Genomic DNA, 56,697 nt, shown 5'->3' with positions numbered 1-56,697 from the left:
GCACGCTGGCCAGGAACGAGACCGCGATCATCGAGTACGAAACCGTGCTCGGCCCGAGCCCGGCCCCCTCCCGCCTGCACGAGCGCCGCTTCCGCGTGCCCGCGCACGACTTCCTCCTGCGCGTGCGGTTCGCGGGCTCGGCGTTGCCCGCGCGCTGCCACAGCTACCACCGCGACACCGTCCCCTCCGCCCCGAGGCAGCGACGGCGACTCACCGCCGACGCCTCGAACACCGTGCACACCTTCCTGCCCAGGTGCGCCCCCGGGGTCTACGGCATCTCCTGGCTGTGGTCCTGACCCCGCCGGCCGGGCGCCCCACCACCGATTCCCGGCCGCTCGACCCGCGGGCTCGTCCGGAACCGTGACCGCCGTCGTCACCTCCGCCACCCCCCTGCGAAGGCCCGTGCCCCCGCCTGCGGGCAGGCGGGGGCACGGAGACCGATCAGGGAGTGCGTCAGCAGTTGTTCTTCGGGGCCTTGCCCGCGAACCGGTCGGTCAGGAACTTCTCCACGTCACCCGCGGCGAAGGCCATGGTGGTGACGTGCTCGCCGAGGAACGCGCCCCACTGGACCTTGGCGCCCGCCCGGCAGTAGTCCTTGCGCAGGGTCTCGGCCTGCTTGAGCGGGATGATCTCGTCGACGAGGCCGTGGTAGAGGAAGACCGGGGCGTTGGGCTTGACCTTGCCGAGCCGGTTCTCGGCGAGCTTGGCCTGCCACTCCGGGACGTTCAGCGGGTTGGTGGTGGTGTAGTCGGAGATCTTCTGGAACGCGTAGCCGAACACGGCGTCGACGCACACGCCCTGCTTGGTCGCGTAGAGCTCCTTGCCCTTGTCGTTGAGGTAGGACGGCAGGTCCAGCTCCGGGTAGGCGGAGTTGAGGCCGAGCGAGGCCAGCAGCAGGAAGCCGAAGCCGAGGCTGCCGTCGAGGGACTTGGCGACCTCGTTGAGGTCGGCCGGGGTGCCACCGGCGGCGATGCCCACGACGTTGAGGTCGGGGGCGTAGGACGGGGCGAGTTCACCGGCCCAGGCCGCGCCGCCACCACCCTGGGAGTAGCCCGCGAAGGCGATCGGGCCGCCGGCGGTCAGGCCGGTCGCCGACAGGCGGGTCGCGGCGCGGGCGGCGTCGATGACCGAGCGGCCCTCGGACTGGCCGACCACGTAGGTGTGCGTGCCCGGGGTGCCCAGGCCCTCGTAGTCGGTCGTGGCGATCGCGTAGCCCTTCTGCAGCAGCGGGTCCGTGAAGGGGGCCTCGTAGTCGAGGTACTTCGACGGCGCGCAGCTGTCGCCGATGCCGCGCGTGCCCGGGGCGGTGGAGACGATCGGGCGCGGGCCCGAACCGGTCCACGCCGCCTGGGGCACGAACACCCGGCCGGAGACCGCGATCGGCTGGCCGGTGGCCGACTCCGAGCGGTACAGGACCAGGTAGGCCTTGGCGCCCGCCTTCCCGGGGATCTCGCGCCACCAGATCACGTCGCCGTTGTTGCCCGGCGGCAGCGGGTTCGGCGGGGTGTAGAACGCGTCGCCGATGGGGCCCTGCGGGGCCTCGGCGGCCTTGGTGACCGGCGCGGCGGACACGGTGGTGAAGACGCCGACGGTCGCGGGGACGGCGAGCGCGGTGACGACCGCGGCGACCACGGGCCACCGCCGCGCCCCGCCTTCGGACCTGCGGAAGAATCGGGACACTGGCCTCACGGGACTCCTCATTGAGATACCTCTGACCTGGCGGAACGTATCGTTCCGAATGAATCTACAAGCGCGACCGACAATCGAACAACCCCGCTGAAACATCGAATATCTATCCAATGGGCGCAATTCCACGGGCAGGAATCAGCGCTTGCGCTTAAACAGCACCCCGCCGCTCCGCAAGTGGGACGGGGCTGCGCCGGTGGTCTCGGCAAGGGGGCCTTCGCGGCCGTGGCCCGCTCGGCGGTCCCGTCCCGGTCGCCGTTACGCGCCATCCCCGTAACGGGCGCCTCCCGGAAGTCGATCCCCCCTCGACGGGTGGTGCGCCCGATCGGATCGGAGTGGGCACGTGCAGATTTCACGGGTGAGCTGGAAGTCCGCCGTCGGGGACGCCAAGTCCCCCCGGTTCCTGGAGATCCTGTCCACCGGGTTCCAGGAGTACGACGAGCGGACGAAGCAGTACGTCCCGCAGTACAAGGGGTGGACCAGCGAACTGAGCCTCCCCGAGCTGCTCGAGGTGTGGGACATGCTCAAGGACGTCGAGACCTTCCACTTCGCCCCCGAGCGGAAGGCGGAGCTGCGCAAGGAGGTCGAGGACCGGCAGGACCCGGTCAAGGTCGCCGAGCGGGAGCGGGTGGCGCGGGAGCGCGCCGACGCGCAGCGGGCCGTCGGGCAGCGGCTGCTGCAGCAGGGCCTGGTCGCCCTGGGCGGGGCCGGGACCACCTGGAAGGCCCGCAAGGCGCAGATCGAGAAGTGGTGGGCCGACCTGAAGGCCGCCGAGGCCAGGGAGACCTGGGCCGGTGCCTACGCCGCCAACCGCATGTCCGCCAGGCAGATCGGCGCGGACGGGCGCGGCGGCGAGTTCTCCATCGTCAACAGGGCCGCCCGCCGCGACCCCACCAAGCAGGTGAACATCACCCTCGACCGGTCGGCGAAGGGCGTGCTGGCGCGGATGGACCCGGCGAACTTCAACGACCCGGGGACCGGCGCGAACCACAAGGACGCGCTGGGCCTGCACGACCTCAGCGCCTCCCTGCTGGACGGGTCCAAGCCCACCGTCTTCGACCAGCTCAAGGGCTACGCCGACGCGGTCGTGGTGTTCATGCCGGTGCCCAGCGAGACCGACGCGCAGGTCTTCAACGCCATCTCCTCCCTGGCGGAGCCGGACGCGCCGGTGCTGCGCGGCTACCGCAACGCCCTCACCCGCGTCCGCCTGGCGCAGGGCAGCGACATGCACACGATCCTCGTCGACGACGGCGAGGGCCCGCCCGCCCCGGTGCGCGTCCGCTACGGGGTCACCGGCCGGGTCCAGCGGGCCAAGGGTGCCGCGGAGACCATCGCCGACGAGGTCGACATCGACGTCCGCCGCACCAACGCGTTGCAGCACAACGTGATCCTCGGCGCGGGCGCGACGCAGACGGTCAACGAGATCGTGGTGGCCTACCGCAGGCACGCGTCGCCGGTGTTCCCCTGCTTCACCAGGTGGGACGAGGCCACCAAGCGCTTCAACGTCATCAAGGACGGCGACCCGACCAAGCCCACCGGCGCCTACATCACCAACGCGGGCGTCTGGCACGACGCCTGACGCGGCCGCGGGCCCACGTCGACGGCGTGGGCCCGCTCAGCGGCGGTCGAGCGCGGCGGCGACGGCGTCCAGCACGGACGACCAGTGCGCGCGCTGCCGCTCGCGCTCGTCACCGTCGGCCATCCGCTCCTGGTGGAAGCGCAACATCGTCCGACCGGACCCGCTCGCGCGCACGGCCACCTGGATGGTGGTCGTGCCGTGGGTGACGCGGATGCGGTCCCGCTCGCGGTAGCCGCGCACCTCGCCCTCCACCCCGTCGGCGGTGCGGAACGGCGCTCCCGGCTCGGGGGCGGGGTCCGCGCCCAGCCACAGCGCCAGCCCCTCCGGTCCGCTCAGGAAGTCCCAGACGACGGGCAGCGGGTGCGCCACGGTGCGCGACACCCCGATCTGCCAGCCCGCGTCCCTGGTGAGTCCGGTGGGCACGTGCTCATCCCCCTTCGGTCCGGCGGGCCCGGGCGGCCCGCACCTTGTGCCGGTTGCCGCAGTGCTCCATCGAGCACCACCGCCTGCTCCCCGGCCGGGACGTGTCGACGTAGACCAGTTGGCAGTCCGCGGCGGAGCACGTCCTGACCCGGTGCGCGAACGCCCCGGTCAGCAGCTCCACCGCGTCCCTGGCGACCGTGGCGAGCAACTGCTCGCCGTCGGGTTCGCCCGCCCACGCCTTCGCCCCGCCCGGCCCGATCACCGGCGCGAGCGCCGGTCGCCGCGCCGCCGCGTTCACGACCTCCAGGTCCGCCCCGTCCGGGGTGGGCGCGTGCACCACCCGCAACAACGCGTCCCGGAACCGGCGAGCAGCCGCGACGTGCTCGGCGGTGACCCGCAACCGCGGCGTCGGGGTCAGCCGGGAGCGCTCCGCCCAAGCAACCAGGTCGTCCGGCGCGTGCAGCACCTCGTACCGCCGGTACGGGCCGGGTCCGCCGGTCACCAGCAGCTCCAGGCACAGCGCCCCGGGGTCGAACCGGTACTCCACGCCCGTGTGCGAGCGCAGCACCATCCCGGCCGAGGTCATGTAACCACTATAACCGGTTACATCCGGCAGGGCCACGTCACCAGGGGTCCGCCCACGACGGCTGGGCGCCCCGCCCGCTCAGCGGCCGACGGCGGCGCGGTCGAGGATGGCGGTCACGTCGGCGGCCGCGGGCAGGGTGCCGTAGGCGTTGCCCCAGTCGCCGCCGAGGCGGGTGGCGCAGAAGGCGTCGGCGACGGGGGCGGGCGCGTGGCGGACCAGCAGCGACGCTTGCAGCGCCAGGGCCATCAGCTCGACGACGCGGCGCGCCCTGGCCTGAATTCCGTCCACATCGGACAGTTCGCGGCCGAGGCGGGCCACGGCGTCGTCGAGGTGCCGGTCAGCGCCCCGGGTGGTCGCCAGTTCGGTGAACAGGGCCTGCGCCGTCCCGGGCTCCTTGGCCAGGGCGCGCAGGACGTCGAGGGCGGCGACGTTGCCCGAGCCCTCCCAGATGGAGTTCAGCGGCGCCTCGCGGTAGAGCCGCGGCATGCCGGATTCCTCGACGTACCCGTTGCCGCCCAGGCATTCCAGCGCCTCGGCGGTGAAGCCGGGGGCGCGCTTGGTCACCCAGTACTTGCCGACCGCGACGCCGATGCGGCGGAAGGCGCGCTCGGCCTCGTCGCCGCGCGCGGCCCGGTCGGCCGCCCCCGCCAGGCGCATGGTCAGCGTGGTCGCGGCCTCGGACTCCAGGGCGAGGTCGGCGAGGACGTTGCGCATCAGCGGCTGGTCGAGGAGCCGGGCCCCGAAGGCGCCGCGGTGGGCCGCGTGGTGCGCGGCCTCGACCAGGGCCTTGCGCATCAGCGTCGACGAGCCCGCCACGCAGTCCAGCCGGGTGCAGTTGACCATCTCGATGATCGTCCGGACGCCGCGCCCCTCCGGCCCGACCAGCCAGGCCACGGTGCCGTCGAACTCCGGCTCGGACGAGGCGTTGGAGCGGTTGCCCAGCTTGTCCTTCAGGCGCTGGATGCGGAAGGTGTTGCGGGTGCCGTCGGGCAGGACCCTCGGGACGAGGAAGCACGACAACCCGCCCGGGGCCTGGGCCAGCATCAGGAACACGTCGCACATCGGCGCGGAGGTGAACCACTTGTGCCCGCGCAGGGTGAACACGCCGTCCTCGCCGGTGGGGGTGGCGGTGGTGGAGTTGGCGCGCACGTCCGAGCCGCCCTGCTTCTCGGTCATGCCCATCCCGGCCAGCAGCCCGCGCTTGCCCGCGGGCGCGCGCAGGCCCGGGTCGTAGACGCGGCTGGTCAGCCCCGGCTCGTAGACCGCGGCCAGCGCGGGGGAGTGGCGCAGCGCGGGCACCGCCGCGTAGGTCATCGCCGCCGGGCAGCCGTGGCCCGCCTCCGTGTGGCCCCACACCTGCAGGGCGGCGTACCTGGCCACGTGCGCGCCCGGCCGCTCGTCGGCCCACGCCGAGCCGAAGGTGCCCCCGGCGACCCCGACCCGCATCAGGCTGTGCCAGGCGGGGTGGAAGTCGACCTCGTCGACGCGGTGGCCGTAGCGGTCGTGGGTGCGCAGCACGGGCTCGTTGACGTCGGCCTGCTCCGCCCACTCCTGGGCCTCCGGCGACCCGGCGTGCGCGCCCAGCCCGCGCAGGTCCTCCTCCGCCCAGCCCGCGCCTTCCCGCCGCAGTCCTTCGAGCAGCGCGGGGTTGTCGGAGGCGTCGTAGGGCGACAGCGGCGGCGGCTGGTTCTCCACCGCGTGCGTCGCGTGCTGGGTCGGCGTGGGCAGCGTGGAGGTCATGACCCGACATTACGTCCCCGCTGCGACCGTGCCAAGGGTGTAATGTCACCGGCGATGCGACCCGAGACCGACCTGCGCCCGCTGACCGCCCGCTCGGTCGTGCTCAGCCTGCTCCTCGGCGCCGACCCACCCGAACTGCCCGGCCGCGACCTCGTCCGCCTGGCCGGGCTCCTCGGCGTCGGCGAGTCGGCCCTGCGCGTGGCCCTGACCCGCATGGTCGGCGCGGGCGACCTCGTCCGCGCCGACGGCGTCCACCGGCTCTCCGACCGCCTCGTCGAGCGGCAGCGCAGGCAGAACGCCGCCCTGAACCCCGAGACGGCGACCTGGGACGGCGACTGGCACTGCGTCGTCGTCACCGCCACCGGCCGCAGCCCCGCCGACCGCGCCGCCCTGCGCACCGCCCTCACCGACCGCCGCCTGGCCGAGCTGCGCGAGGGCGTCTGGCTGCGCCCGGCCAACCTGCCCCTGGACACCCCCGCCCCGCCCGGCCTGGTCCAGGCGTTCCGGGCCCGCCCCGAGGCGGACCCGGCAACCCTGGCCTCGACCCTGTGGGACCTCACCACGTGGTCGGCCACCGCGACCGCCCTGCACGACCTGCACCGCCGGGCGGCGACCCCGGGCGAGCGCTTCACCGCGGCCGCCGCGATCGTCCGCCACCTCGCCGCCGACCCGGTCCTCCCGCCGCCGCTGCTCCCCGGGCCCTGGCCCGCCGCGGACCTGCGCGCCGCCTACCGCGACTACCGCGCGGAGCTGACAGCCCTGCGGTCCGCTCTCTGAAGCCGCGCCCGGCTCCGCACCCGCTGGGAACGCCGTGGCGACACCCACGGGGCTCGCCACCCGCGTCATCACCCGGCGCCACGTCCCACGACTCCGCGGCACCCCCCGCTGATCTAGAGCACGGACAGCGCCTCGACGACCCGCTCCCACCGACCCCGGTCGTCGCGGACCGCCCGGTTCATCTCGACGTGCAGGAAGACGGTGCCGTTCTCGGCCGCCGCCCGGCCCTGCGCGTTGCGCCCGCCCTCCAGGTTCCCGCACCGGTCCGCCCACGCCAGGCAGACCCGCGACCCGCCGAGCGCGTCGGCGACCTCCCTGGCCTCCTCGGTGACCTCCCCGGCTCCGGTCGACAGCACGACGTCGGTCCCGGGGAGGCTGGCGTTGTCGAACCCGTGCACCTGCACCTGCGGCAGCCCGAGCCCGGTGACCAGGGCGTGGAACATCGAGTCCACCCGGTGGGCGACGTCCCCGGCGCCGTTCGCCGCGCGCCGGTGCGTGCCCGCCACGGCCAGCACCGCGCCCGGCCGGGCGCGGAACAGCGCCAGGCCGACCTCCTCGGTGTCGAGGTCGGAGTTCGGGTGCGGCACCTCGACGACGACCCGCGGGGGCGTGTCGAGGTCGATGACGTAGAGCCCCCACGCCCGCTCGCCCGAGGACTCCTGCACCGCCATCCCGTACCGGCGGCCGGTCTCCGCGTCGGTGCCGACCCGGTAGTCGAAACCGAACGGCGCGAACGCCGACCTCGCCGCGCCGGTGTCCCCGGCGGTGGCCAGGCCGAGCGCGCCCGCCACCCCGGACCGCTCCCCGGGGTCCGGCGGGCGGTACGCGGCGTCCGGCTCGCGGGTGCGGGCGAAGTCACGGACCGTGGCCGCGAGGTCCGATGATCCCCCCGGCTCCGGGGCGCACGCGGCGGTGCAGGCGAGGGCACCGACCGCCAGTCCGACCAGTGCCCGCCTCGCGGCGGGGAGTGCGTTCACCAAGCCTCGCAAAGGTTTTGCTCCATTCACCGTGGGTAATCATCTGTGAGAGAGCTGAATCACAGCGCGTCTATTCGTGTAACAAATCCAGTAGCTTTGACGCTTCCTATCACGCAGCGGATGACTGTTCATCCACTTGGGTGATGTCGCTGGGGGACGCGCCGAGGTCAAGGGCGCCGAGGAGAACACCTGCGGTGGCCGACGACGCGCGACGCCAGCCCCGACCCGGTCGGACGCTCACCGACCAGATACCGGAAAGCGGCTTCCCCTCCGGGGTCGGCACGCCGTCGGCGGTCGTGCTGGTCCTGCTGGTGTTGCTGGCCGCCCTCACCACAGTGCTGCTGCAGGTGCGCGACCCCGGCGTCGCGCCCGCGGCGGTGGTCGACTCCGAGCAGCAACTCGCGCTCAGCGCGGGCCGGGCGGTGGGCGTCTCCGCGAGTCGCAACGCCACCGACCTGCGCACCGCCACCGCGATCCCGGCCTCGCCGGAGGCCCTGCTCGCCGGGCTGGCCACCGACCGCCGCTGGCGCGGGCTGGCCGTGCTGGACGGTGCCACCAGGTCGCTGCTGGCCGCGCGCGGCGAAGCCGTGCCCGTGCACCTGGTGCCCGCCGTGCTCGACCAGGCCGCGGTGCTCCCGACCACCGACGCGGGCGGCAGGCTGACCCTGGTCACCGCGCTCGTACTGGCCGACAACCGGATTCTCGTCGCCACCAGCCGCACCCGGCTGCCCGACGTCGGTGTGGACGCCGACCCCGACCGCGCGGTGTTGGTCACCGACGCCACCGGCCGCGTCCTGGACACGCGTGGCACCCCGCCCCCCGCCACCGACGGCGCGACGGCGGAGCTGATCGGCCTGGCCGCCGCCGCGGCCGCGGGCGGGCAGGCGGGCACCGTGCTCGGCGACCCGGTGGCCGGGTGGCAGACCGTGGTCACCCACGCCCCGATCACCGTCGACGGCACCGGCGGTGAATTGGGCATCGGCGTGGTCGCGGTGGTGCGCACCCCGGTCACCGCGGGCGCCGAGCAGGACCTGGGGCTGCTCCCCGGCGCCGTGCTGCTCGGGCTGGCCCTGCTGGGGTTCCTGCTCATCCGCGCCACCCTGGTCCGCCCGGTGCACCGGTTGCGCGCCGACGCGCTGGCGGTCGCGGGCGGCGACCTCGACACCGACGTCGCGCTGCCCCGGGCCCGCGAGGTGCGGCGGGTGGCGGTGGCCGTCGAGCACTGCCGGGCGGTGCTGCGCGAAACCGGGCCGAAGGTCGCCGGGGCCCGGCCCGGCCTGCCCGCGGTTGCCGCGGTGGGCCTGGCCGCGGCCCTGGTCCTGGGCTGGTCGGCGACGCTGGTGCTGACCGTGGCCACCGGCACCGCCGAGGTGCCCGATGCGGTGGTGACCAGCCTGCGCAACCGCGCCGTCGCGGCCACCACGACCCTGCGCCGCGGTGTCAACGACGGGGTCGCGGACCTGGCGGCCGTGGCCCTGCTCGGCGCGGGCAAGGACCCGGCGGCCCTGCGCCCCGCCCTGGAGAACCTGGTCTCCACCCAGACCCGCTACCGCAGCGCGTACCTGGTCGACGCGAGCGGCGCCGTGTCCGGCGTGGTCGGTCGCGAGCCCCTGCGCGAACAGGCGCCGGTGCCCGCGGAGGCCGGGGTGGCGCAGGGGGATCGCGAGGGCCCGGTACCGGTCCTCTACGCCCACGTCCCCGTGGCGGGAGGCGGCAGCCTGGTCGGCGAGTACGACACGCTCGCGCTGACCGGCCTGCTCGACCGCGCCCCCGGCGAGGTGCGGGTGCTCGACGGCCGGCACCGCACCATCCTGGCCACGGGCGGCTACGTCGCCTTCGAGCGGGTCGAGGACGACCGGCTGCGCACGGCCGCCGAGAGCGCTCGCGCGGGGACCCCGGTCGCCGAGGTCCGCGGCGCGGGCCTGGTGGTCTCCACGAAGCTCAGCGGTGGTGCCAGCAGCGCGCTGGACTGGGTCGTGGTGGCCGACCAGCCGGTGGCCGACCTCGCGCTGGCGGGCAGCGAGCTGCGGCGCAACGCGCTGACCGCGGCCCTGATCGGCGCCCTGGCCGCGCTGTTCCTGTTCGGCTGGCACTTCCTGGTCCTGGTCCGCCCGCTCAACCGGATCGGCGCCCACGCCGACGCGATCGCCGGTGGGGACGCCTCCGGCGTGGTCTACCCGCAGCACCAGGACCAGATCGGCACCATCGCGTCCTGCCTGGAGATCTGCCGCCAGGCCCTGACCGGGGGAGCGGGGCGGCTCGGCGAGGTCCGCCGCCCCCGCGGCGCCGCGACCGAGGCCACCGAACTGGTCGCCCCGGTCCGGGTCGGGCAGCACCCGGCCGAACGCGACCGGCGCGGCCGCGGCGACGCCCCCGGGCACCGGGAACCGCCGCGGCAGCGCCCCCGCGCCCCCCAGCGCGACCACGCCGGTGAGCCCGACCCGCCCCGGCGCCCGGACCGGGCACCGCACGGCGCCCGCACCGAGTCCCGCGAGCGACCCCCGCGGCGAACCGCGCCCGAGCGGCGCGACCGGTCGGGGCAGAGCACCTGATGCTGTTCCTGTACGTGGTGTTCGCGCTGGGCTGTGCGGCGGTGCTCGTGGCGGGGGTGGTCGAGCAGCGCAAGCACGACGCGAACCTGGACCGCATCCCGCACCGGGTGCTGGTCAACGGCATCCGCGGCAAGAGCTCCATCACCCGCCTGTGCGCGGGCGCGCTGCGCGGCGGCGGCCTGGTGACCGCGGCGAAGACCACCGGCACCGCGGCCAGGTTCATCCACCCCGACGGCAGCGAGGAGCCGGTCTACCGCAAGTTCGGCATCGCCAACGTCATCGAGCAGGTCGGCATCGTCCGCCGCGCGTCGGCGTACCACCCGGACGTGCTGGTGGTGGAGTGCATGGCGGTGATGCCGGACCTGCAGGAGATCAACCAGCGCAAGCTGATCCGCTCCACCATCGGTGTCCTGTGCAACGTCCGCGAGGACCACCTCGCCGAGATGGGCCCCACCCTCGACGACGTCGCCCGCTCGCTGAGCCGCTCGATGCCGCACGGCGGCGTCTGCGTCACCGCCGAGCGCGAGCGCCTGCCGATCCTGCGGGCGGAGGCGGACAAGCGCGGCTGCGAACTGATCGCGGTCGACCCCGAGTCGGTCACCGACGAGGAGATGTCCGGGTTCGGCTGGATCACCTTCAAGGAGAACGTCGCCATCGCCCTGGAGGTCGCCCGACTGCTCGGGGTCAACCGGCGCCTGGCGTTGCAGGGCATGTGGTCGGCCCCGCCGGACCCGGGCGTCCTCACGGTCAGCCGCCACCGCGCCGACGACAAGCTCCTGCGCGTGGCGAACGTCTTCGCCGCCAACGACCCCGAGTCCACGCTGATGAACGTCGAGCGGCTGCTGGCCCAGCGGGCGATCCGCCGCCCGATCCACCTGGTGATCAACTGCCGCCCGGACCGGGTCGAGCGCAACGGCCAGATGGGTGCCCTGGTCCCGAGGGTGGACCCGGAGCGCATCGTCCTCATCGGCGAGCCCACCCGCAGCGCCAGGGCGACGATCCCGCCGGAGTGGCACCACGTCATCACCGACCTCGGCACCGCCCCCGCCGACGAGGTCCTGGCGGGCATCCTCGCCGAGGTCGACGACCACGCCTCCCTGGTGGCGGTGGGCAACATCCACGGCTCCGGCGAACTCCTCCTGGGGGTCCTGTCCGACCTCCCCACCGCGGACGACGAGGAAGAACCCCCCGCCCGCGAGGTCCGCCCCGACCCCGACGAACCCCCCACCGAGCTGATGCCCCCGGTCCCCGCCCCCGGCACCGCCCGGCGCCCGCCCGCCCGACCCGGCCCGCGTCCCACGCGACCGAGCCAGGCCCACCCGTACTCCGCACCCACCCGCACGTGGTCGCCCGACCCCGAGCGCCCGGGCGGCGCGCAGCCCGCGAACAGGCCCAGTCCGGCGCCCGGTTCCCCGCGCGCCGGGGCGGGCACCCGCGACCCCGGCGCCCCGCGCCCCGGAACCGACAGCCGCGGCCGACCCCCCGAGACGACCAGGTCCGACCCCACCCGGTCCGGCGCGACACGAGCCCGCCCCGCACGACCGGCGGCGGACTCCGACCCGGGTCCGACCACCCGCCGCGCCAGGCCCGAACCCCGGCACACCAGCACGGCACAACCCCGCTCCGCGCAACCCGATCCCACCCGCGCCGGCCTCCCCGGGGCCACCCCCCGGCGCCCGCCCCCCGGCCGGTCCACGCGCGATCAAGCCGAGCCGCGGGCCCGGCGGCCCGGCCCGACACCGCCGCGGCCCGAGTCGCCGGGTCCCGAGCCCACCCCGCCGCGCCCCGCCGCTCGGCGCCCCGAAGCGGGCAGGCCCGAAGGGGCGGACCCCCGGCGCACCGGCGCGGGCACCCCGAAACCCGAGCGCACGAACCCACCCCGCCCCTCGAAGTCCACTTCGGACCACAATGCGACCCGCCCGCCCGCGACCGGGCCGCACCAGACCAGGAGGACCCCGTGAACGGCAGCCTGCTGCTGCCCGAGATCGCCACGCTCGGTCTGGCCATCGGTCTGCTCTTCTCCCTGGTCTGCTACCTCACCACCAACCTCTCCCCGGGCGGCATGATCACCCCGGGCTGGTTGGCGCTGACCCTGCTGGAGGACTACCAGCGCGCGGGGGTCGTGGTGCTGATGACCGGCCTGACCTTCGGCGCCACCAAGCTGTTGCAGCGCTTCGTGATCCTCTACGGCAAGCGGCTGTTCGCGGCGGTCGTGCTGACCGGTGTCCTGTTGCAGACCACCCTGATCGTGGTGATCCAGCAGAACTCACCCTTCCTGTTCGCCCACCAGACGCTCGGCTTCGTGGTGCCCGGGTTGATCGCGTACCAACTGGTGCGGCAACCGCCGGTCATCACGTTGTTGGCCACCGGCACGGTCAGCTTCGCCAGCTACGGCGTGCTCGCCAGCGGTGTGCTCGTCGGGTTGATCCCCACGACGATCTAGGAGGTCCGATGCGTGTGCTCATGACTGTGCTCGCCGTGCTGCTGGCAGGCGTCGGGGTGGTGCTCTTCGTGGCGCAGGACCGCGGGGACGGGCGGGGCGTTGCCGCGTTCCCGCCGATCACCGCCCAGCCCGGCGCGGCCCAGCCCGGCGCGGCCCCACCGGGCGGTGGGGCACCTCGGTTCGAACGACTCGCCGAGCCCGCGCGAACGGTGGTGCGCGACGCCGCGGGCACCACCCTCGCCACCTTCACCGACGGCGCCCGCACGGCCGTGCTGACCGGGCCCTCGCGCACGCTGGCCGAGCCGAGGTTCACCACCGCCACCGTCACCACCACCGCCTGGGTGCGCCTGCTGCCCCGACCGTGGTCGCCGAACGCGGAAACCGAACCCTGGTTCACCCCCTGGTTCGACCAGCACCGCGGCTCCGCCGAGCCGGATGTGCTGGCGGTGGCCACCCAGTACCTCGACGGCGCCCCGAACGAGGCCGACGCCGACGGGGTGCGCTACCGCGGCGACGCGTCCTTCGGCCCGGTCGCGGCCTCCGGCGCCGGCCGCCTGGAGCGCTCCGACTTCTACGACTACCTCGGTGTCCGGCACACCTTCGCCGACCGCACCACCGGCACACCGGACCCCGAGCGCCTGCGCGCGGTCGACTGCTCGGGGTTCGTCCGGCTCGTCTACGGCTACCGACTGGGCTACCCACTGCTCCCGGGCAACAAGCCCGGCCCCGGCCTCCCCCGCCGCGCCTACGCCATCGCCGACTCCGGCCCCGGCGTCCTGGTCGTGCCCAACGAACACCGCCGAGCCGCCGCCTACACCGCCCTCCAACCAGGCGACCTGGTCTTCTTCGAGGTGGAGGACGACGAGGCCACACTCGACCACGCCGCCGTCTACCTGGGCGTGGACAACACCGGCCACCACCGGTTCATCTCCAGCCGCGAACGCGCCAACGGCCCGACCATGGGCGACCTGGGCGGCACCTCACTACTCGACGACGGCGGCCACTACTCCCTGGCCTGGCGAGCGGCACGCCGCATCTAGACCGTGTGCTGCGGATCTTCATCGGAGGTGGGGGACGATGCGGGCGAGGATGATCTCGGAACGGTGGTGGGGCGGCTCGGCAACACCGAGTCCACCCGCGGGTGCACCGCCTACGGCAAGGACGACGAGGAGGAGTTCTCCGGCGCGGACGAGCCCGACCAGGCCAACCCGGACAAGCAGGAGGAGAATTCCCACCGGTTCACCACCACCCGCCACGACAAGAACACCGACACCTACGACATGGGCTTCCGGGATTGCTCCCCGGGCTCAACCGCACCCGCCGCCGGATCGGCGAGCCTGCAGGTGTGGTCGCCTCGCGGGCGGGTTCGACCCGCCTCGCCGGGGGCCGCACCGGCCTGCCGCTCACCGCACGGCCTCGCGGATGAGGTCGGCGACCCGGTCGGCCGCGGTCGAGGCGCGGTCCGGTGCCGCCGCCAGCAGCAGGTCGACGGTGACCTCGGTGCGCAGCGGCAGGTAGGAAACGCCGCGCAACCCCAGGCTGCGCACGGGCTCGGGGACCAGGGCGACCCCGAGCCCGGCGGCGACGAGCACGACCAGGGTGGCGGTCTCGCCGACCTCGTGCACGCGGGGTTGGAAGCCCGCCCTGGCGCACGCGTCGAGGACGCGGCGGTGCATGGACGACCGGTCGCCCGAGGGGTGTGCGATGAACGCCTCGTCGGCGAGGTCGGCCAGGTCGACGTCGGGGCCTGCGGCCAGCGGGTGGGTCGCGGGCAGCACCGCGACGAGCCGCTCGGAGCGCAGCGGCGTCACGGTGAGGGGGTGCTCGCGCGCGGACGGGCGGACCAGGGCCAGGTCGAACTCGCCGCAGGCCACGCCGTCGAGGAGGTCCGGGGTGAGCAGTTCGCCGCGCACGCGCAGGTCGACCCCGGGCAGTCGGGTGCGCACCAGGTGCGACAGCCGCGGCAGCACGTCGTAGGTCGCCGTGCCCACGAACCCCACGCTGACCCGGCCCACGAGGCCCTTCGCCAGCGCCGCCATGTCCTCGCCCGCGCGGTCGACCGCGTCGAGGATGCGGCGGGCGTGCTCGGTGAACCGCCTGCCCGCCTCGGTGGCCTCGACCCGGCGCGTCGACCGGTCGAACAGCCGGGCGCCCAGTTCCGCCTCCAACTGCTTGACCTGCTGGGACAGGGCGGGTTGCGCGACCCGGACCCGCTGCGCCGCGCGGCCGAAGTGCTGCTCTTCGGCGAGGGCGAGGAAGTACCGCAGCACCCGCAATTCCACCGCCTCAGCTTATCAATCCATCGCCACCCAGTCTTGGACACGATCGGTCGGCGGGCCTAACGTCGACCGCGTGGACTCCTACCTCTACGCGGCGGCGCGCACCCCCTTCGGGCGGTTCGGCGGCGCCCTGGCCGAGCACCGGCCCGACGACCTGGCCGCCACCGCGCTGAGAGCCGTCCTGGCCAAGGCACCCGGGGTGGACCCGGAGCGGATCGCCGACGTGGTGTGGGGGTGCGCGAACCAGGCGGGGGAGGACAACCGCAACGTCGGGCGGATGGCGGTGCTGCTGGCCGGGCTGCCCGTGTCGGTCCCGGCCACGACGGTGAACCGGCTGTGCGGGTCGTCGATGGACGCGGCGATGGCCGCGGCGCGGATGGTCGAGACCGGGGACGCCGAGGTGGTCGTCGCGGGCGGGGTGGAGTCGATGACCCGCGCGCCGTGGGTGCTCCCCAAACCGTCGAGGGCGTTCCCGGCGGGCAACGTGACCGCCGTGTCGACCGCGCTGGGCTGGCGGCTGGTCAACGAGCGGATGCCCGAGGAGTGGACGGCGAGCCTGGGCGAGTGCAACGAGCGGCTCGCCGAGGAGTTCGGCGTCAGCCGGGAGCGGCAGGACGGGTTCGCCGCCCGCTCCCACAACGCCGCCCACGCCGCCTGGGAGGCGGGTTTCCACGACGACCTGGTGGTCCCGGTCGGCGACCTGACCCGCGACGAGGGCATCCGCCCCGGCTCGTCGGCGGAGAAGCTGGCCGCGTTGAAGCCGTCGTTCCGCGCGGGCGGGACGATCACCGCGGGCAACGCCTCCCCGCTCAACGACGGCGCCGCGGCCCTGCTGATCGGCGGCGCGGGCCTCGGCCCCGACCCGCTGGCGCGCATCGCCGGGCGCGGGGCGTTCGCGCTGGCGCCCCAGCGGTTCGGCTACGCGCCCGTCGAGGCCGCCAACCGGGCCCTGGCCAGGGCGGGCGTCACCTGGGACCGGGTCGGCGCGGTCGAGCTGAACGAGGCCTTCGCCGTGCAGTCGCTCGTGTGCGTCGACGCGTGGCTCGGGGCCGGGCTTGCCGACGCGGAGCTGGTCAACGCCAAGGGCGGGGCCATCGCCATCGGCCACCCGCTCGGCGCGTCCGGGGCCAGGGTCATCGGCACGCTGGCCCACCGGCTGCGCGAGTCCGGCGAACGGTGGGGCGTCGCGGCCATCTGCATCGGCGTCGGGCAGGGCTTGGCGGTCGTGCTCGAGAACACCTCCACCGGCAGGGCGTGACGTGGCGGTCATCTGCGACACCGCGGCGGAGGCGGTGCGGGGGGTCGAGGACGGCAGCACGGTCCTCGTCGGCGGCTTCGGCCTGGCGGGCATGCCCGTCGCCCTGGTCGACGCGCTGATCGAGCAGGGCGCGACCGACCTGACCGTGGTCTCGAACAACGCGGGCAACGGCGACACCGGCCTGGCCGCGCTGCTGGCCGCCGGACGGGTCCGCAAGGTCGTCTGCTCGTTCCCCCGCCAGGCCGACTCGTGGGTGTTCGACGGGCTGCACCGGGCCGGGAAGATCGAGCTGGAACTGGTGCCGCAGGGCAACCTGGCCGAGCGGATGCGGGCGGCGGGGGCGGGCATCGGCGCGTTCTACTGCCCCACCGGCGCGGGCACGCTGCTCGCCGAGGGCAAGGAGACCCGCGAGATCGACGGCCGCACGCACGTCCTCGAGTACCCCATCCGCGGCGACGTGGCGCTGATCGGCGCGCACCGGGCGGACCGGATGGGCAACCTCGTCTACCGCAAGACCGCCCGCAACTTCGGCCCGGTCATGGCCACCGCCGCGGCCACCACGATCGTGCAGGTCGCCGAGGTCGTCGACACCGGCACCCTCGACCCCGAATCCGTCGTGACCCCGGGCATCTTCGTCGACAGGGTGGTGGCCGCGTGAGCCTCGACAGGCACCGGATCGCCGCCCGCGTCGCCCGCGACATCCCGCGCGGGTCCCACGTCAACCTCGGCATCGGTCAACCCACCCTCGTCGCCGACCACCTGCCGCCCGACTCCGGCGTCGTCCTGCACACCGAGAACGGCATGCTCAACATGGGTCCCGCCGCCACCGGCGAGGACATCGACCCCGACCTGACCAACGCGGGCAAGGCCCCCGTCACCGAACTCCCCGGCGCCTCCTACTTCCACCAGGCCGACTCCTTCGCCATGGTGCGCGGCGGGCACCTCGACGTCTGCGTCCTCGGCGCCTTCCAGGTCTCGGTGTCGGGCGACCTGGCCAACTGGCACACCGGCGCCCCCGGCGCCATCCCCGCCGTCGGCGGCGCCATGGACCTCGCCGCCGGTGCCCGCCGGGTCTTCGTGATGATGACCCTGTTCGCCGAGGACGGCACCCCCAAACTCGTCCCCGCCTGCACCTACCCGCTGACCGGCCTCGCCTGCGTCACCCGCCTCTACACCGACCTCGCCACCTTCGACCTCGGCCCCCGCGGCGCCGTGGTCCGCGAAACCCACGGCCCGACCGTCGCCGAACTCAGCGAACGACTCAGCCTGCCGCTGGCCGGAGGTCCGGCGCGGCACTGATGCGACCCCCGTCGGGTGATCGGTCCACTTCGGACGAATGGGCCGATCCCCTCCCGGGCCGGACGTCAGCGGCGGCGGGTGACGGCGATGGCGGGGAGCAGGGCCAGGGACAGGACGCCGCCCGCGAGGGCGAGGACGGGGTAGCCCGCGGCGCCGACGACGACGCCGGAGGCCAGGCCGCCGGTGGCCCCGGCAATGGCGATGGAGACGTCGATGGCGCCCTGGGTCTTGGCGCGGGTGGCCAGGGGGACCGCGTCGGTGACGATGGCGGTGCCGGAGACGAGGCCGAAGTTCCAGCCCAGGCCGAGCAGCGCCAGCGCCAGCGCCAGCAGGGCGATGGAGTCGCCCGGTGCGGTGGCGGCGATGATCCCGGCGGCGAGCAGGGTGACGCCGGACGCGGCGGCGAGGGGGAGGCGGCCGTGGCGGTCGACGAGCAGGCCGGTCAGGGGTGAGGGCAGGTACATGGCGCCGATGTGGATGCCGATGACCAGGCCGGAGGCGGCGGTGCCGTGGCCGTGGTCGTGCATGTGGACCGGGGTCATGGTCATGATCGCCACCATGACCAGTTGGGTGAGGACCATGACCAGGCCGCCCAGCAGGGGACCCGGTGCGTGCCGCGGCTCCGGGGTCGGCAGCGTGGGGTCGGTCGCGGTCGCGGGGGCCGGTTCCCGCTCGTGCAGGGTGCGGGCGAGCAGCAGGGGATCGGGGCGCAACCAGAGGGTCAGGACGAGCGCGGCGAGGGCATAGGCGGTGCCGGAGAGCACGAACAGCCCCGCCAGGTGGGGCAGGCCCGCCCAGTGGGCGAGGGTGCCCGCGGGGGCGGCGAGGTTGGGGCCGGCGACACCGCCGATGGTGGTGGCGACCAGGACGGTGGACACGGCGCGGGCGCGGTGGGTGGGGGCGGCGAGGTCGGCCCCGGCGTAGCGGGCCTGCAGGTTGGTGGCGGTGCCCGCGCCGTAGACGAACAGGGCGGCGAAGAGCAGGACGGCGTTGTCCAGTGCCGCGGCGGTGATCACCCCGGCGCTGCCCAGGGCGCCCGCGAGGTAACCCGCCGCGAGACCGGGGCGGCGGCCGCGGGCGTGGGAGATCCGACCGACGGCGACGGCGGTGAGGGCGGAGCCCGCGGTGAACAGGGCGCTGGGCAGACCGGCGAGGGTGGTGGAGCCGAGCATGTCCTGGGCGAGCAGGGCGCCGACGGTGACGCCCGCCGCCAGTCCCGCCCCGCTGAGGACCTGGGAGGCCACCAGGACCCGCAAGGTGCGGCGTTGGACGTGGGAGCGGGCGTCGGTGGTGTCGGTCATGGTGGTGCGTTCCTTCGTCGAGGGGCAGGGCAGACCACCGGGTGACCCAGTCGCCACCCGGGTGGGTGTCGACAGGCCGGGACGGTCCGGGGATCGATGACCCGAGTCTGGTGGGTCGGCTTGCCCGCCGCCGGCAATCGCGCGGTTCTGCGGCACCGGTGGGGCGGGCCTCACCTCCGACACTGCGGGTAGCCGGATGTCGAAGCGGGCGTCGCGGCGCGATGCTGTGGCGATGCGACGAATTCTCCTTGCCGGGGTGGCGATCCTCTCCTTCTCGGCCGTTCCGGTGGCCGCCGCAGAAGCGGGCGGGGTGGTGTGGGGAGCGTGCCCCGGGGCTCCGGTGGTCGACCCCCGGCAGGAGTGCGCGACTGTCCGGGTCCCGATGGACTACGGCGCGCCGGACGGGGATCAGGTCGAGCTGGCTGTCTCGCGGATTCGGACCGCGAAGGCCGGGTCGCGGCGCGGGGTGCTGCTGCTCATCCCGGGCGGACCGGGCGGTTCGGGGATCAACCGGCCCAGCGCGTACGTCTCGCGGTTGCCGGTCGAGTTGCTCGACCGGTACGACCTCGTCGGGTTCGACCCGAGGGGGGTCGGGCGGAGCACGCCGGTGTCGTGCAGGCTGGCGGGTGATGACATCGCCCCGGCCCACCTCTACCCCTGGCCCGCGCCGGACGGGGACATCGCGGGCAACGTCGAGCGGGCCCGGCGGATCGCCGAGACCTGCGGGCGCGACGGCGGGGAGCTGCTGCGCCACATCAGCACCCGGAACGAGGCGCGGGACATCGACCGCATCCGCCGGGCACTCGGCGAGGAGCGGATCTCCTACTGGGGCGTCTCGTACGGCACCTATGCGGGCGCGGTGTACGCCACGATGTTCCCCGAGCGCACCGACCGGGTCGTGCTGGACAGCAGCGGTGACCCGAATCCCCGCCGCGTGGCGCGCGGGTGGGCGGCGAACTACGGCGTCGGTGTCGAGGACCGCTTCCCGGACTTCGCCGCGTGGGCTGCGGCTCGGCACACCGAATACGGGTTGGGCGCGGACGCGACCGCTGTGCGGGAGACGTTCCTGCGGCTCGCGGCGGGCCTGGCCCGGCAGCCGCTGCCCTGGCCCGGCGCCAACCCGCCGTGGCTGACCGGCAACGTCCTGCGGAGCACGATGCTCCCCGCGCTGTACTCCGACGCCGATTTCCCCCGGCTCGCCGGGCTGATGCGCGCGGCGATGGCGTCCGGGCCGCTGCCGAGCCTGCCCGCGCCGCCGGAACCCGTTCAGCAGAACACGACGGCCGTCGCCATCGGCACCCTGTGCAACGACGTGGAGTGGCCTGATTCGGTTCGCGCCCACCAGCGGGACGTGGACCGGGACCGCCTGGCGCACCCACTCACCGCAGGGATGCCGGTGAACATCTTCCCCTGCGCGTTCTGGCCCCACCCGCCTGCCGAGCGGACGACTCGGATCACCCCGCGCGGCCCGTCGAACGTGCTGCTCGTGAACAACCTGCGCGACCCCTCGACACCGCACAGCGGCGCCTTGCGGATGCGGCGCGCGTTCGGCGACCGGGCCCGCATGGTCAGCGTCGACTCCGGCGGCCACGGCGCCTACCTGGCCAACGGCAACGCCTGTGGGGACCGGACCGTGACCGCCTTCCTCGTCGACGGCACGCGCCCGGCGCACGACGTCCTCTGCGGGACGTGACAGCGGAATCCCGGTCCGCGGAATTGGAGAAAGGCGGCGCGCTTTTCGGACAAGGGGCCGGTTCCTGCGGCGGGTGACAGGTTTCGGGGCGGCATTTGTCAGGGCGTGGTGGACGCCGAGTCCAGGGGTTCGTGCTCTGTTCCTGACAAAGCTGGTGAATCGGTTTCTGGTGTTCGGGGAATTATGATCGCAATTCCCCCGTTCCGCACATTGTGTATTGCGTTCAGGCGTTCGACCCGAGATGGTGGCGGGGAGTCCATCCGGCGGGACACCAGAGGAGCAGTCGCGTGCGAGAACACCGTCTCGTCCTGGTGGGGATGGGGGCTGACGCCGCGAACCGGGAGACCGATCTGCGAATCCTGGCCGAGGAGGTGGGGGCCAGGGTGGCCTACCTGCAGCTCGGCGCGCCGACCCTGCACGACGTGCTCGACGACCTCGCGGCGACCGAGCCCGGTTCGCTCGTGCGCCTGGTGGCCGTCCCCACGGCGGGGACCGTCTCGCCCGCGCGGTCGTGGTTGCGGCGGGTCGCGGGGGACTGGGTGCGGAGGTTCCCCGGGGTGCTGGCCATCACGGTCGCGGACCGGGCGGTGACCGGGGAGGAGGCGGGTCTGTCCTCTCCCGCCTGGGACACCGCGCCGGGGCACGGCCGCCACGTCCTGGTCTGCCACGGACCGCGGTGCAGCGCGCGGGGGGCCGCCGAGACCGCCGAGGCGCTCGCCCGCGCCCTGCGCGAGCGCGGGGTCGGTGTGGACGGGGTGCTGCTCACCCACACCGGCTGCCTCTACCCCTGCAACCACGGGCCCGTGGTCGCGGTGGCCTCCGACGACCAGTGGTGGGGGCCGGTCACCGCGCAGGGCGCGCGCGACCTCGTTGCCGCCTGGGCCGCCGATCCGCGCAGCGGCGCCCGCAGGCCCGTCAGCAGGCCGGGCGCGCTCGCGGAGGCGCTGCCGCCGCCGCACGGGCAGGGCTGAACCCGACCGCGGGCAACAGCCACGGCCACGTCACACGGCCACGTCACACGGCCACGTCACACGGCCACGTCACACGGCCACGTCACACGGCTCTGTCCCCGGCGGCCGGGACCGTGTTAGGTTCTGCCCGAGCCAGTCGTGCCCGCAAGGCCAGGGAACCCGGTGCGAATCCGGGACTGTCGCGCAGCGGTGAGGGTGACCGGCGGAACACGTGCCACTGGGCCCCGGTGCCCGGGAAGGCGTTCCGGCGGGCTGAACCCGAGTCCGAAGACCTGCTGGCTCGGTCGTCGACCGATCGGGCTTCGCGGATGAGCCCCTGGCGAGAGCGGGTTCGGCGTGCGCGTCGTCGTGTGGCGTGTCCGGTAGCGGGACGCGCAGGGTGCCGACCCTGCCCCTGGTGCTGGCGTTGTCGGTCTGCCTGGTCCTGAGCATGGCGGTGTCGCTGACGCTCGGCTCGGAGTCGCTGCGGCCCGCCGGGGTGTGGCGGGCCGTCGAGGCGGGCCTCACCGGCACCCCGGGCCCCGACCGGGTCTACGACGCCATCGTGTGGGACCTGCGGGCGCCGCGGGTGGTGCTGGCGGCGGTCGTGGGCGCGGGGCTGGCGGTGGCGGGCGCGGTCGTGCAGACCCTGGTCCGCAACCCGCTGGCCGACCCGTACCTGCTCGGCGTCTCCGCGGGCGCCGGGGTGGGCGCGACGCTGGTCATCGTCGCGGGGGCGTTCGGCGGGCTGGGGGTCTGGGGGCTGTCGGCCGGGGCGCTGGCCGGGGCGGTGGTGGCCGCGCTGCTGGTGTTCGGGGTGGCGCTGGCCCAGGGCGGGTTGACCCCGTTGCGGCTCGTCCTCACCGGCGTGGTGCTCTCCGCGGCGTTCTCGTCGGTGTCGAGCTTCCTGGTGTTCGTCGGGGACGAACCGGAGGCGACGCAGGCTGTCCTGCACTGGCTGCTGGGCAGCCTGTCCGGGGCCACCTGGGACAACACCGGCCCCGCGCTGGTCGCCGTCGCCGTGGCCACCGCGGCGCTGGTGGGCGTGCACTCGTGGCTCGACGCCCTCGCCTCCGGCCCGGACGTGGCCGCCGCGCTGGGCGTGCCGGTGCGCGGGGTGCGGATCGGGCTGTTCCTGCTGTCCTCCGTCCTGGTCGGGGTGCTCGTGGCGGTGTCGGGCGGCGTCGGGTTCGTCGGCCTGGTGGTGCCGCACCTGGCCAGGGTCGCGGTCGGCGCGCGGCACGCCGCGGTGCTGCCGGTCGCCGCCGTCGGCGGCGCGCTGTTCCTGGTGTGGGTCGACGTCGTGGCCCGCGTGCTGGTGCGACCGCAGGAGATGCCGCTGAGCGTGGTGACCGGGCTCATCGGCGCGCCGGTCTTCCTGGTCCTGATGGGACGCAGGCACTACAGCTTCTCCGGGGGCGGCCGGTGACGTCGCTGCGGTGCCGCGGGGTGCGCTGCGAGGTCGCGGGGCGGACGGTCGTGTCCGGGGTGGACCTCGACGTCGAGCCGGGGCAGATGCTCGCGCTCGTCGGGGTCAACGGCAGCGGCAAGTCGACCCTGGTCCGCGCGCTGAGCGGGCTGCGCGCCCCGGCCGACGGCGTGGTCGCCGTCGGCGGGCGGGACCTGCGCACGTTGCCCGCCCGCGAGCGCGCCCGGCTGATCGCCTACGTGGGCCAGGAGGAGACACCGCAGGAGGACCTGCTCGTCGGGGAGATGGTGGCGTTGGGGCGGGTCCCGCACCGGCGGCCGTGGGCGCTGGGCCGCGACGAGCACGCGGTCGTCGCGGGCGCGCTGGCCGCCGTCGACCTGGCGCACGCGGTCGACCGGCGCTGCGACCAGCTCTCCGGCGGCGAGCGCCGCCGGGCGATGCTCGCGCGGGCCCTCGCGCAGGGCGGTGGGCTCGTGGTGCTCGACGAGCCCACCAACCACCTCGACGTCGGCCACCAGACCCGGCTGCTGGAGACGCTGCGCGGCCTCGGCCGAACCGTGGTGGCCGCCATGCACGACCTGCCGCTCGCCGCGGCCTACTTCGACCGCGTCGCGGTCCTGCACCGCGGCGCGCTGCGCGTCGTGGACGCGGCGTCGACCGCGTTGTCCGCCGCCACGGTCGAGGAGGTCTTCGCCGTGGCCGCCGCCCGGATCACCGACCCCGGGACCGGGGCTGAGCACCTCGTGCTCGGCCCCGGTTCCGCACCGCCGCACCCCGTCGAGACGAGGACCGACCCATGAGAACGAACCGACCACGCCCGCGCGCCCTGCTCTGCGCCGTGCTCCTGACCGCGGTCCCCGCCCTCGCGGGGTGCGGCGGCGGGGAACAGCCCGCCGCGGCGAACCGGGTCACGGTGGACAACTGCGGCGAGCAGGTCCCGTTCCCGAGCCCGGCGCAGCGGTTGTTCGTCAACCAGGGCAACCGCGTCGCCACGGTCCTCGCCCTCGGTGCCGCGGACCAGGTGGCCGCGGTGAGCAGCCTGGGCGACGACCGCGCCGTGCTCGGGGCCGCCTACGGCACGGAGGTGGTCGACGGGCTGAACCTCACCACGGACGGGCAGCCGTCGCTGGAGAACGTCGTGGCCCAGCGCGCCGACGTGGTGGTCTCCTGGTTCAGCGACGGCGCCGACGTGACACCGGACCGGTTGGCGGCGCGGTCGATCGCGGCCTACCAGTCGACCGAGGGCTGCAAGCGGGGTTCCGGTGACGCGCGCGGCACCGTCGAACCCTGGGCCGCCCTCGACACCGACCTGCGCAACCTCGGGCGGATCACCGGGCGCGACCGGGAGGCGGAGGCCGCGGTGGCCGACATCGGGGCCCGCCGCGACGCGCTCGCCGCCGCCCCCGCGGCGCCGGACCGGCCGACGGTCTTCCTGTTCGACCGCGGCACCACCGACGTCTACTCCAGCGGGGCCTTCGGCGCCCCGCAGGCGATCATCGAGGCCGCGGGGGCGCGCAACGCCCTCGGTGACCTCCAGGAGTCCTGGACCTCGGTGTCGTGGGAGCGCATCGTCGCCGCGGACCCGGACTTCATCGCCTTCGTCGACTACAAGCGGCAGTCCTACCAGGACAAGGTCGACGTCCTGCGGACGAACCCCGCCACCAGGGACCTGCCCGCCGTCGTCGAGGGCCGGTTCCTCAACCTGCCGTTCGCGATGTGGACGAGCAGCCCGCTGAACATCGACGCCGCCGAGCACCTGCGCGCCGGGTTGGAGTCCCGGGGCCTGCTGCCGCGCAGCGGGGTCGAGCCGCGCCTGACCCTCCCCGGCTGACCGGTGCCCCGGCGGCGGGCCGAGCGGGCCGCGCCGCCGGGGTCAGGTCAGCGCAGCCCGACGACGATCCGCTCCTGCAGGTCCTGCCAGACCACGCCCGCCTCGGCGAACCCGGCGTCGAGCAGCGCGGCCTCGGTGAACCGGTGCGAGGCACCCGTCCAGTCGCGCGAGCCCTCCGGCCACAGCGTCTCGCGCAGGGCGAGGGCGTCGGCCAGCCCGGGCTCGGCCCGCACGGCCTCCCACCACTGCTCCCAGGACTCGGCGCCGCCCTCGAACGCCTTCGTGCGCCGTCGCAGCGCGAGGGCGTCGCAGGCCGCGCGCAGCCTGCTCCCCTGGTCGTGCGGGAGGTAGTCGGCGTTGAGCAGGACACCGTCCGGTCGCAGGAGCCGGAAGGCGCGGCGGTAGGTCGCGGCGAGGACCGAGGGTTCGAGCCAGTGCAGCGCCGTGCTGGAGAGCACCGCGTCGAACGAACCGTCCTCGCCGAGGCCGTCGGCCCACCCCGGGTCGCGCAGGTCGGCCCGCACCCAGCGCAGCCTGCCGTCGAAGTCGCCGAGGGCGCCCTCGCCGATGGCCAGGAGCACCGGGTCGACGTCGACCGCCACCGCCCGCGCCGAGGGCAGCCGCTCCAGCAGCCTGCCGCTGATCGCGCCGGGGCCGCAGGCCAGGTCGAGCACCACCAGGTCCTCGGCGGGCCGCAGGTGGGTCAGCACCTCGAACAGGACCTCGTACACGCGGTCGCGGTCGGCGATGTAGGCGGTCTGCTGGACGTCCCACCGGCGGTACAGGTCCGGCCTGGGGTCGATCGGGTCGAGCGTGGTCACGGGCTTCCTTCCGGGTGAGTGCGCCGGGGCGCGCGGGCCGACCTCATTCTTGTCCCTTGCCCGCCGCGGCCGGTTCCGCCGGGGACACCGCGCCCGCCAGCCGGGAGAAGGCGAGGTGGACCTGACCGGTGTCCGGGTCGGACCAGCGGTGCGACCGGACGCCGAAGACCTCGGCGACCAGGTCGGTGGTCAGCACCTCGGCGGGCGGTCCGCCCGCGACGACGCGCCCGCGGTGCAGGACGTAGACCCGGTCGCAGTGCCCGACCGCCAGCGCGAGGTCGTGCATGACCGTCAGCGAGGCCACCCCGAGGCCGCGGACCAGGTCGAGCAGTTCCAACTGGAACCGGATGTCGAGGTGGTTGGTCGGCTCGTCGAGGACCAGCAGGCGCGGCTGCTGGGCCAGGGCCCTGGCCAGCAGGACCCGTTGCTTCTCGCCGCCGGAGAGGGTGTCGTAGTCGCGTCCGGCCAGCGCCGAGACCCCGGTCTTGGCCATGGCCTGCGCGCAGACGCGCCGGTCGTCGTCGGTGTCGCGGTCCACGGGCCCCTTGTGCGGGTTGCGGCCCATGGCGATGACGTCGGCGACCTTGAGGACGAAGTCGCTGCCGCTCTCCTGCACCACGACCGCGGTCCGCTGCGCGGACTGGCGCGCGCTCAGCGACCACACGTCCGCGCCGTCGACCCGCACCACACCCGATTCCGGTCGCAGCGCCCGGTAGACCGCCCGCAGCAGCGTGGACTTCCCGCTGCCGTTCGGGCCGACGACGGCGACCATCTCCGCGGGCCCGACCGTGAAGTCCACATCGGACACGATCGGCGTTCCGCCGAGCGAGACCGACACGCCCTCGGCGGTGACCCGCGGCGCCACCGCGCTCCCGTTCTCGTCGTGCCTCACCCGAATCGCGCCTCCCGTCCCACTTCGCGCTTGCGCAGCAGCCAGATGAAGAACGGCACCCCGAACACCGCCGTCACGATGGACAGCGGCAACTCGGTCGCCTCGAGCACGGTGCGCGCGGCCAGGTCCATCAGGACCAGGAACACCGCGCCGGTGAGCGCGGCCACCGGCAGCAGCCGCCGGTGGTCGGCGCCGACCAGCATCCGACACAGGTGCGGGATGATCAGCCCGACGAACGCGATCGCCCCGCTGACCGCGACCATCACCCCCACCATCAGCGAGGTGACCACCAGCATCCGGATGCGGAAGCGGGCGACGTCGAGCCCGAGGGACACCGCCGTCTCCTCCCCGCCGAGCAGCGAGTTCAACGGCCGCGCCTGGGTGAACAGGTACAGCAGCCCGACGAGCACGCCCGCGGCGGGGACGCCGACGTCGCTCCAGGCGGTGGACCCGAGGCTGCCGAACAGCCAGGTGAGCACCCCCTGGACGTCGTGCGGGTTCGCGCGCAGCAGCAGGAGGCCGTAGAGGGCCTGGAACAGGTAGGCCAGCGACACCCCGGCGAGGATCAGCCGGAACGGCGTCACCCGCCCGCCGCGCTGGGCCAGCGCGTACACCAGCAGGGTCGCGATCAGCGCCCCCGCGAACGCCGCGGACGAGATCCCCAGCCCGGCCGCCGCACCGGAGCCCACCACCAGCACCAGCACGGCGCCGAAGGAGGCCCCGGAGGAGACCCCGAGCAGGTACGGGTCGGCCAGCGGGTTGCGCACGACCGCCTGCAGGACGACGCCGACCGCGGCCAGACCCGCCCCCACCACCGCGCCGAGCAGCGCCCTGGGCAGCCGGAACTGCCACACGATCTGGGCGAACACCGGGTCGGACGGCTTGGCGAACCACTCCGAGGAGATGTTGTGCAGCACCACCTGCACGGTTTCGCGCAGCGGAACGCTGACCGGCCCCAACGAGGTCGCGAGGGCGATCCCGACCAGCAGCGCGGCACCCAGGCCGAGCAGCAGCACCGCCTGCCCGGCCCGGCGCCGCGGCGGCGGGCCGCCTGCGGACCGCCGGTCGGTGTCCGATGCCGCCGTCACCGCGAGCCCCGCGTCGTGGTCGGCGGGGTGGCGGGCTTGTCGGTGAACGCGTCCGGGTGCAGGGTCCTGGCCAGGTCCTCGACGACGTCGACCCACCGCCAGCCGGGGGTGTTGGCCGTGTCGTAGGTCAGGGTGTGGCGCTTGTCCTTGCTGGCGCGCATCTCCGGGAACAGGCGGTGGAGGTAATCGGTCTTGGCTTGGGCGTCCTTGTCGCTGTTGGCGCTGGCCCCGATGAGGAACACGGCCGGGTCGGTGGCCGCGACCTGCTCCTGGGAGACCCTGAGGAAGCCGCGGCGGCCGCCACCGACGTCGCCGAAGACGTTCTTGCCGCCCGCGAGGCCGATCACCTCGTTGACGAAGGCGTCGCGGCTGCCCGTGGTGATCGGGCCCTCGCCGCCGTAGTAGTAGAAGACCGGGACCGGCTCGCGGCCCGCGACCCGCTTCTGCACGTCGGCGACGCGCGCCTTCATCTCCTCGATCAGCGCGGTGGCCCGGTCCTCGACGTCGAAGATGACCCCGAGGTCGGCGATGGCGCGGTAGGTGAAGGAAGTCTGCACCGGGTTGTCGTCGGGGCAGACCAGGGCGTAGACCTGCGCGCCGATGGACCCGAGTTCGTCGACGGTGGCCAGGCCGGGCGCGAGCTGGTCGGGTCCGCCGTACTCGGAGTTGACGTAGGCGAAGAGCATGTCGGGGCGCAGCCCGAACATCTCCTCCTTGCCGACCGGGACGTAGGCGTCCGGCGACTTGTCCGCCACCCGCTCGAAATCGGCCGCCTGCTCGGGAAGCGGGGTGTCCATCGGCTTGATCTGGGCGATCGCCCGGTCCCCGAGCCCCAGGCCGAAGAACAGCTCGGCCGCCGACTGGAATCCCAGGTAGACGCGCGACGGCGCCTTGTCGAAGGTGACCTTGCGGCCGCAGTTGTCCACGGTCACCGGGTAGTGGCCGGACGGGTCCTGGGCGCCGCCCGCCGCCTGCTCCGCCTCACCGCCCGCGCAGCCCGCGGCCAGCAGGGACGCGGCGAACAGCGTGGCCACCGCGCAGCGGAACCGGTGGCGCTTCTCGGGCACTGCCTTGCGATTGCCGACCATCGACGACTCCACCATGTCCCTTGTTGTACCGCATTATTAGTGAAAATGGGAACTATTTGCATTACCTCATGGATCGGGTGGTCCACTTTGCGCGCCCCCGTTCAGGATTCGCGTCGCACGGCGGCGGCCGCGACCACCGAGACGAGGGTGAGCAGACCGAACACGGCGGCGGCACCCGGATAACCCCACAGCGCCAGACCCGCCCCACCCGCGGCCGCGCCGAGGAACAGCCCCAGGCTCATCACCGATGCCTTGACCCCCAACGAGGTGCCGCGCAGGGCACCGCTGCGCCGCACCAGCAGCGTGGTCACGGCGGCCACGCCCACCGCGTGGCTCGCCGACAGCACAGCGGTGCACAGCAGCGCGACCGGCAACGCGGGCGCCAGGTACACGCCGAACAGCGAGACCAGCGCGAGGGCCATCGAGACGTGCAGCGCCCGGCGGGCCCGGCGGTCGGCGTCCCCGGCGTTCACCCACCGCCCGCCGAACAGGTTCCCCAGGAAGAAGGAGCCGCCGCTGAGCGTCCAGACGAAGGTGAACACGCCGGGGGACAGGCTGAACCGGTCCGAGTAGAACGCGGCCAGGTACGCCAGGTACCCCTGGAACGCCGCCGCCTGGCCGAAGGAGACGAGCATCAGCGCCGTGGCGCCCGGCACCCCGGCCAGCCCGCGGAACGCGGCGAAGTAGCCGAGCCGGGGCGTGTCGTCGAGGTGGCGCTCGCGCCCGTGGCGCAGCAGCACGGGGGTCAGGACGACGGACACCGCGGCGATGGCGACCAGGTCGCCCCGCCACCCCCACCAGAGCGCGGGCAGCGCGATCAGCGGCGCGACGAGGGTCGCCGCGAGCGTCCTGGTCGCCGACACCAGCGTGGCGGCGCGGGCGGCGGCCGGGGCGTCGCCGAACCGGTCGGCCGCGGCCGTCGTCAGGGCCGGGTAGAGCACGGCGTTGGACACGCCCACCAGCAGGCAGAACGCCACCAGGGCCGGGAACCAGGACACCGTGCCCACCAGCGATGCCGCGGCGAGCAGCACCAGCCCCCACGCGGCGACCCGGCCGGGGGCGACCCGCCCGATCAGCGGGGCGGCGGCGATCCCGACCAGCACCGCCCCGACCCCGCCGAGCCCGCGCAGCGCCCCCACCGCGGCGTCGCCCTCGCCCACCGCCTCGGCGATCGGCACCAGGAACGTGCTGTAGACGGTGAAGGGGAGCAGCCCGACGACCGAGGCCAGCAGGGTCGGCAGCACCGCCCTGCTGATCTGCCAGTCGCCCGGCTGCCGCTCGTCGGCGGGCGCGACCGTGCCGTCGACGCTCTGGCCCATGTGGACACCGCTCCTGTCCTCCGGTGTCGCGGGGGCGCTCACCGCGCCACCGCGATCTCCTCGCAGATCATGTCCAGGTCCTCGCGGAAGTCCTTGACCTCGAAGGCTTCCGACAGCGGCTGACCCGCGCGGGCCCGCGCCGCCCCGGTCAGCGCCCGCTCGTACCGCGCGAGGAGCTTGTCGATCGTCGGGCAGCCCACCCCGAGGTGCCGGGCCACCCCCTGGATGACCTTCGTCCGGTAGTAGTCCTCCTTCGGCATCCTCGGCACGTCCCAGCGCCCCTCGCCGTCGCGGAACACCGGGCGCAGGGGGACGGCGGAGAAGTCGAAGTACCTGCCGTCGGCGTCCGGTTCGGAGAACGGGTCGACCAGCAGCGAGGCGTAGCGCACGTACACCAGGTAGTCCTGGTGGATCGGGGGCAGCTCCTCGAACCGCTCCACGTCGTCGCGGGAGATGCTCTCCTCGCGGACCGGGTAGCTGTCCTCGACCATGAACCGGAGCAGGTTGACGCCCTCCAGCCCCAGCTTCGCCACGACCTCGCCGACCTCCCGCCACTGGCTGACGATGTCGTTCACCAGGGCGGGCGTGATCGGCCCCTCGGGGACCAGCTTGTAGACGTACTTGACCGGCCCCGACGCGGCGAAGACGGCGTCCAGGGAGATCTCGTTCATGAACAGCGCGGGGTGGACGTAGAGGGAGATGTTCCTCGTCTCCGCCTCGACGGGCGAGCCCATGACCACCATGTCGACGCCCAACCGCCGGTGGGCCTCGCACAGCAGGTCCAGGTTCGCCGAGCGGCCCCGGCTGGAGCCGACGTAGAGCCGCTTCTTCACCGCGGCCGTCAGGACGTGGTGCGAGGGGGCGCCGTCGTGCCACCGGGTGCCGCCGAGGTAGCTGGACAGGCTGATCACCTCCGCGTCCGGGGCGACCGCGCGCAGGCGGTTGCGCACCAGGCTGCTGGAGCCGAAGGTCGGCGAGACGAGGACGACGCAGCGGACCCCGCCCAGCACCCGCCGGTCGAGCCGGTCCAGCACGTGGGTGTAGGCGTCCGCGGTCACCGACAGCACGAGCGTCGACCACGGACCCGCGACCGACCCGTAGCCCCGGAACACCTCGTCAACCTCGCAGGTCCCCGCCGCCGCGCGGTGCTGCTCGTTCTGGACGTCGACCCGCAGCACGCGCCCGGAGGCCGCCAGCGCGGAAAAGAACGCGCCGGAGCGGCCGGATTCCCGGCCCGCGATCCCCACGACAGCTCCCAGCACGCCCTTGAGCATGACGGCCAGTTGCACCGAGGTCGGCCCGGTGCCCGCCACCAGCACCCGATCGAGGTCGCTCACCGGTGGGTCGCCTTGACGTACAGGGCGACGTCGAAGACGTGCTCGGGGCGCAGGACCTGCTCCGCCAGCGTCCACATCGCGCTGTCGACCTCTTCCCTGGGGTAGTTGAACAAGGACTTGAACCGGTCCCCGTACCGCATGGCCACCACCACGTCGTCACCCGTGCGCGCGTGGATGGCGCGCAGGATCTCGTACTTCACCGACACCGTGGAGCTGAAGATGACGTGCGAGGCTCCGGCGGTGAAAGCCGACTCCTGCGCGGGTTCGCGCTCCAACCTGATGTCCAGCCCCGGCCCCAGCGCCGCCACGACCCGCCGCCCGAGCACGACGGCCTCCTCGTCGATGTCCAGGCCCACCACCCTGGCCCCGGTGCGCCCGCCGATGAGCAGCGGCGTCATGGGGAACGCGCCGGAGCCGACCAGCAGCACCGACGACGAGGAGGTCAGGCCGAACGCGCCGAACTCCGCCTCGATCCCGGACTCGACGTTGGCGAAGTACCCCGCCGTCGCCGGGTCACCCGCCAGCAGGCGCAGCGCGCGGTACTTCTCCATCAGCGAGGCGCACCGCGCGGACACCACGCGCAGTTCGCCCACCAGGTCGCCGAAGCCGGGCGGGGTCGCCCGTTCGAGCTCGGCCCACGCATCGTGGTGGCGGGTGTCGGTCACGAAGGCGGAGTAGTCGCCCACGGCGCGTTCCAGTTCCGCGCTGTGGCGGGTCGTCCCGTCGTACTGCCCGCCGCAGGCCCGGAGCCGCCGCAGGTGCCGCTCCATCAGCAGCAGCAGGCCCGAAGCGCCCCCGGTCACCGAACCACCTCGATCGAGTGCAGGTACGCCTTGCCCTCGGCCACGATCCGGACGGTCCCCTCGACCTCGACACCGGTGACCCCGGTCCGCGCGTGGTGCGCCGAGACGCGCACGGCCCCGCCGGGTTGGACCACCCTGGTGGTCACCGAAGCCCGGTTCTTCCACGCCAGGTAGGCGCCGAGCGCGGCGGCCCCCGAGCCGCACCCCCGCTCCCACACCGTGGTGCCCAGCAGCGGGACGTGGACGAGCGGGGTCAGGCTGCCGTGGTCGGGGTCGTAGAGCATGACGCCCACCAGCGACACGGCCCGCTCCGCGCCGAGCCGCACCGCCGCCGACTCCGCCTCCCGCCGCGCGGCGGCGTCGAGCCGCGCCGTCTCGACCACCACGTGCAGCGAGTCGGAGTACCGCACGTACGCGCAGTTCCCGCCCCACCCACCGGGTGCCACAGCGGGTTCCAGCGACAGCGGGACGGGCATCGCGGTCTCGCACACGTACTCGTCGGCGTGCCGCAGGACCCGGCACCGGACGAGCCCGTCCGTGCCGCGCACCTCCAGTGCCAGGTCGAGCACGCCGCCGCCACCCAGCCCTCGCTCCGCCGCGACGAGGGCGGCCAGGGCCATGCACGCGTTGCCGCAGAACTCACCGCCCGCCATGCGCAACCCGACATCCGCGCCGGGGGCGGTGGGCCGCACCACGAACCCCACCTGCTCGGCGTGCACGTGCTGGTAGGCCATGATCTGCCGGGCGATGCCCAGGTGCGCCTCCTGCGGGTGGTCGGTCCGCACGAGGAGGGTCATGTTCTGCGTCGGGTCCAGCTTCACGAAGTCCACCTCGTGGACAGCGGCGGACCGGGGTGCCCGGACGGGCGTCACGAGGTCGGAGCGCCCCAGCGCGATGCCCTGTGCCATCGAACCTCCAGACCTCGCCGTCCGCCCGGGGGATCGCGCGGCAGGTCGCCTGCCGTGCGGACCGTACGCCCTCCGTCACAGCGAGAAGTCGCACCCGGCGACGCGAAGTTCCGTCGATCAGCCTTCTGTGACCCCTATCACATGACCAGGTGTGGATCGTCCCGAGGATTTGGCGATGATCTACGAATTGCACTGGCAGACAGATAAAAGCCAACTGCGATCGCCTAATTCACCCGCGGTGACGTCCGGGCGCCGCGAGCTCGTCGAGGACGGCCCAGTGCGAGGTCGCGGGGAGCCTGTCCGCCGCGCGGGTCGGAGCGCCGGTGCGGACCGACGCCGGGAGCGTGCCCCGCAGTCGTGACATGGTCCACTGAGGACTGCGCTGGCCACTCGCACGACCACTCGCACCCGTGCTGCTGGGCCGTGTTGCCCGGTTCCGTCGTCTGGTCCTCGTGGTGGAACCGGAACAGCATCGCGGGAGCCGCCCGTGCGGTCCGTTCTCCTCAGTCGGTGGTGCCCGTGTGGTCGGTGAGGCCGAGGCGGAGGTGCTCGCTGTGGTAGACGGCCTCGTCGAGGAGTTGGGCGACGTGGTTGTCGTAGAGGCTGTAGATGATGCTGCGGCCGGAACGGGACCCGGTGACCAGGCCGAGGTTGCGCAGCAGTCGCAACTGGTGGGACACGGCGGACTGTTCCATGCCGACCGCTTCGGCCAGTTCGGTGACCGGGCGGGGGCCTTGGCGGAGTTCGGTGAGGATGAGCAGCCTGCTGGGGGTGGCGAGGGCTTGCAGCGTGTTGGCGACGTGCACGGCCGCGTCGGCGTCGAGCCGTGCGGCTCGCCGGTCCCGCCCTTCGACGCCGTGTCCCATGACCGGGGAGTTTAGGGGATGGTTCGCGGCTGGGTGGTGGTCTGCGGGGCCGTCAGAACACGACAGGAGATCACATGAACACGTCTTCACTTGTGCTGTTATGTTGGGGTGGCCCGTTCGAGCTCTCGGAGGTGCCCTGTGGTCTCGTCCGCCGCCACGCTGGACCGTTCGGCCGCTCCCGTCCCGGTGCGGAAGCGGAGGGCTCTGCTGTTCACGCTGCCGGAGACCCGGTGGGCGGGGGCCGCGCTGGTGTTGTTCCTGCTCGCGCTGCTCGCGCAGTCGCTCGGTGGGCCGGGGTGGTTGTGGTGGTCGCTGTACCTGGCCTGCTACGCGACCGGCGGGTGGGAGCCCGCCCTCGCCGGGGTACGGGCGCTGGGGGAGAGGTCGCTGGACGTGGACCTGTTGATGGTGGTCGCGGCGGTCGGGGCGGCGGCGATCGGGCAGGTGTTCGACGGCGGGTTGCTGATCGTCATCTTCGCCACCTCCGGGGCGCTGGAAGCCCTGGTCACCGCCCGTACCGAGGAGTCGGTGCGCGGTCTGCTCGACTTGGCGCCCGACACCGCGACCCGGCTCGGGGCCGGTGGTGGGCACGAGACCGTCCGGGTGGTCGACCTCGAGGTGGGCGATGTGGTGCTGGTCCGGCCCGGTGAGCGGATCGCCGCCGACGGCGCGGTCGCGGCGGGGGCGAGTGAGGTCGACCAGGCCACGATCACCGGCGAGCCGTTGCCGGTGGACAAGGCCGTCGGGGACGAGGTCTTCGCGGGGACGCTGAACGGGACCGGGTCGCTGCGGGTCCGGGTGCGGCGCCGGGCGGGGGAGTCCGTGGTCGCCCGCATCGCCGCCCTGGTCGAGGAGGCCAGCCGGGCGAAGGCGAAGACGCAGTTGTTCATCGAGAAGGTCGAGCAGCGCTACTCGGTGGGCATGGTCGCCGCCACCCTCGCCGTGTTCGCGGTGCCGCTGCTCTGGGGGGAGGAACTGCGCGACTCCCTGCTGCGGGCGATGACGTTCATGATCGTCGCCTCGCCGTGCGCGGTCGTCCTGGCCACGATGCCCCCGCTGCTGGCCGCCGTCGCCAACGCCGGGCGCCACGGTGTGCTGGTCAAGTCCGCCGTGGTGATGGAACAGCTCGGGACCACCACGCGCGTCGCCTTCGACAAGACCGGCACCTTGACCCGGGGCGCCCCCGAGCTGCGCGAGGTCCGGCTGCTGCCCGGTGCGGGGTGCGCCGAGGACGAGGTGCTGCGGCTGGCCGCGGCGGTGGAGCGGCTCAGCGAACACCCGCTGGCCTCGGCCGTCGTGCGCGCGGCCGACCTCCGGGGGATCGCCCTGCCCGCCGCGGACGGGTTCTCCGCGCAGCCGGGGCGGGGTGTCTCGGGTGTGGTCGAGGACCGGCGCGTGCGGGTCTGCTCACCGGCGGCGGTGGACTCCCCGCGCGGCGGGCCCGAAGCCGCCGCCGTGGTCGCCGACCTCCAGGAACGGGGTGACACCGCGGTCGTCGTCCTGTGCGACGGGCGCCCGCTCGGGGTGTTGGGCATCACCGACCAGCTCCGCGCCGAGGCGCAGGCGGGCGTCGCCGCCCTCACCCGGCTCACCGGCGCCGCCCCGGTGCTGCTCACCGGGGACAACCGCGCTGCCGCCACCCGCCTCGCCGAGCGGGTCGGCATCACCGACGTCCGCGCCGACCTGCTCCCCGAGGACAAGGTCGGTGCCGTGCGCGACCTGCAAGCCCGGGGGCAGCGGGTGGCCGCGGTCGGGGACGGCATCAACGACGCGCCCGCGCTGGCCGCCGCGCACACGGGTATCGCGATGGGCGGCGCGGGTGCCGACCTCACCCTGCGGGCCGCCGACGCCATCGTCGTCCGCGACGACCTCTCCGCCATCCCCGCGGTCATCGCCCTCTCCCGGCGCGCTCGGCGCGTCGTGACCGCGAACCTGGTCATCGCGGGCGCGTTCATCGTCGTCCTCGTGTCCTGGGACCTGCTCGGCTCGCTGCCGCTGCCCCTCGGGGTCGCCGGTCACGAGGGCTCCACCGTCATCGTCGGCCTCAACGGTCTCCGCCTGCTGCGCTCCGCCGCGTGGCGGAACGCCGTTCCCCGCCTCGGCGTGGGCGGAGACGGGCGCGGGTGACGCCACGGCATCGTGCGGGGTTGTCCACTCCGGATCTAAGTCACTTATGCGCATCTACTAATGTATCGTTCCGAGTGGTCCACCGACCTCGGTGGGCAACCCACGACGAGCGGAAGGCGAGTGGCATGACCACGGCACACCTGGAGCACACCGACCACGACCACGCGCACGGTGAGGGTTGCGGTCACGTGGCGATTCCGCACGGTGACCACGTCGACTACTTCCACGACGGACACCTGCACCGCTCGCACGGTGGCCACTTCGACGAGTGCGAGCCCGCGGAGCACGGTGCGCACGACGACCACGGCGACCACGCGCACGGCGAGGGCTGTGGCCACGTCGCCGTCCCGCACGGTGACCACGTCGACTACATCCACGACGGGCACCGCCACGCCGCGCACGGTGAGCACTACGACGAGCACTGAGCTGCCGAGTGGGGCCGTCAGCGGACGGCCCCACTCGAACCGGTCCACCCCGGGGAGCGACCTCTCCCGCTCGGACCGCGCCGAACCCCGGCTTCGACGGGCACGTCGTGCCGGGGTTCGGCGCGGGATCAGGAGCGGGCGGGGCCGGGGTAGGGCAGCAGGGCCATCTCGCGGGCGTTCTTGATGGCGACGGCGACCTGCTTCTGCTGCTGCGGCGTGAGACCGGTCACCCGTCGGGCGCGGATCTTGCCGCGGTCGGAGATGAACTTGCGCAGCAGCACCGCGTCCTTCCAGTCCACGGTGTCGATGCCCGCCGTGATGAGCGGGTTGGGCTTCTTCTTGCCGGGGCGGCGTTCTGGCTTGGGCACGGGAACCTCCTACCAGCTCGACTTGCTGACACCGGGCAGTTCGCCGCGGTGGGCCATCTGGCGCATCCGCACCCGGGACAGGCCGAACGCCCGCAGGTAGCCCCGGGGCCTGCCGTCGGCCGAGTCCCGGTTGCGGATGCGGACCGGGCTCGCGTCGCGGGGGAGCCGTTGCAGCGCGGCCCACGCGGCCGCGCGCTCCTCGTCGGTCGACTTCGGCGAGCGGGCCGTCTCCTTGAGCTCGGCGCGGCGCTCGGCGTAGCGGGCGACGATCACCTTGCGCTGCTCGTTCTTGGCGATCTTGGACTTCTTGGCCATCAGCGGTCCTCCCGGAACTCGACGTGGCGGCGCGCCACGGGGTCGAACTTGCGCAACACCAGGCGATCCGGGTCGTTGCGGCGGTTCTTGCGGGTCACGTAGGTGAAGCCGGTCCCGGCGGTGGACCGGAGCTTGACGATCGGCCGGAGCTCGTTGCGCGCCATCAGATCCGCGCCCCGCTCGCGCGCATCCTGGCCACGACGGCCTCGACGCCGAGCTTGTCGATGGTCTTGATCCCCTTGGCGGACACGGTGAGCGTGATCCACCTGTTCTGCGAGGGCAGCCAGTAGCGGCGCCGCTGCACGTTGGGGTTCCAGCGGCGCGAGGTGCGCCGGTTGGAGTGCGACACCTGCTTGCCGAAACCCGGTTTGCGCCCGGTCACCTGGCACACCGCGGACACATGACCTCCTAGAAATGGGTGTCATTTTCATCTGGACGTCGGCCAGAGTAGCGTGTGCGTCGACCGATATGGAAACCATTGTCGTTAGGAGGGGTGCGTGTCGCCCGATCCACCTGCTCACCGACGCCGAACCGGCCGGCGGGGCCGGTGGGCGCGCCACCCCGATCCGTTCGGCGCCCGGCACGCCGACCCGTGCGGGGGCACCGGGGGCGTCGACCCCGGGGCCCCGCCCACCAGAAGGGAAGAACCATGAAACCGGGCATCCACCCCGACTACCACCCCGTGGTGTTCCGCGACCAGGCGACCGGGAAGTCGTTCCTGACCCGCTCGACCGCGACCTCCACCACGACCGTCGAGTGGGAGGACGGCAACACCTACCCGCTGATCACGGTCGACGTGACCTCGGACTCGCACCCGTTCTGGACCGGCAACCAGCGGGTCATGGACACCGCGGGCCGGGTCGAGAAGTTCAACCGCCGCTACGGCGCCCGGGTGCGCGGGGGCAAGGGCTGATGGCCGTCCCCAAGCGCAAGACCTCCCGGTCGAACACCCGCTCCCGCCGCGCCCAGTGGAAGGCCGCCGTGCCCGACCTGGTGCCGGTCACCGCGCTCGACGGCCGCAAGCTCATGGTCCCCCGCAGGCTCGTCAAGGCCTACCAGCGCGGCCTGCTCTGACCGCTGTGGCCGCGAGTCCCCGTGGACTCGCGGCCACAACTCCGCGGGAATCCGCCCGCGCACCGGGCGACCCGGTCGATGGCCGCTGCCATTGGCACGTCGCATCCTCGACAACCTCGCTCGGCACGGGCAACGGGTCAACTGCTCGGAATGCCAGATGGCCGATGCGGTCTGCCCCTGCCCGGTCGGCATCGGTGTGCCGGTCGTCCGGCGTCGTGCGGGTCAGCAGTCGGGCAGGCTGTCGGTTTCGAAGACGTCGTTGCCCCGGGCGAACCCGTAGTTGCCGTTGTCGGCTCGGGTGTAGATCCAGTGGGTGCCGAGCGGGCCATCGCCGTCCTGTCGGCAGAAGAAGTAGTTGCGGGAGCGCTGCAGGTGACCGACGGTCACGTGGTCGTCGATGACTTCGGTGTTCGGGCGGTTCGTGCAGGACCAGCGGTTGTTCGCCAGGTCGGGCGTGCACGGTATGACCATGGTGGTCGCCGAGGCCGGGGCCATCGCGCTGAGGCATGCCGCCACCGCCACCGCGGAAGCCGAGACCGCTTTCCACCGCGTCCTGGTCATGGTCCTGGTCATGGTCCCCCATCTCATCCCGCTGAATCGTCGCGGCAAGGTTTTCCTGCCGCACAAGGAGAATGACACCGACAAGTGGCTGGCGACAGCAACCACGTCCAGGTTGCCTCGTCCGGTCGGATCGGTTCACACGATTGCCAGATCGGCGCACATCGGACCGTCATCGCCACCCGCACCACAACCTCGATCGAGTGGAGTCGACGTCGAATCGGGTGAGACCGCCCGCTGGACCGTCACCCACTACCCGTTCCCGCGACCTCGATGCCCACACTCCGACCAGTCGGTGGTCTCGATGGGCGGGTGCGGGAGCACATGAGCACCCGCACCGGCGATCTTCTCGGTACCCTCATGTTCTCATCGTCGCGTTCAGGGGGCGTGGTGTCGGGCGATCCGGGGTCCAGGAACCGCGTGGAGGGGAACCACCACGGGAACATCGTGCAGGCGCGCGCCATCCATGGCGACGTGCACTTCCACCACGTCCCCACCGCGGACGTGCCCCACCAGGTGCCCCTGGCTCCCGTCCGGTTCGTCAACCGGTCCGCGGAGTTGGCAGCGGGCGGCGGGGCTCTGGGCGCGGGGGAGGGGCGCGGGTCGCGGATCACCGTGTTGACCGGGTTGCCGGGGGCTGGCAAGTCGGCGCTGGCCAGGCGGTTGGTGGAGTTGAACCGGGGTGCGTACCCCGGTGGCGAGCTGTACGTCGACTTCGGGGCTGTGGCGGTCGCCGACCACCAGGAAGCGGTGGGCGACGCGCTGGGCTCGTGCTTGTTGGCGCTGGGGGTGTCCCCGCAACTGGTCCCGGCCTCGCTGGCCGATCGGACCGGGCTGTTCCGGTCGAAGACCGCGGCCTCGCCGGTGTTGGTCGTGTTGGACGACGTGGCCGAACCCGGGCAGGTGCCCGCGTTCCGGCCGCAGGCCCCGGGCAGCGCGGTGCTGGTCACGAGCAACGCGCAGTTGACCGAGCTGCGGTTGGACGGGGCGGACGTGGTCGAGGTGGGGCCGTTGGACGAGGCCGCGGGCACGCACATGCTGCGGGAGCTGTGCGGCACCCGGGCGGCGGTAGGTGAACCCGACCTGGCCGCGCTGGTGCGGGAGTGCGGCGGGCTGCCGGTCGCGCTGCGGGTGGCCGCTGCTCGGCTGGTGGGGCGGCGCTCCCTGACGGTGCGGGCGCTGGTCGAGGAGATCGCCGACACCCGCCGGGGCGCGGGGGCGTTCCGGGTCAACGGCGAGGACAAGGTGAGCGCGGTGTTCGCCGTCGCGTACCGCAAGCTCCCCGGGGACGCCGCTCGGCTCTACCGGCTGCTGGGGGCGTCGCCGGTCGCGGACTTCACGGTGGAGCTCGCCGCCGCTGTGCTCGACATCGACGAGGGCGGTTGCGCGGACCTGGTGGATGTGGTGGTCGAGGCCGGGCTGCTCCAAGAGGTGACCGGGGGTCGTCACCGCTTCCACGGGCTGGTGCGCAGGCACGCGGCGAGCGAGGCGGCGGCCGACCCGGCGGAGCTGGCGGCCGGGGTCCGGCGGGCCGTGGGGTTCCTGCTGGTGTCGGCGGCGTTCGGCGACCTGGCGATCCTCGGACCCGGTCGCTACCGGTGCACTCCGCACGACCAGGTGCTGACCGGCCGGGAGGACCCGTTCTCCGGTGACAAGGCCGCGGCGCTGGAGTGGATGGACGTCGAGCGGCCGAACCTCGCCGCCGGGGTCCGCACCGCGCTGGAGCAGGGCTGGTACGACCAGGCGTGGCAGTTGGCGGAATCGGCCACCGCCCTGTACGCCAACCGCCGGTACCTGGTCGACTGGACCGAGACCAGCGAACTCGGCTCGCGGGCGGCGAGGCTCGCGGGCAACGCCGAGGCGGAAGCCCGGCTGCGCAGCTTCGCGTCGCGGGCGTGGATCGACCTCGGGGACACCGCACGCGCTCGGGCGGAGCTCGATCAGGCATTCCCGCTGCTGGCAGGCACCGAGGACACCCGGTTGGTGGCGTCGGTGCACGAGATGGACGGTCGCCACCACGAGGCGGTCGGGGACCACGCGCGGGCGCTGGCGGCTTTCCAGCGGTCGTTGGACCTGTTCACCAGCATGGACGATCTGCGCGGTGCCGCGTCGCTGACCTACTTCATCGGGTGCGCCCGGTTCGCCCTGGGTGACCTGGCCGACGCCCAGGCGACCTTGGGTCGGGCGGCGGAGCTGTTGCGCGAGGTCCCGGACTCGAAGATGGAGGGCCGGGCGTTGATCACCATCGGCAGGGTGCGCGAAGCCCTCGGCGATGACGATCAGGCCGGCGCGGCGTTCGGCCGAGCCGTGGACGTGCTGGTCGCGGGCAACGACCTGTTCCACGAGTCCTGGGCGCGCGAAGCCGCCGCGAACCTCGCGGAGCGCCGGGGTGACGTGGAGGCGGCCCGCCTCCACGTCACCCGCATGGTGGAGATCCAGGTCCGACTCGGCGGCGGCCGGGTCGACGAGCTCACGGCCCGGTTGGCCGCCCTGGGCTGACGCGCAGGCCCAGCCGATCCCGGCGGCCGCCGGTGTCGGCGGTGTGCTCGCCGTCGGCGAGGCACCCGGTCAGCAGCAGGTGGTGGACGACCGAGCCGATCACGGACACAGCAGCGGTCGACGTCGCGCGGACGAGCCGTCCGCCGCGGACCACCACCACCGCCCCACCCGCAACAGCGGCTGCGGCGATGCGCGCGCCGGGGTACGCGGCGAGCGCCGACGAGGCCAAAGCGACCGCCTGGGCCTCGTCCGCCGGGTCCTCGCGGTAGATGATCGACGCCTTCTGCGTCAAGCGCAGGTTGCTCGCGCCCTCCTCGACCGCCAGGTGCCATCCCTCCCGGGGCGGCTGGACCTGTGCGGGCCTGCGCTCCACTGAGACGCCGTTCCCAGCCGCGGCGGTCCGGACCCGGAAAGCGGCAGCGGGCCGGTGGGCCACGGGAGTGGGGTCGGGTGCGCGGTGCAGGGCGGGAGGCCGGCTCGGGGCGGTCTTCAGCAACCGGTAGATGAGGTCCTGCAAGCGCTCGTGGGCTCCGCCCTGGTTGGCGAACACCCGCTCGGCGAGAGCCCGGTGGTCTTCCGGCGGGAGGGCGTTGTCGATCTGCGTGCGCAGGTCCGCGGTGACGTCGAGCCGCGGGATGAGGTGCTGCAGGTCCGCCACCGGAGTCCCGGGCTCGATCTCCGCGGACAGGTCGGTCAGCAACAGCGACCTGCCCAGTCCGGCGGCGTAGAGGCCGAGCGAGCCGTGGTCGGTGACCACCACGTCAGCCGCGACCAGCGCGGCGTGCCACCCGGAGTCCGGGGGGAGCAGCAGCATGCCCGCGTCGAGTTCGTCGGCGAACAGGACCTCCAGGTCGCGTCCGCCGTGCGCGGCCCACAGGTTCGGGTGCGCCACCAGGCACACCCGGTACTGGTCGTGGGGCAACCCGGCCAGCAGCCGCATCGGCAGCTCGGGCCGCCTGCCCACCGCCGCGTCCACACCCCAGGTGGAGGCGACCACCACCAACCGCTCGTCCTGCACCCCGAGGCGGCGCCGGTACCGGGCGCGCAGCGGCAGGCTCGAGACCAGCCGGTCGAACTCAGCGGACACAGACCGGCCCGTCAGGCGTCAGCGGCTTCCGGCTTCCGGCTTCCGGCTTCCGGCTTCCGGCTTCCGGCTTCCGGCCAATTTTGATGGTCTTAGCAGGTCAGAGGCATGTTGATTTTTCAGGTGGGGGTGCCCCGAGGAGATCGACGACATCGTGGCTCCGGACACCGGTGCACTTTATGCCGGTCCTGGAAGTCAGGCGGGCGTGTCGGACAAGACCTCGTGGGTGGCCTGCCGCACGTTGCGAGCGGTGTCGACCCGCTCGACACGCGGCGGATCTCCACGGACATTGCCACGTTTTCGACGTGCGGCCGGTCGTGGTGTGACAGCCTGGCGCAGCGACGGCCGTTCGGGGGAACGTCGCCGGGCTGATCTGACCGCCGTGGGGGACGGGTTGTGACGGAGTCGTGCGAGGGCACCGGGGTCGCGGGTGGGGTCGTGCCGCCATGCGTTGACCCCCTTCCCGGTCGGCCGACCGGCTCATGACGCGCAGGCGCGGCGGCTCGTCCCACCACGGCGGGTCGAGCGGTCCGAGCACGTCGAGCCCGGTCGGCTCCGGTGGCGCGGGCGTCGCGTCGGGCACGGGGGTGGACCCCGACGCCCTGGACTCCGTGGGCAGCCGCTTCTCCGGCCGGGCAGAGCAGATCCGCGATGGCATCGGCGGCAGGCTGAACATCAGCGCGTCGTCGCAGAGCGCGGGTGTGTTCGGCCAGGTCGCGATGACCAGGGCCGACGAAGTCGTCCGCACCGCCCGCGAAGGCGTGGCCCGCGCGGCCACCTCGGCGGAGACCAGCGGCCAGAAGGTCAAGGACACCGCCCGGGCAGCCCGGGGCACCGACCAGTCGAACGCGTCCAACCTCCGCCAGTCGGGCGACAGCCTGGGCAAGTCCGTTCCCCGCCCGCCAGGGGGCGCGAGCACCGCCGCTCCCCGCACCCCTGGGACGCCCGCGCCATCCCGTGCGCCGACCACCGCGACCTCGCCCCCGGGCTCCGACACCCCCGGGACTCGTCCCCGTCCATCGCGCTCGCCGAACGTGTCCGACGGCGCGAGCGCTCCGCGTTCGGGGACGCCCGCGCGCCCGCCGACCACACCGGATGAGCGGAGCGCTCCGGCCGCCCGTCCGGGTGCGCCCGCGCGCCCGTCTGGTTCGCCCCCTGCTCCCACGTCGGCGCCGGGATCGCCTACGGGGCCCACCCGGCAACCGACGCCCGCCCCATCCTCCGACCCGGCAGGGTCCCGACCGGCGTCGGGGCCGCCCACCGGGCGCGCGGGTGGGCCGCCTGCCGGGGCACCACCTCAGCAGGCACCCGACCGGCAGAGCCGCTTGCCCTCGCAGGGACCTGGCTCGTCCGGGCAGGGCCTCAGCACCCCGTCCCAGGGACAAGGACCGCCGCGAGCGGGTCAGGTCCCGCCCCGGCAAGCGCACGGCGCACCGCAGGCGGGTCAGCAGGGGGCGCCGCGCCCGGCGAACGTGCCACCGCGGTCGGATCGGCAGAGCCCGGCGCACGGTTCGGCGCAGCCAGACCGCGCCCAGCCCCACCAGGGGCAGCCGCAGCGCGCACCCGGTTCACCGGGACCAGGTCAGCCGCAGGGGCCTGGGCCCCGTGCGCCCGAGTCGGGCACGCCGGGCGACCGCCCGCGGCAAGCGGCAGGCACACCGCCGCAGCCCGGCCACGGTTCATCGCAGCCGGGCCACGGCGGGCCGATGCGGGGCAACGGTCCCGCGCCGCAGGGCCCACGCCCCCCGGACATGTCCCAACCGCACGGTGTCCCGCCCCGAGGGAGCGACGCTCCGCCGAAGGGCCATGGTCAGCCACCGCCGGGCCATCGCCCGCCGCCGGGCGCGGGATCGTCCGTCCAAGGACCACCACCCGGTTCGCCACGACCGGGCACCGGTCCGCTGCCGGGCGCGCACGGGCAGCCGCGGACCGGTCCGGCCACCGCGCGGCCTCCTGATGCCCATCGGGACCACACGCCGGTGCGGTCGCCGGACCCGGGGGCCGAACCGCGTCGTCCAGACCACCTCGGTCGCCCGGAGCAGGCGCAGGACCGGCCCGATCGCACCGACTCCGCACACCGCGCCGACCCGAACACCCCCGACGAGCCGCGCACCGGCGGCGACCCGAACCGGAGCCAGGACCAGGACACAGCCCAGGACCAGCCCTCCGACCGAGACCCGACCGCCGATCCCGAGAGGGTCCAGGACGGGGCTGAGCCGGATCGGGCGAACGACCCGGGACCCACGCCTGACGAGCGCAGGGACACCGCGGACGCGCAGGACGCCGACGACGCCACCCACACCTTCCTGATGGTGTGCACGGAGTACAGCCCGGAGAAGGGTGGCGTCGTGGTCTTCAACCGGGCGCTCGCCGAGGCGCTGGCCGACGCCGGGCACAACGTGATCGTGCGCATCGGCGAGGACGCCTCCCGCTACGCGGACGCCCAGCGGCCCAACCTGCGGATCATCGGTCCCCGGGACCTGCCTGCCTCGCCGGATTCGCGCAAACTGCTCGGGACCGCGGACGATCCCGACGACATGCCCGACAACGTCGACTTCGTCATCGGGCACACGCGCTTCTCCGGCCCGGACGCCGCGGCGACCCGCGACGCCAGGTACCCGGACGCGAAGCTGGTCCACTTCGTCCACATGGTGCCCGAAGCCCTCGGTCGGGTGAAGGCGGACGACGATCCGAACGACCGGGCCGCGGGTATCGTGAACCACGCCATCGAGCGCGACCTGGTGGCGAGGGCGGACCTCGCGGTCGGCGTCGGACCGGCCATCGCCGAGAACGTGCGGGAGATGGTCGAGCAGGCCAGAGCGGCGGGAGGTCCGGTGGCGACGAAGGAGGTGCACGAGCTGATCCCCGGGATGGAGTTCGTGGACCGCAGACCACGCTCCATCGAAGGGCGTGAGATGAAGGTGCTCCTGTTCGGCCGGGCCGACGTCGGCCAGAAGGGCGCCAAGGAGGCGGCGCGAGTGGTCTCCATGTTGCAGGCCGCAGGGCGCCCTGTGCAGCTGACCGTACGTGGTGTACCCGCGAAACAGGTGGTGGAGCAGCAGGAACAGCTCGCCGTTGTGGCAAGAGCCGAAGTCGAGGTGCGCCCGTTCACGACGGACCGCGCCGACCTGCACACCGACTTGGACGATGCCGATGTGATGGTCATGACCTCGCGCGCCGAGGGTTTCGGGCTCACCGCCCAGGAGGCCGCCGGGGCGGGGGTGCCCGTCGTGGTCCCGTCCAGCAGTGGCTTCGGCCGCTGGCTCGGCGACGGGTTCTCGGCGGCCAATGCCGGACCGAGCATCGTCGAGCAGGGTTTCGAGGACCGGGTGCCGGAGGACCGCTGGTTTGAGGCGCTGAAGAACGTGGCGGACAATTACGACGATGCGCAGGAGCGCGCCCTGGCGTTGCAGCAGGAGTTCAAGGACCAGAATGTCACCTGGTCTGGCACGGTGGAGAGTTTGATCGATGCTCTTGGGAGGCTGTGATGACCGGTGACGAACTCGTGGATCGTTATGCGAGGTTGCGGCGGGCTGCCGCGGCGTTGCTCGAGGTGACTGAGACTGCTGAGGTGTCTGTGGTGCACCGGGACAAGTTGGATGGTTTGGCGGCGGCGCTGGCGGAGCCCGGGCCCTCGGGTGTCAGTGCCAGAGAGGTTGTCGATCCCAGCCTGCACCTGTTGTCCTCGCGAACTTACCGGAGAGGCGCTCCCGATGGTGCACTGCGCCCGTTTGCCGAAAGGGCTCGGAGCATTAGGGAGAGTCTGGCCCTTGATGATGCGAGTGAGGAGCCGCGTGGGGAGTGGCCTGATGTGTGGGACCCGACTTTGACTGAGGTGCAGGCCATGGTGGTGGGGACGTTGTTGCGGGAGTTGGTGGCGCGGTTGGTGGCCACGGGTGATTCCGGTGGTCGGGAGTTGGCGGTTGTGGTGGGGGAGGTGGCCGACGAGGTCCTGGCGTCGACGTTCGTCGGGGCGCAGCGATGAGTGGTGTGCGGCCAGTGGTGGTCTATTCCGGGCGCAGCGATCTCATGCAGCACGGTGCGATGCGCAGGAGCGCGCCCTGGCGTTGCAGCAGGAGTTCAAGGACCAGAATGCCACCTGGTCTGGCACGGTGGAGAGGTTGATCAATGCTCGTGGGAGGCTGTGATGACCGGTGACGAACTCGCGGATCGTTATGCGAGGTTGCGGCGGGCTGCCGCAGCGTTGCTCGAGGTGACTGAGACTGTTGAGGTGTCGTTGTTGCACCGGGACCATCTGGATGGTTTGGCGGCGGCTTTGGCGGAGCCCGGGCCCTCGGGTGTCACTGTCAGAAAGGTTGTCGATCCCAGCCTGCACCTGTTGTCCTCGCGGGATTACCAGAGCGGTACGCCCGATGGTGCACCGCGCCCGTTTGCCGGCGAGGCTCGGAGCATTCGAGAGGATTTGGCCCTTGATGATGCGACTGAGGAGCCGCGTGGGGAGTGGCCTGATGTGTGGGACCCGACTCTGACTGAGGTGCAGGCCATGGTGGTGGGGACGTTGTTGCGGGAGTTGGCGGCGCGGTTGGTGGCCACAGGCAATTCCGGTGGTCGGGAGTTGGCGGTTGTGGTGGAGGAGGTGGCCGACGAGGTCTTGGCACCGACGTTCGTCGGGGCGCAGCGATGAGTGGTGTGCGGCCAGTGGTGGTCTATTCCGGGCGCAGCGACCTCATGCAGCACGGTGCGCACGAGTCCGCGCTGATGGTGCGCGGCGTCGGGCCGGAGCGCGCGGTGCGCATGGTCGTGAACGGCGCGCCCCCGGAAACGGTGCGTGCGGCCCGGCGGTTGTTGTCGCAGGTCGCCGGACGCGCGGTGGAGGTGCGTGCGTACTCGACGGACAAGCGGGCGCAGCGCGAACTGGTCCGCGCGGCGGACCTGGTCATCGTGCCCGCTCGCGCGGAGAACGTCGGCTTGACCGCGCTGGACGCAATCGTGGCGGATGTGCCGGTGCTGGTGCCGGACACCTGCGGCGTGGGGAACTTCCTGGCCGGGAGCGGACGGATCGACCCGCGGTTGGCCGAGCACTCGGTGATCCGGCGTGCCGAGGGGGAGGCGGCGGTGCCGATCGAGCGGTGGGTGGCCGGACTTGCGGCGGTGCTCGACGATCCGCGGGAGGCCCGGCGGCGGGCGGTGGAACTGCGCGAGGCGGTGGTGACCGCGCTGCGGACGCTGCAGAGCGCGGGGCAGTCAGCAGGCGATCTGATCAAGTCCATCATGACCGTGCGCGAGGAGAAGCGATGACCGACGACGACCTGGCGGCGCGGTACGAGACCCTGCGCGCGGCAGCAGCCGATCTGGTCCACCACCAAACGCCGCACAACCCCCCGGTGCCGTACACGGCAGAACTGGATGAGGTGTACCGGTTGCTGTTGGCTGAGCAGGGTTCGGCCACGCGGGTGGAGTCGCCGGTGGGTTCGCTTGATCCGACTCGGTTCAGCCTGGCGTTCACCGACTTCCGGGACGACGGGTCGTCGGCCCCGTACGGGTTGGTGGAGTTGGCGGCTGAGCTCCGTGAGGACCTTGCGGGTGATCGCGGTCGCGGGGAGCACCTGCCGGGTGAACCGGTCCGAGACGTGCACGTGTCGCAGGTGCGGGCGTTGGTGATCGGTCAGTTGCTCCAGGAGTTGGCTGACCGACTCGCTCCAGGGCCCGCCGTCGGCATGGCGCAGGCAGGGCGCGACCTCGCCGAGTTGGCGACCGAGTTCTCCGAGAAGCTGATCAACATGACCTCCATGTGACCTCCGGGGAGTCCTGATAGGACCACGATGACCCGTGGGGGGTTCGTGGGTGTCGGCTGTTGTCGTCCGGGGGGAAGATCGTGACCAAGCGCATCGGGATCATCGGCGGCGCGGCGTTCATCGTCGAGCAGGGACCGGACCGGACCGCGCACGTCGCGGCGGACGCCCCGGTGGACGGGCGGGTCGTCACGCTGCCGGACGGGCGGGAGGTCAAGCGGCTGCCGTTGAGCGGGTTCGAGTCCCTGTTCAACACGGACATTCGTCCGTCCAAATTGGACGAGCTTGCGTTCGACCCGGTAGCGGGCTTCCTGGTCGAGGAAGTCGTCCGGCAGATCCGCACGGAAATTCCGGACGGGCGCGAGGTGGCCTGCTTCACGTCGGTGCTGACGGAACCCGCCGCGGGCGCCAAGCCGGGCACGGCCCCCCTCGACGTGGTCCCCGGTCTCGAGCGCGCGCTCCTCGCGGCCATGCCCGAGGGGGGCCACCGGCTGATGGTCGACTGCGAGGCCACGGGGCCGCGGATGAAGATCGCGGGCCTCGTCCAGAACGAGGACGGCCACATCGGGTACTGGTCGCCGCCCGCGATGGTCGGCCAGTGGTTGCACCGGCAGCGGATGCGGGACTACCACCCCACCCGGGGTACGTGGTGGCGCGCCCGGTTCGAGGTGCGGCAGGGCGCACTGGCCACGATCACCTACGTCGTCGAGCCCCTGGAGCTGGTGACCGACGCCGATGCCGAAGCCGCCGCCGCCGAGCTGCGCGTGCTTCCCCGCAGCGCGGTCGCCACCCCGGGCTGGCTGCTCGCGGCGGCCGTGCGCGGTGAGCAGATTCGCGCCGCGCGGCAGGTCGAGCCGGAGCCTGACGGCCCGCCGGAGCTGGTCCGGTTGTTCGACGGCGTGGACGACGAAGGCCTTCCGACCTGGTACCGGCCGGTGCTCGGGGAGTTGGAACGCGAGGCCGTGCTGGCATACCTGGAGGGCGCGCCGCTCGTGCTGCCCGCCCGCGGCACGACCCGGGACGCGCTGGGCACCGAGGACGTGGTGCCGGTGGGCTTCCACACCGACGGCCGGTTCGTCTGGCCGAGCGCGGTGGCGTACTACCTGCGGGCGCACGGGGTGCCGCCGGTGCCGCCGCTGGTGGAGCGGATCAGGGCGGCGCGGTACCGGCTGCCGGACGGTGTCGCGTCCGTCACGATGGACCGGGCGGCGGCGTCGGCCGTCGGCCGACCGTGGGACGAGTCCGAAGTGGAGGCCAAGGCGCACCGGGCTGTTGAACCGGTGCAGGCGGTGATCACCGACAAGCGGATCAGCCCCCGGTACTACAGCGTGTTCGCCGAGCAGGAAGGTGCCTGGTGCCTGGTCCGCGACGGTGACCGGTACCGCGTGCAGTGGTCGTCGGACCGGTCGAGCGCGGTCCGGTTCGACGATGTGCGGCAGGCCGCGGCGTACCTGGCGGGGCAGTTGTCCGTGAACGCCGCCGAGTTCGGGTCCGAGCCGGGCGAGCAGATCCCGGCGCGGCAGTCGCCGCCGGTCGTGCTGTCCGACGACCCGCCGGTGGAGTCGTTCGCCGGTGTCACGTCGGCGGTGGTCGAGGACATCGAGGTGGACCGGTACGGCGAACCGGACGGCAACCTGGTGTTCGTCGCGGACACCCCGTTCGAACAGCGCGGCCTGCCCGCCGGGTTTGCCTCCCGCCCCCTGCGCCGGTACCGCCTCACCGGCGGCGCGTGGCAGGTGCTCGCGGTGACCTCGGCATCGGGCGGCCGCGGTTACGTCCTGCCGCGGGCGATCATCGAGCACCTGCGCTCCGGGCAACTGGTGGAGGTCACCCGACCCGACCACCCCGGCCTGCCACCGATCACCGACGCGATGCGCGCCGAGGCGGCCCGGAACCCGGGTGGCTGGGTGTACTGCACCGACCCGGACGCCGACCCCCGAGTGATCGAGGGCATGCCGCTGCCCGTCCTGCTGGGCGGCTACAAGGTCGGCGAGGACGGCCGGTTCACCGGCGAGACCCACCTCAACGAGCACCACCGCCCAAGCCCCCGCCGCCGCGGGTACCCGGAACCGCAGACCTTCTTCGAGCTGGTCCTGGGCTACGCCGCCGCCGGGTGGCTGCCGCACGCGCGCCTGCCGCACGCATTCCTGCGATCCTCGTTCATCGTGGAACCCGACAGCACGGGCAACCTGCGAATCGGCGTCGACGCCAACGGCACCCGCTTCCTCGCCGTCTACTCCTCCCCCCGCCACGTCCCGCAGGGCGCCCTGCGGGTGACGCAGGCCGAGGGCCAAGCCCTTGCCATGTCCGGGATCACCATCATCGTCAACCCCGGCACCACCTTCAGCACCCGACTCCCCGGCGACGACCTCGCCCGCGCCGCCACCGATCCGCTGCGTCCTCAGCGACCCGCACCTCCGGCTGGACGACCCGGACCGGTCCACTGGAATCCGGAGCGCGCCTGACACGACGGCTCGGAGTGGGAACGAGAGCCATTCGGTGCGGGGGTTCACACTCTCGGCCGTTCGACGGCTGACCTGAGCGGCCGAATGATCGCTCTCGTGCCGAACACCTGCAACGCCGAGCGGGAGGCGCGGGTGGGTCCTGTGCGTCGGCCTGGTCCCCGACGCGGCCGGTGCGCGCAGGTCGGCCAGGACGGGCCACGGTCGGATGGCGGGCTGGTCGGCACCGGCGGGCGCCGGGCGGGCCGGGTCGGGCCTGCTCGCGCGGTGGGGCGCGTGCGCGCCCGGTGTGGTGGTCGCCGTCCGCCACGCCGGGCGGTCTACGCGGTGGCCAGTTGGTGCTCGGGGCAGTCGGTCCGCAGGTCCGCCAGGGGCAGCGGCACCCGCAGCAGGTGGCAGTGGTGCGGCGCGACCGGGTCGGGGTGGGCGTCGGGGCCGAAGAAGCGGCAGGTGGTGCACGTCCTGGCGACGCTCACCACGCCTTGGCGCCGCAGGTCGGCGATCACCTGGAGCAGGCTGTGCAGCGTTGTCGCCCGGTCCGCGGCAGGCACCTTCGCCAGCGCCCCCAGCAGCGGCTCGTCCCACGGTTCCAACTGCCGCGCCACTTCCTGCCCGCCCTCGGTCAGGGTGAGCAGCCGCCTGCGCCCGTCGGGGCCCGGTGAACGCGCCACGAAACCCTTGCGCTCCAACGCGCTGACCGCGTCGGACATCGTCGGGGTGGTGACGTCGAACTCGGCGGCCAGCGCGCTCACCTCCCGGCGGACCGTCGGCTGCCTGGACAGCGCGAGCACCGCCTGCTGCTGCAACGGGGAGAGCCCGAGGCCCCGGGCGCTGCGCTGGGAGAGGGCGCGCAGGCCGTGCCCGAGCCGTTCGACCGCGTCGGCCAGCCTGCGGTCCAGGTCGGCCGGGCCGCCGGTGCCGGTCACGTGCTCGGTCATGCCACCGCCTTGAGCGTAGGACCCCCCAGCGCTCGATGATAGACGCCTGCGCGGGCGGGCGGCTGTCTCGGGCCGCCCGCCCACCTCGGGTCAGCCCGCCTTGCGCAGGGCGACCTTCGGGAAGTCGAGCGGCACCGACAGGGCGACGTTGACGTAGTTCGTGAACAGGTTGAGCGCGACGTGCGCCACCAGTTCCACGATCTCCCCGTCGTCGAAACCGGCCGCGCGCAGCGCTTCCACGTCGGAGTCGGTCACCTGGGCCCGGTCCCGCACCAGCTTGGCCGCGAAGCCGAGCGCGGCGTCGGTGCGCGGGTCGTGCGAGTGCCCGGCCTGGGCGCGGTCCATGTCCTCCGCGGAGACGCCCGCCTTGCGCCCGAGGGCGGTGTGGGCGGCCAGGCAGTACTCGCAACTGTTGCGGTCGGCGACGAGGACGGCGATCTGCTCGCCGAGCGCGGCGCCCAGCCGCCCGCCGCCGAGCGCGCCGAAACCGGCCCACATCATCTGCAGCGCGGCGGGCGAGTTCGCGACGGCCTTGAACATCGCGGGCGTCGCGCCGAAGGCGGCGGTGATGTCGTCCAGCAGGGGCTTGGCCGGACCGGTGGCGGTCTGGGGGTCGATCAGTTCGACTCGGGACATCTCGTGGTGCTCCTTGGCATCGGGGTGGAGAGGACGGGTCGGCCGACGTCGGGAAGTGTGCCACAAAGTTGTTAGGACTCCTACCTACACTGTGACGCAGCACTCACCACGGCACTCCACGGCGTGGGCTCGTGGAGCGGCCACCACCCGGCTCAGCGGTTGGCGGACCGCGACCCCGGAATGCGGCAGTTAACGGTTAACGGGCGCGCTCGGGGGAGAAGTCGCGTTAACGTCAGGTTCCCTGCGGATGCGAAGGAGGACTCGGTGCGCGCCGCCCCGCCCGCGTCGGTCGCCCCGGGAGGCACGTGGTTCGACGCGGTGACCGAGCCGGGTCGGATGCCCCACGTTCCCGGCGCGGTCACGCACCCGTCCGCTGCCCACCCCACCGTGGGAACGTGGACGTCGCAGGCCGGCACCGGTGTCCTGGACCCCTGACCGATCGTGGTCCGGCGGGCCGGGACAGGTGCCCGGCTTCCCGCGCGGGGTCGCGCACACCACCATTGCGCCCGTGATCATCGATGAGCCCGCCGACCCGGCGCGGATGGCACCCGGGAGCCCGTTGTGACAGCCGAGGCGGACCTGCGCACCCTGCTCGACAGCGGCCCGTTCCCCGTCGCCCTGCGCGCGGCCATCACCACCCGCGGCCTGGGGCTGGGGCGGTTGCAGGAACGGCTGCGGCTGCGCGGGGTGCGGATCAGCCGCGCCACCCTGAGCTACTGGCAGTCGGGCCGCAGCCGCCCGGAGCGGCGGGATTCGCTCATCGCGTTGCGGCACCTGGAGGCTGTGCTGGAGGTCCCCGACGGTTCGCTCACCGCGTTGCTCGGCCCACCCCGGCCGCGCGGGCGCTGGGGGTACAGCGCGAGCGGGCTGCCCGCGATCGGCGCCTTCTGGCCGGAACCGACGGCGGTGGCCCACGCCCTCGGCCGGGTCGACACCACCTGGGACGAGCGGCTCACCCGCCTCAGCCAGCACGACCGCGTGCACATAGGACCGGAGGGGGGTGAGTTGTCCACCGTGTCGCGGCAGGTGCTGCGCGCGGAGGCGGACGGGCCGGACCGCTGGGTGGTGATCGTGCACATCGACCAGCCCGGCCACCCGGTGCCCCGGGTCCGGCCACTGCGCAACTGCACGCTCGGCGAGGTGGCCGAGGACCCCGACGGCGGCCTGGTGGTGGCCGAGCTGCTGTTCCACCGGAGGCTGACCCGCGACGACACCGTGATCATCGAGCACGAGGTGGCGCACGTTCCGCCGGGCCCGGTGGACGGCAACTACGAGCGCAAGTTCCGCCTCCCGGTGCGCGAGTACGTGCTGGAGGTGTGCTTCGACCCCGGCCGCCTGCCCGCCCGCTGCGAGCAGTACACCCGCGGTGACGACGACGTCGAGGAGAGCAGGCCGGTCGCACCGGAACCGGGCGGATCTGTGCACGGGGTGGCGTTGAACTTCGGACCGGGCTGCTACGGCTTCCGGTGGTCCCCGCCGGTCGACAGGTGACGCCATCGCGCGCAACGGCCCCCGGAAACCCGCCGCCCGGTGGGTGACGGCCCGCGGTTCCGCCCACCACCGGGTTGCGGGTCGTGACCTCAGCCCGGCATCGCCGCACCGCGGTAGACGCGGTCGAGCAGGGCGTGCAGCCCGGTGTCGTAGCGGGCCAGTTCGGCCCGGGTGTCGACGTCGTTGTGCACCCCATCGCCGCCCCTCGGGCCTTCCCGGTTGAGGTCGAAGTAGCTCTGGACGCCCTCGGCCCAGTACTCGGAGCTGTTGCTGCCCGCGTAGGTGTTGTTCCACAGCCCCGCCGACCGCGCCCGGTCGTAGGCCGCCCGGAGGTCGCGGGCGAAGGCGGGGTCGATGTGCCGCAGTGCCATGTCGGCGACGGTGTGGCCGAACTCGTGGACGTAGCAGTTCTCCGCGCCCTGGTCGTCCACCAGGTTGGCCTCGGTGCCCACGGAGATCGGCAGCGAGTCCGTCGCCCCCATCCCCGCCCAGTAGCGGGCGTCCAGCGAGGTCCCGTACGCCGCGCGGACCTCGGGGATGGAACTCATCTTCTCGCCGCGGGCGGTGAGCACGACCCGGACGTTGCGCCGGTCGAGTTCGTTGACCGGGTGGTAGGGGAAGGTCCGCACCAGGGCCGTCAACTGGCGTGCCGCTTTCAGCAGGGTGGAGTCGGCGATCGCCGCCGAGCCCAGCACGGCGATGGACCGGCCGGTGGTGGCGTCCACCGGACCCCGCACGTACTTCGCGTACCACCGGGTGTCCAAGTGGTACCGGTCGACGACGTCCCGGGGGACTGGCTGCTGGACCGCGGCCCGCGTCGTGCTCCCGGGCACGTCCTGGGAAGCGGAGACCTCCTGCGGGGCCGCCGACACGGCGGCGGTGACTGTTGCGAGTACCAGCAGAGCCGCTGTCGCGCTCATCCTCATCTGCGCTCTCCTTCGTCCGGTCTGGGATTGTCGGCTCGGCAGCCGCTCGTGCGCAATGGGCGGGCAATTCTTTCGGCCGATCGGTGGTTGATAGGCCGGGCCCGCGCCCGGTTCGTCTTGTGGAATGAGCGGAACCGGGTATTGGGAAATGGTGCTTTTGTTACATTCCAACAGGTTGTCGGACAAGCCTTTCGGTGACGGCGAGGTGCCTGGTGCGCCCGGTCGAACAATTTGACAGCATGGATGCCCTTTCGAGTTAACGGTTAAACGGCGCGCATTCTCGTGGTGGCGGCTTATCGTCGGCTGCCCGCAATCACGGAGGAGGACTGATGCGCAGCATCGCAGTTGCCGCACTGGTGGCGCTGGTGACCGTCAGTGTCCATAGTGGAGTCGCATCGGCGGCGCCCGAGGCGGTCGACCCGGCGGTGTCCGCCCTGGCCGAAGGGCTCGGGATCAGCCAGGACGCCGCCCGGGAACGCCTCCGGCAGCAGGACCGGGCGCACGAGGTGCTGGCCGCGCTGCCCCCGGCGGTCGACCCGGCGGGCACCTGGTTCGACGAGGGGAGCGGGTCGCTCACCGTGGCGGTGACCGACCAGACAGCCGCGGCAGCGGCCCGGGCACACGGTGCCAGGGCGGTTCTTGTGCCCCGCAGCGCAGGCGCGCTGGCGGAACTGCGCAACCGGGTCCGCGCCCTGGCCACCCCGGACGTCGCGTTCAACACGATCGGGATCGACCAGCGGGCCAACGAGGTGCTGGTCACCGTGAACCGCACGCGGATGACCGCGGCCACCCGGCAGTTCGTCGCCGCCGTGTCCTCGATCTCCGGTGTGCGGGTGGAGCAGTCCGACACCGGACCGCGGCAGCAGGCGGGGGAGGTGCGGCCGGGCGATCCGTGGTGGCCGCAGGGCGAGGGCGCCTGCTCGGTCGGGTTCGCCGCCACCGACGCGAGTGGGGGCAAGCACTTCCTGACCGCCGGGCACTGCACGAACAACGCGAACCAACCCGCGTACGGCCAGAGCGGCAACCAGAACCGCCTCGGCACCTCGAACGTCGGCGGGTCGCGCAGCGTCAACGGGCGCGAGGGCGACATGGGCGTCGTCGCGGTGACCGAGCCCGGGTGGACCCTGTCGGCCTCGGTCAACACCTGGGGTTCCGCGGCGGTGACCGTGACCGGCGCGGCGGAGGCGATCGTCGGCGACAGCGTCTGCCACTCCGGCAACGGCTCGAAGTGGCGGTGCGGGACGGTCACCTACGTCAACGAGACGGTCGACTACGGCGGCGGCACCGTCGTCGACGGCCTGACCTTCACCACCGCGTGCTCGCTGGGCGGGGACTCCGGGGGCGCCTGGCTGCGCGGGAACAAGGCCGTCGGCCTGCACTCCGGCGGGCCCGCCCAGTGCGTGCCGAACCCCGCCAAGGACGAGCAGTCGGTCTTCCAGCCGGTGAGCGAAGCCCTGCGCAAGTGGAACCTGACCCTGTTCACCGGTGGCGGTGGCGGCGGTGACACCCAGCCCCCGTCCACCCCGGCCGGCCTGCGCTCCACCGCCCAGACCGCCACCTCGTTGTCGCTGGCCTGGAACGCCGCCACCGACAACGTCGGCGTCACCGGCTACGACGTCTACCTCGGCGCGACCCTGGCCGCCTCCACCGCCACCACCTCCGCCACCGTCTCCGGTCTGACACCCGACACCGCCTACTCGGTGACGGTCCGGGCCAGGGACGCCGCGGGCAACACCTCCCCGCCCGGTGCCGCCCTGGCCGTCCGCACCAAGCCCGGCAGCGGCGGCGGGCGCACGTTCGGCAACGACACCGACCAGCCCATCGCCGACCAGCGCACCGCCGCCAGCCGGATCTCCTCCACGGCGACCGGCGCGGCGGCCAACCCGGTCCGGGTGTCCGTCACCGCCCGCCACACCTGCCAGGAGGACCTGCGACTGCGGGTCGTCAGCCCGGCGGGCTGGTGGTACCAGCTCAAGAATTCCGGTGGCTCCGCCTGCACCCCGTTCCCGGGCACCGCCACCCACTCGTTCAGCCCGTTCGCCGAGCAGGCCTCGGGCACGTGGACCCTGGAGGTCACCGACACCCGCACCGGCAACACCGGTGTCCTCGACTCCTG

The 56,697-nt window shown here is 73.4% G+C and carries 53 protein-coding genes and 1 riboswitch (2 of these 54 running past the window's edge); of the genes, 28 read left to right on the top strand and 25 right to left on the bottom strand.

The window, feature by feature from the left end; genetic code table 11:
- Window positions 1-296: the 3' portion of a helix-turn-helix domain-containing protein gene (locus DFQ13_RS20245; RefSeq protein ID WP_110080927.1), read on the top strand. 643 nt of this gene lie to the left of the window's left edge; only the last 296 of its 939 coding nucleotides appear in the window; its start codon lies off the left edge, out of view; it ends in the stop codon at window positions 294-296.
- A gap of 157 nt (window positions 297-453) precedes the next feature.
- Here DFQ13_RS20245 and DFQ13_RS20240 read toward each other — a convergent pair whose 3' ends face one another.
- A complete protein-coding gene (locus DFQ13_RS20240) occupies window positions 454-1,680 on the bottom strand; it encodes a lipase family protein (protein WP_233438498.1) in 1,227 nt (408 codons plus the stop codon).
- 364 nt (window positions 1,681-2,044) lie between these two features.
- Between DFQ13_RS20240 and DFQ13_RS20235 the strand changes: the two genes are divergently transcribed.
- Window positions 2,045-3,265: a hypothetical protein gene (locus DFQ13_RS20235; RefSeq protein WP_110080925.1), complete on the top strand. Its 1,221-nt coding sequence runs from the start codon at window positions 2,045-2,047 to the stop codon at window positions 3,263-3,265.
- Between the two features lie 36 nt (window positions 3,266-3,301).
- Here DFQ13_RS20235 and DFQ13_RS20230 read toward each other — a convergent pair whose 3' ends face one another.
- The 3 genes from DFQ13_RS20230 to DFQ13_RS20220 all read right to left on the bottom strand — a co-directional run bounded on the left by DFQ13_RS20230 (window position 3,302) and on the right by DFQ13_RS20220 (window position 6,014).
- The gene (locus DFQ13_RS20230; RefSeq protein ID WP_110080924.1) at window positions 3,302-3,688 is read right to left on the bottom strand and encodes an SRPBCC domain-containing protein; all 387 of its coding nucleotides are present in this window, start codon (window positions 3,686-3,688) and stop codon (window positions 3,302-3,304) included.
- A gap of 4 nt (window positions 3,689-3,692) precedes the next feature.
- Window positions 3,693-4,274, bottom strand: coding sequence for a CGNR zinc finger domain-containing protein (locus tag DFQ13_RS20225; RefSeq protein WP_110080923.1), 582 nt, complete (start codon window positions 4,272-4,274; stop codon window positions 3,693-3,695).
- A gap of 78 nt (window positions 4,275-4,352) precedes the next feature.
- Complete coding sequence (locus DFQ13_RS20220; protein ID WP_110080922.1) at window positions 4,353-6,014, bottom strand: acyl-CoA dehydrogenase family protein; 1,662 nt, start codon at window positions 6,012-6,014, stop codon at window positions 4,353-4,355.
- Between the two features lie 54 nt (window positions 6,015-6,068).
- Here DFQ13_RS20220 and DFQ13_RS20215 point away from each other — a divergent pair, with 54 nt between their 5' ends.
- Window positions 6,069-6,791, top strand: coding sequence for a PaaX family transcriptional regulator C-terminal domain-containing protein (locus DFQ13_RS20215; RefSeq protein WP_233438497.1), 723 nt, complete (start codon window positions 6,069-6,071; stop codon window positions 6,789-6,791).
- Window positions 6,792-6,904: 113 nt separating this feature from the next.
- Here DFQ13_RS20215 and DFQ13_RS20210 read toward each other — a convergent pair whose 3' ends face one another.
- The gene (locus DFQ13_RS20210) at window positions 6,905-7,768 is read right to left on the bottom strand and encodes a hypothetical protein (RefSeq protein WP_181400072.1); all 864 of its coding nucleotides are present in this window, start codon (window positions 7,766-7,768) and stop codon (window positions 6,905-6,907) included.
- A 194-nt stretch (window positions 7,769-7,962) separates the two neighbouring features.
- Here DFQ13_RS20210 and DFQ13_RS20205 point away from each other — a divergent pair, with 194 nt between their 5' ends.
- From DFQ13_RS20205 to DFQ13_RS20190, 4 genes are read left to right on the top strand one after another with little or no spacing between them, the layout of a single operon-like run.
- The gene (locus DFQ13_RS20205; RefSeq protein ID WP_181400071.1) at window positions 7,963-10,320 is read left to right on the top strand and encodes a HAMP domain-containing protein; all 2,358 of its coding nucleotides are present in this window, start codon (window positions 7,963-7,965) and stop codon (window positions 10,318-10,320) included.
- Complete coding sequence (gene pgsB, locus DFQ13_RS35130; RefSeq protein WP_110080918.1) at window positions 10,320-12,281, top strand: poly-gamma-glutamate synthase PgsB; 1,962 nt, start codon at window positions 10,320-10,322, stop codon at window positions 12,279-12,281. The genes DFQ13_RS20205 and pgsB overlap by 1 nt, the downstream gene beginning before the upstream one ends.
- Entirely contained in the window at window positions 12,278-12,763 is a 486-nt protein-coding gene (locus DFQ13_RS20195; RefSeq protein WP_035284348.1) for a poly-gamma-glutamate biosynthesis protein PgsC/CapC, read from the top strand. Before pgsB ends, DFQ13_RS20195 begins: the two co-directional genes overlap by 4 nt.
- Window positions 12,764-12,771: 8 nt before the next feature.
- A complete protein-coding gene (locus tag DFQ13_RS20190) occupies window positions 12,772-13,803 on the top strand; it encodes an NlpC/P60 family protein (RefSeq protein WP_146241298.1) in 1,032 nt (343 codons plus the stop codon).
- A gap of 363 nt (window positions 13,804-14,166) precedes the next feature.
- On the opposite strand, the gene DFQ13_RS20185 is transcribed toward DFQ13_RS20190, so the two are convergent.
- Complete coding sequence (locus DFQ13_RS20185) at window positions 14,167-15,045, bottom strand: LysR family transcriptional regulator (RefSeq protein WP_110080916.1); 879 nt, start codon at window positions 15,043-15,045, stop codon at window positions 14,167-14,169.
- Between the two features lie 70 nt (window positions 15,046-15,115).
- Between DFQ13_RS20185 and DFQ13_RS20180 the strand changes: the two genes are divergently transcribed.
- Genes DFQ13_RS20180 through DFQ13_RS20170 form a run of 3 tightly spaced genes read left to right on the top strand, consistent with a single transcriptional unit; the run spans window position 15,116 to window position 17,599 of the window.
- On the top strand, window positions 15,116-16,300 hold the full coding sequence (locus DFQ13_RS20180; RefSeq protein WP_110080915.1) for a thiolase family protein: 1,185 nt from the start codon (window positions 15,116-15,118) through the stop codon (window positions 16,298-16,300).
- A gap of 1 nt (window position 16,301) precedes the next feature.
- A complete protein-coding gene (locus DFQ13_RS20175) occupies window positions 16,302-16,958 on the top strand; it encodes a 3-oxoacid CoA-transferase subunit A (protein ID WP_110080914.1) in 657 nt (218 codons plus the stop codon).
- Window positions 16,955-17,599, top strand: coding sequence for a 3-oxoacid CoA-transferase subunit B (locus tag DFQ13_RS20170; RefSeq protein WP_110080913.1), 645 nt, complete (start codon window positions 16,955-16,957; stop codon window positions 17,597-17,599). Before DFQ13_RS20175 ends, DFQ13_RS20170 begins: the two co-directional genes overlap by 4 nt.
- A gap of 65 nt (window positions 17,600-17,664) precedes the next feature.
- Here DFQ13_RS20170 and DFQ13_RS20165 read toward each other — a convergent pair whose 3' ends face one another.
- Window positions 17,665-18,900 carry an MFS transporter gene (locus DFQ13_RS20165; protein ID WP_035284361.1) on the bottom strand — a complete coding sequence of 412 codons (1,236 nt, stop codon included), beginning with the start codon at window positions 18,898-18,900 and terminating at the stop codon, window positions 17,665-17,667.
- A gap of 232 nt (window positions 18,901-19,132) precedes the next feature.
- Here DFQ13_RS20165 and DFQ13_RS20160 point away from each other — a divergent pair, with 232 nt between their 5' ends.
- From DFQ13_RS20160 to DFQ13_RS20140, 5 genes are all read left to right on the top strand, one after another.
- Complete coding sequence (locus tag DFQ13_RS20160) at window positions 19,133-20,593, top strand: alpha/beta hydrolase (RefSeq protein WP_219994537.1); 1,461 nt, start codon at window positions 19,133-19,135, stop codon at window positions 20,591-20,593.
- Window positions 20,594-20,880: 287 nt separating this feature from the next.
- Window positions 20,881-21,564 (top strand): (2Fe-2S) ferredoxin domain-containing protein, encoded by a 684-nt coding sequence (locus DFQ13_RS20155; RefSeq protein WP_146241297.1) that lies wholly within the window; start codon window positions 20,881-20,883, stop codon window positions 21,562-21,564.
- A gap of 116 nt (window positions 21,565-21,680) precedes the next feature.
- Window positions 21,681-21,858, top strand: a riboswitch (cobalamin riboswitch).
- Window positions 21,859-21,943: 85 nt separating this feature from the next.
- A complete protein-coding gene (locus DFQ13_RS20150; protein ID WP_233427734.1) occupies window positions 21,944-22,972 on the top strand; it encodes a FecCD family ABC transporter permease in 1,029 nt (342 codons plus the stop codon).
- On the top strand, window positions 22,969-23,772 hold the full coding sequence (locus DFQ13_RS20145) for an ABC transporter ATP-binding protein (RefSeq protein ID WP_110080910.1): 804 nt from the start codon (window positions 22,969-22,971) through the stop codon (window positions 23,770-23,772). Before DFQ13_RS20150 ends, DFQ13_RS20145 begins: the two co-directional genes overlap by 4 nt.
- Window positions 23,769-24,803 (top strand): ABC transporter substrate-binding protein, encoded by a 1,035-nt coding sequence (locus tag DFQ13_RS20140; RefSeq protein WP_110080909.1) that lies wholly within the window; start codon window positions 23,769-23,771, stop codon window positions 24,801-24,803. Before DFQ13_RS20145 ends, DFQ13_RS20140 begins: the two co-directional genes overlap by 4 nt.
- Window positions 24,804-24,850: 47 nt before the next feature.
- Here DFQ13_RS20140 and DFQ13_RS20135 read toward each other — a convergent pair whose 3' ends face one another.
- From DFQ13_RS20135 to DFQ13_RS20095, 9 genes are all read right to left on the bottom strand, one after another.
- Window positions 24,851-25,624 carry a class I SAM-dependent methyltransferase gene (locus DFQ13_RS20135; protein WP_110080908.1) on the bottom strand — a complete coding sequence of 258 codons (774 nt, stop codon included), beginning with the start codon at window positions 25,622-25,624 and terminating at the stop codon, window positions 24,851-24,853.
- A 43-nt stretch (window positions 25,625-25,667) separates the two neighbouring features.
- On the bottom strand, window positions 25,668-26,516 hold the full coding sequence (locus tag DFQ13_RS20130) for an ABC transporter ATP-binding protein (protein WP_110080907.1): 849 nt from the start codon (window positions 26,514-26,516) through the stop codon (window positions 25,668-25,670).
- The gene (locus DFQ13_RS20125) at window positions 26,513-27,604 is read right to left on the bottom strand and encodes a FecCD family ABC transporter permease (protein ID WP_110080906.1); all 1,092 of its coding nucleotides are present in this window, start codon (window positions 27,602-27,604) and stop codon (window positions 26,513-26,515) included. The genes DFQ13_RS20130 and DFQ13_RS20125 overlap by 4 nt, the downstream gene beginning before the upstream one ends.
- Window positions 27,601-28,707 carry an ABC transporter substrate-binding protein gene (locus DFQ13_RS20120; protein WP_110080905.1) on the bottom strand — a complete coding sequence of 369 codons (1,107 nt, stop codon included), beginning with the start codon at window positions 28,705-28,707 and terminating at the stop codon, window positions 27,601-27,603. Before DFQ13_RS20120 ends, DFQ13_RS20125 begins: the two co-directional genes overlap by 4 nt.
- Window positions 28,708-28,793: 86 nt before the next feature.
- Window positions 28,794-30,053 (bottom strand): MFS transporter, encoded by a 1,260-nt coding sequence (locus DFQ13_RS20115; RefSeq protein ID WP_233438496.1) that lies wholly within the window; start codon window positions 30,051-30,053, stop codon window positions 28,794-28,796.
- Window positions 30,050-31,348 carry an opine metallophore biosynthesis dehydrogenase gene (locus DFQ13_RS20110; RefSeq protein WP_035284371.1) on the bottom strand — a complete coding sequence of 433 codons (1,299 nt, stop codon included), beginning with the start codon at window positions 31,346-31,348 and terminating at the stop codon, window positions 30,050-30,052. The genes DFQ13_RS20115 and DFQ13_RS20110 overlap by 4 nt, the downstream gene beginning before the upstream one ends.
- Window positions 31,345-32,151, bottom strand: a complete 807-nt coding sequence (locus DFQ13_RS20105) for an SAM-dependent methyltransferase (protein ID WP_219994534.1) — start codon at window positions 32,149-32,151, stop codon at window positions 31,345-31,347. The genes DFQ13_RS20110 and DFQ13_RS20105 overlap by 4 nt, the downstream gene beginning before the upstream one ends.
- A complete protein-coding gene (locus DFQ13_RS33985) occupies window positions 32,148-33,059 on the bottom strand; it encodes a diaminopimelate epimerase (protein ID WP_161784483.1) in 912 nt (303 codons plus the stop codon). The genes DFQ13_RS20105 and DFQ13_RS33985 overlap by 4 nt, the downstream gene beginning before the upstream one ends.
- A 503-nt stretch (window positions 33,060-33,562) precedes the next feature.
- On the bottom strand, window positions 33,563-33,925 hold the full coding sequence (locus DFQ13_RS20095) for an ArsR/SmtB family transcription factor (RefSeq protein ID WP_035284372.1): 363 nt from the start codon (window positions 33,923-33,925) through the stop codon (window positions 33,563-33,565).
- Window positions 33,926-34,111: 186 nt separating this feature from the next.
- Between DFQ13_RS20095 and DFQ13_RS20090 the strand changes: the two genes are divergently transcribed.
- Both DFQ13_RS20090 and DFQ13_RS20085 read left to right on the top strand, forming a co-directional pair.
- Entirely contained in the window at window positions 34,112-36,052 is a 1,941-nt protein-coding gene (locus DFQ13_RS20090; RefSeq protein WP_325050944.1) for a heavy metal translocating P-type ATPase, read from the top strand.
- 125 nt (window positions 36,053-36,177) lie between these two features.
- Window positions 36,178-36,477 carry a hypothetical protein gene (locus DFQ13_RS20085; protein ID WP_035284374.1) on the top strand — a complete coding sequence of 100 codons (300 nt, stop codon included), beginning with the start codon at window positions 36,178-36,180 and terminating at the stop codon, window positions 36,475-36,477.
- Window positions 36,478-36,605: 128 nt separating this feature from the next.
- On the opposite strand, the gene rpsR is transcribed toward DFQ13_RS20085, so the two are convergent.
- Genes rpsR through rpmB form a run of 4 tightly spaced genes read right to left on the bottom strand, consistent with a single transcriptional unit; the run spans window position 36,606 to window position 37,560 of the window.
- Window positions 36,606-36,845 (bottom strand): 30S ribosomal protein S18, encoded by a 240-nt coding sequence (gene rpsR / locus DFQ13_RS20080; protein WP_035284376.1) that lies wholly within the window; start codon window positions 36,843-36,845, stop codon window positions 36,606-36,608.
- 9 nt (window positions 36,846-36,854) lie between these two features.
- Entirely contained in the window at window positions 36,855-37,160 is a 306-nt protein-coding gene (gene rpsN / locus DFQ13_RS20075; protein WP_035284379.1) for a 30S ribosomal protein S14, read from the bottom strand.
- Complete coding sequence (gene rpmG, locus DFQ13_RS20070) at window positions 37,160-37,324, bottom strand: 50S ribosomal protein L33 (RefSeq protein WP_110080903.1); 165 nt, start codon at window positions 37,322-37,324, stop codon at window positions 37,160-37,162. Before rpmG ends, rpsN begins: the two co-directional genes overlap by 1 nt.
- Entirely contained in the window at window positions 37,324-37,560 is a 237-nt protein-coding gene (rpmB, locus tag DFQ13_RS20065; protein ID WP_035284383.1) for a 50S ribosomal protein L28, read from the bottom strand. The genes rpmG and rpmB overlap by 1 nt, the downstream gene beginning before the upstream one ends.
- 249 nt (window positions 37,561-37,809) lie before the next feature.
- Here rpmB and DFQ13_RS20060 point away from each other — a divergent pair, with 249 nt between their 5' ends.
- On the top strand, window positions 37,810-38,073 hold the full coding sequence (locus tag DFQ13_RS20060; protein ID WP_035284385.1) for a type B 50S ribosomal protein L31: 264 nt from the start codon (window positions 37,810-37,812) through the stop codon (window positions 38,071-38,073).
- On the top strand, window positions 38,073-38,234 hold the full coding sequence (gene rpmF / locus DFQ13_RS20055) for a 50S ribosomal protein L32 (RefSeq protein ID WP_110080902.1): 162 nt from the start codon (window positions 38,073-38,075) through the stop codon (window positions 38,232-38,234). The genes DFQ13_RS20060 and rpmF overlap by 1 nt, the downstream gene beginning before the upstream one ends.
- A gap of 222 nt (window positions 38,235-38,456) precedes the next feature.
- Here the strand turns inward: rpmF and DFQ13_RS20050 are convergent, their stop codons facing one another.
- Complete coding sequence (locus DFQ13_RS20050) at window positions 38,457-38,807, bottom strand: hypothetical protein (protein WP_146241296.1); 351 nt, start codon at window positions 38,805-38,807, stop codon at window positions 38,457-38,459.
- Window positions 38,808-39,212: 405 nt separating this feature from the next.
- Between DFQ13_RS20050 and DFQ13_RS20045 the strand changes: the two genes are divergently transcribed.
- Window positions 39,213-41,291, top strand: coding sequence for an ATP-binding protein (locus tag DFQ13_RS20045; protein ID WP_110080900.1), 2,079 nt, complete (start codon window positions 39,213-39,215; stop codon window positions 41,289-41,291).
- Here DFQ13_RS20045 and DFQ13_RS20040 read toward each other — a convergent pair.
- Window positions 41,263-42,378 (bottom strand): hypothetical protein, encoded by a 1,116-nt coding sequence (locus DFQ13_RS20040; RefSeq protein WP_110080899.1) that lies wholly within the window; start codon window positions 42,376-42,378, stop codon window positions 41,263-41,265. The genes DFQ13_RS20045 and DFQ13_RS20040 overlap by 29 nt on opposite strands.
- A 1,976-nt stretch (window positions 42,379-44,354) precedes the next feature.
- On the opposite strand from DFQ13_RS20040, the gene DFQ13_RS33200 reads away from it, so the two are divergent.
- The 6 genes from DFQ13_RS33200 to DFQ13_RS20010 all read left to right on the top strand — a co-directional run bounded on the left by DFQ13_RS33200 (window position 44,355) and on the right by DFQ13_RS20010 (window position 50,593).
- The gene (locus tag DFQ13_RS33200; RefSeq protein ID WP_146241295.1) at window positions 44,355-45,863 is read left to right on the top strand and encodes a glycosyltransferase family 4 protein; all 1,509 of its coding nucleotides are present in this window, start codon (window positions 44,355-44,357) and stop codon (window positions 45,861-45,863) included.
- A complete protein-coding gene (locus DFQ13_RS20030; protein WP_146241294.1) occupies window positions 45,863-46,360 on the top strand; it encodes a hypothetical protein in 498 nt (165 codons plus the stop codon). Before DFQ13_RS33200 ends, DFQ13_RS20030 begins: the two co-directional genes overlap by 1 nt.
- Before the next feature lie 162 nt (window positions 46,361-46,522).
- Complete coding sequence (locus DFQ13_RS20025) at window positions 46,523-47,020, top strand: hypothetical protein (protein ID WP_146241293.1); 498 nt, start codon at window positions 46,523-46,525, stop codon at window positions 47,018-47,020.
- Window positions 47,021-47,034: 14 nt separating this feature from the next.
- Window positions 47,035-47,634, top strand: coding sequence for a glycosyltransferase (locus tag DFQ13_RS20020; protein ID WP_110080895.1), 600 nt, complete (start codon window positions 47,035-47,037; stop codon window positions 47,632-47,634).
- Window positions 47,631-48,131, top strand: coding sequence for a hypothetical protein (locus tag DFQ13_RS20015; protein WP_035286576.1), 501 nt, complete (start codon window positions 47,631-47,633; stop codon window positions 48,129-48,131). Before DFQ13_RS20020 ends, DFQ13_RS20015 begins: the two co-directional genes overlap by 4 nt.
- Before the next feature lie 80 nt (window positions 48,132-48,211).
- Complete coding sequence (locus tag DFQ13_RS20010) at window positions 48,212-50,593, top strand: glycohydrolase toxin TNT-related protein (RefSeq protein ID WP_110080894.1); 2,382 nt, start codon at window positions 48,212-48,214, stop codon at window positions 50,591-50,593.
- 317 nt (window positions 50,594-50,910) lie between these two features.
- Here the strand turns inward: DFQ13_RS20010 and DFQ13_RS20005 are convergent, their stop codons facing one another.
- Both DFQ13_RS20005 and DFQ13_RS20000 read right to left on the bottom strand, forming a co-directional pair.
- Window positions 50,911-51,528 carry a MarR family winged helix-turn-helix transcriptional regulator gene (locus DFQ13_RS20005; RefSeq protein WP_110080893.1) on the bottom strand — a complete coding sequence of 206 codons (618 nt, stop codon included), beginning with the start codon at window positions 51,526-51,528 and terminating at the stop codon, window positions 50,911-50,913.
- 90 nt (window positions 51,529-51,618) lie between these two features.
- Window positions 51,619-52,164: a carboxymuconolactone decarboxylase family protein gene (locus tag DFQ13_RS20000; RefSeq protein WP_035286580.1), complete on the bottom strand. Its 546-nt coding sequence runs from the start codon at window positions 52,162-52,164 to the stop codon at window positions 51,619-51,621.
- 561 nt (window positions 52,165-52,725) lie between these two features.
- On the opposite strand from DFQ13_RS20000, the gene DFQ13_RS19995 reads away from it, so the two are divergent.
- Window positions 52,726-53,655, top strand: coding sequence for a transcriptional regulator (locus DFQ13_RS19995; RefSeq protein WP_110080892.1), 930 nt, complete (start codon window positions 52,726-52,728; stop codon window positions 53,653-53,655).
- An 89-nt stretch (window positions 53,656-53,744) separates the two neighbouring features.
- Here DFQ13_RS19995 and DFQ13_RS19990 read toward each other — a convergent pair whose 3' ends face one another.
- A complete protein-coding gene (locus DFQ13_RS19990) occupies window positions 53,745-54,575 on the bottom strand; it encodes a hypothetical protein (RefSeq protein WP_146241292.1) in 831 nt (276 codons plus the stop codon).
- Window positions 54,576-54,910: 335 nt separating this feature from the next.
- Between DFQ13_RS19990 and DFQ13_RS19985 the strand changes: the two genes are divergently transcribed.
- Window positions 54,911-56,697: the 5' portion of a proprotein convertase P-domain-containing protein gene (locus DFQ13_RS19985; RefSeq protein ID WP_110080890.1), read on the top strand. Its footprint extends 16 nt past the window's final position; only the first 1,787 of its 1,803 coding nucleotides appear in the window; the start codon lies at window positions 54,911-54,913; the stop codon falls past the right edge of the window.

The organism is Actinokineospora spheciospongiae (genome assembly GCF_003182415.1).
GTDB classification, from domain to species: domain Bacteria; phylum Actinomycetota; class Actinomycetes; order Mycobacteriales; family Pseudonocardiaceae; genus Actinokineospora; species Actinokineospora spheciospongiae.
This window is presented reverse-complemented; position numbering and strand designations above follow the sequence as displayed.

Excerpts from the sequence above, each read along its gene's own strand:
- DFQ13_RS20160 (WP_219994537.1), top strand. The coding sequence starts at position 19,133 with ATGCGACGAATTCTCCTTGCCGGGGTGGCGATCCTCTCCTTCTCGGCC.
- rpmF (WP_110080902.1), top strand. The coding sequence starts at position 38,073 with ATGGCCGTCCCCAAGCGCAAGACCTCCCGGTCGAACACCCGCTCCCGC.
- DFQ13_RS20030 (WP_146241294.1), top strand. The coding sequence starts at position 45,863 with ATGACCGGTGACGAACTCGTGGATCGTTATGCGAGGTTGCGGCGGGCT.
- DFQ13_RS20225 (WP_110080923.1), bottom strand. The coding sequence starts at position 4,274 with ATGACCTCGGCCGGGATGGTGCTGCGCTCGCACACGGGCGTGGAGTAC.
- DFQ13_RS20005 (WP_110080893.1), bottom strand. The coding sequence starts at position 51,528 with ATGACCGAGCACGTGACCGGCACCGGCGGCCCGGCCGACCTGGACCGC.
- DFQ13_RS20000 (WP_035286580.1), bottom strand. The coding sequence starts at position 52,164 with ATGTCCCGAGTCGAACTGATCGACCCCCAGACCGCCACCGGTCCGGCC.
- DFQ13_RS20015 (WP_035286576.1), top strand. The coding sequence starts at position 47,631 with ATGACCGACGACGACCTGGCGGCGCGGTACGAGACCCTGCGCGCGGCA.
- DFQ13_RS20215 (WP_233438497.1), top strand. The coding sequence starts at position 6,069 with ATGCGACCCGAGACCGACCTGCGCCCGCTGACCGCCCGCTCGGTCGTG.
- DFQ13_RS20190 (WP_146241298.1), top strand. The coding sequence starts at position 12,772 with ATGCGTGTGCTCATGACTGTGCTCGCCGTGCTGCTGGCAGGCGTCGGG.
- rpsN (WP_035284379.1), bottom strand. The coding sequence starts at position 37,160 with ATGGCCAAGAAGTCCAAGATCGCCAAGAACGAGCAGCGCAAGGTGATC.
- DFQ13_RS19990 (WP_146241292.1), bottom strand. The coding sequence starts at position 54,575 with ATGAGCGCGACAGCGGCTCTGCTGGTACTCGCAACAGTCACCGCCGCC.
- DFQ13_RS20220 (WP_110080922.1), bottom strand. The coding sequence starts at position 6,014 with ATGACCTCCACGCTGCCCACGCCGACCCAGCACGCGACGCACGCGGTG.
- DFQ13_RS20120 (WP_110080905.1), bottom strand. The coding sequence starts at position 28,707 with ATGGTGGAGTCGTCGATGGTCGGCAATCGCAAGGCAGTGCCCGAGAAG.
- DFQ13_RS20085 (WP_035284374.1), top strand. The coding sequence starts at position 36,178 with ATGACCACGGCACACCTGGAGCACACCGACCACGACCACGCGCACGGT.
- rpmG (WP_110080903.1), bottom strand. The coding sequence starts at position 37,324 with ATGGCGCGCAACGAGCTCCGGCCGATCGTCAAGCTCCGGTCCACCGCC.
- DFQ13_RS20095 (WP_035284372.1), bottom strand. The coding sequence starts at position 33,925 with ATGGGACACGGCGTCGAAGGGCGGGACCGGCGAGCCGCACGGCTCGAC.
- DFQ13_RS20165 (WP_035284361.1), bottom strand. The coding sequence starts at position 18,900 with ATGACCGACACCACCGACGCCCGCTCCCACGTCCAACGCCGCACCTTG.
- DFQ13_RS33985 (WP_161784483.1), bottom strand. The coding sequence starts at position 33,059 with ATGGCACAGGGCATCGCGCTGGGGCGCTCCGACCTCGTGACGCCCGTC.
- DFQ13_RS20140 (WP_110080909.1), top strand. The coding sequence starts at position 23,769 with ATGAGAACGAACCGACCACGCCCGCGCGCCCTGCTCTGCGCCGTGCTC.
- DFQ13_RS20025 (WP_146241293.1), top strand. The coding sequence starts at position 46,523 with ATGACCGGTGACGAACTCGCGGATCGTTATGCGAGGTTGCGGCGGGCT.
- DFQ13_RS20060 (WP_035284385.1), top strand. The coding sequence starts at position 37,810 with ATGAAACCGGGCATCCACCCCGACTACCACCCCGTGGTGTTCCGCGAC.
- pgsB (WP_110080918.1), top strand. The coding sequence starts at position 10,320 with ATGCTGTTCCTGTACGTGGTGTTCGCGCTGGGCTGTGCGGCGGTGCTC.
- DFQ13_RS20050 (WP_146241296.1), bottom strand. The coding sequence starts at position 38,807 with ATGACCAGGACCATGACCAGGACGCGGTGGAAAGCGGTCTCGGCTTCC.